The following is a 57294-nucleotide window of genomic DNA, read 5'->3' as shown; positions in this document are numbered from 1 at the left end:
TTGGCGACGAGGCTGCCGGCCACGCGCCGCATGGCCGCGCTCGCACCGAAGACGAGCATGTCGTGCGGCTTGACGGTGGTCTTGTAGGCGGTTTCCTCGGTGTTCTCGACCGTCCACGACTTGGAGTACGTGGCCTTGAAGGCGGCCTCGAAGGCGAGGCGTGCGCTCAGTGAACCCGTGGCCGTGGCGCCGCCGCCGACCGTGGTCTTCGCGGTGTTCGCCGAGGTGGGGCCCTTGTCGAGGTCGGGCGTCTTGTTCTCGCTGGAGACCTCGCCGGTGAGGTTGGTGGTGACCGTGCCGGAGGCGCTGACGGAGCCCTCGGCGGTGATCTGCCCGGAGATCTCGCCGCCGATGTTGTCGGTGCTACTGGCCTTCAGAGTGACGGTCCGCTCGACGGCCATGTCGCTCTGGGTGCAGTTGATCACCGCGTTGCCGAGCGACTTCACGGCGGTGACGTACTCGCGGCCCAGCTTGCGGTCGATGGTGAAGGTGCAGGCGTTGCGCTTGGTGCCGCAGTACTTCAGGACGTCGTCGACCTTGGCCGGGCGTCCGTCGGCGGTGAGGGCACGGGGGACGGGGGTCTCGCCCGGCCCCTCCTGTGCGGCAGCGGCACCGGCGGGCGGCGCGAGGGTGGCGGCGGCGAGGCCGAGGAGGACGGAGAGGGCGGGCAGCAGGGCGGCGCGGCGATGGCACGCGGGCATGACGGGGGATCCCTTCGGGACGGAGGGGAGGCGGGGACGAGGTGAGGAAGGGGAGGAAAGGGAGGCGGTGGCCGCGTGGGGTGCGGCTCAGTCGCCGAGGAGGCTGCAGAGCTGGTCGACCGGGAAGGGGGACTGCCCCGGGTCGGTGGAGCCCTGCGGCAGCGAGCCGGGGAAGGACTCGCAGGTCGAGGTCACGGCCTGGGCCGCGTTGTTCCCCGGCTCGGTCTCGTTCGAGGAGATGGTCTCGGTCATGTCCGCGAGGCCCTGCTCCTCGGCGGCGCCCTTGCCGCCGGTCAGCTTGCCCATGCAGGAGGACGAGCCGGGCGGACACTCCTTGAGCTTCTCGCCGGCCGCCTTGATGTCCTTGTCGGCCTGACCGGCTGCCTCCTGGGTCTTCTTCTGTTGCTCCTCGATCTCCTTGGCCTCCTTGGCGTTGGCCTCCTTGTCGAGACAGGCCTGGTCGTCGGGCTGGCACTCGGCGGCCAGCGCGGGGGCCGGGGCGAGGGCGGTGGCGAGGCAGAGGGCGGCGGTGCCGAGGGCGGCGGCGAGGGCCTTGCCCCGTGCCGTGCGCGACGGCGCGGTCTTCACGGACATGCAGGAACTCCCTTGGGACAGGGGTGAGTTTGATTGCTCGGTGGGGATGCCAGGGGCGGGCAGGGGGAACTGCGCACAAGATCACCGAGCGCTGTCAGACGCTAACCGGACGGGCCTCGGCGCCCCGCCACGACACACGGCCGACATGCCTCTCGGAAGCCGCTCACCACTTCGGCGGAGCGCGTTCGGGATCCCTCGGCCGGGGTGCCGGCGGGCAGTTCGCGGGCCGTCGGCCGGGGCCGCCGATCCACCCGTTCGTAGGGAATCGGGGGCGTACACGAGAGGGCGGCCGGCCGTACGCGGCCGGGCCTCTCACTCCCCCGGCCGCCGCCGTTCGGCGGCCCGCCGGGACCGTCCTCCGACACCTCCCGCAGGGAGCGCGCCACGGACGAGTGCGCCCCCGGAGCGCGACCCCGAACGGGCGTCCGTCAGACGGGTGTTTCAGCCGTTCCGGCTCGCCGCGGTGATCATTCTCGGACAGTCTGCTCATGTGCCCGACGGCCCGTCCCGGTCGTCGCACCGGCCGTGGGCGTCCCATGCCCAAGGGCCCGGCACCCCGTGTTCGCATGACCCGCGCCCGGCCCCCGTACGCCTCCGCCCACCCCCGCGGACACGGACGGCACCCACCGGACGCCGCGCTCCCGTATGTCCCCGTCGAAGGAGAGCAGAGCCATGTCCCGTTCACGACGCGATCCCGCACGCGCGCCGCTGCGCGCCCCCCGCGTACCCACCCTGCTGCGCGGCCGGCCGCTCACCGCGGCCGTCCTCACCGCGGCCGCCGCCCTCGCCGCCGTACCGGCTCTGGCCCCGGCGGCTACCGCCAACGAAGGGAACCCGACCGTACTGAGTTGGGGCGCGGGCCGCACCGGCCAGCTCGGCAACGGCACCCTGTCCGACAGCCTCAGCCCGTCCTCCGTCACCAGCCTCTTCCGCGGCGACGTCGACCAGGTCTCGGCCGGCGGCACCTCCTCGTCCGACTCCTTCGTCCTCGCGCGTACGGACAAGACGGTCAAGTCCTGGGGCCACAACTCCTCGGGCCAGCTCGGCAACGGCGGCAACACGAACCAGGCGGTGCCCACCACCGTCCCGCGCCTCGACAACATCAAGGACATCGCGGCCGGCGGGCAGCACGGCCTCGCCCTCAACACCTCCGGCCAGGTCTACTCCTGGGGCGACAACGCCTACGGACAGCTCGGCAACAACCGCACCGGCGACAGCCGCACCGTCCCCGACCGCGTCCAGGGCATGCCCAAGGTCAAGCAGATCTCGGCCGGCTGCGACTTCAGCCTCGCCCTCCTGGAGAACGGCAAGGTGTACGCCTGGGGCCGTGGCATCCACGGCCAGCTCGGCACCGGCAACCGCGCCACCAGCTCCGTACCCCGGCAGGTGCTGGGCCTGGAGAACATCGTGGAGATCGACGCCGGCTGCCACCACGCCCTCGCGCTGACCGCCGACGACACGGTCAAGTCCTGGGGCTACAACCTCTACGGCCAGCTCGGCAACTCCTCCACCAAGTCCTCCACGCTCCCCGTCGACGTCGACTGGGTGGAAGGCGTCTCCGACATCGAGGCGGGTGCGCACCACAACTACGTGAAGACGAGCGACAGCCACGTCTGGGGCTGGGGCAACAATCAGTACGGCCAGCTCCTTGAGGCCGACGAGGCCTTCGACGCCAACGTCTCCCGCACCAACCGCACGGCCCCCGTCGAGATCCCGCGCCTGGAGGGCGTCCAGCACCTCGCGGCGGGCGCCCGGCACGGCGTCGCGGTCACGGCGGATGACGTCTTCACCTGGGGCCACAACGGCGAGGGCCAGCTCGGCAACGGCACGACGGTCTCGCGGTACGAGTCGGTGAGGATCCTCAACCAGGGCTCGGCGATCAAGGCGGTGGCCGTCTCCCTGGGCGGCAACACGACGTACGCGTACTGAGCGGGGGCGTACTCCCATGACGTACACGTCCGTACGGGCTCACGCGCGCGGTGTCGCCGCGCTCCTCGCCCTCGCGGCACTCATCGTGCCCCGCACCGAAACCGCCGTCGCCGCCGAACCCCGGGACCCGTGGGTGCGGGCCTGGGGCGCGAACACATTCGGACAGCTCGGCAACGGCACGACGGCCGACCAGCGGACCCCGGCGGCCGTCCAAGGACTCGCCCGCGCCTCCGTGCGCGAGCTGTCCGGCGGTGGAAACACAAGCGCCAACGCCTTCTCCGTGGCGCTCCTCACCGACGGCACGGTCCAGTCCTGGGGCGGGAACATCGCGGGCCCGCTCGGGGACGGCACCACCGTGAACCGGCCGTTCCCCGCCGCCGTGGCCGGACTCTCCGGAGTCACCGAGGTCGCGGCCGGCTTCCAGTCCGCCTACGCCGTCCGCGATGGACGGGTCCTCGCCTGGGGCGACAACACCTACGGCCAGCTCGGCGACGGCGGCACGACGTCGGCCACGCGCCCCGTGCGGGTCCAGAGCCTGAACAAGGTGAAGGACGTCGCCGCCGGCTGCCAGCACACCGTCGCCCTCCGGGAGGACGGCACCGTCTGGACCTGGGGCCGTGCCCACAGCGGCCAGCTCGGCCTCGGCGACACCACCGACCGACACACCCCGAAACGAGTCCCCGGCCTCACGGACGTCGTCGAGATCGCGACCGGCTGCAACCATGTGCTCGCCCGGCTCGCCGACGGCACCGTACGGTCCTGGGGCTACAACACCAACGGCCAACTGGGCAACGACAGCCAGGAGGTCGCGTCCTCACCGGTCGAGGTGCGCCATCTCAACGGCGTGGCCCGGATCTACGGCTGCGGCTACCACAGCTTCGCCGTGCTCGACGACGGCTCGGTCCGTGCCTGGGGCTGGAACGGTCACGGCCAGCTCGGCGACGGCTCCACCACCAGCCGCACCACCCCGGTCCCCGTACCCGGTCTGGACGAGGTCACCGACATGGCCGGCGGCTGGGGCCACACCGTCGCCGCCCGATCCGACGGCTCCGTCCTCGCCTGGGGCGAGAACGCGGCCGGCCAGCTCGGAGACGCCACCACCACCGGCTCCCCCACCCCGGTCACCGCGCTGCCCCCGGGCAGCGGCGCGACCCGCGTCTCGGCCACCACCAACGGCAAGTCGAGCTACGCATACTGACCTGGAAGGTCCCCATGCACCACACCAAGCGCATCACCATGCTCGCCGCCCTCACAGCGGCCACCGCCCTCGCCGCCCCCTGCCTCTCCGCCCAGGCCAGCGCCGGCACCGACCCCTGGGTACGTGCCTGGGGCGAGAACGCCCAGGGCCAGCTCGGCAACGGCAGCGTCCTCGCCCAGCAGACCCCCGCCGCCGTCACCGGCATCACCCGCGACGACGTCCGCGAGCTCTCCGGAGGCGGTGGCGGCGCCGCCGCGGCAGCCAACCCCTTCGCCGTCGCCCTCCTCAAGGACGGCACCGTCAAGAGCTGGGGCGCCAACACCACCGGCCAGCTCGGCAACGGCACCACGACCGCCCAGAGCTTCCCGGCCACCGTCGCCGGACTCTCCGGGGTGAGCCAGGTCTCCGCCGGCCTCAACCACGTCCTCGCCGTCAAGGACGGCCGGGTCCTCGCCTGGGGCAGCAACGCCGCGAAGCAGCTGGGCACCGGCCAGGACATCACCAACCCCTACAAGACACCGAGCCCCGTGCAGAGCCTGGACCAGGTCAAGGACGTCGGCGCGGGCTGCGACTTCAGCGTCGCGCTGCGTCAGGACGGCACGGTCTGGACCTGGGGCGCCTTCGCCAACGGGCGGCTCGGCACCGGCAGCACAGCCAACCGCGAGACCCCGCAGAAGGTCCCGGACGTCGAGAACGTCGAAGCCATCGCGGTGGGCTGCGACCACGTCCTCGCGCTGACCGCCGACAACACGATCAAGGCTTGGGGCAAGAACACCGAGGGCCAGCTCGGCAACGACTCCGTCACCGACGCACCCAGGCCCGTGGACGTCACCTACCTGGACGCGGTGGCCCGGATCTTCGCCACCTCGGCGTCCTCCTTCGCCGTCCTCGACGACGGCAGCGTGGCCGGCTGGGGCAAGAACACCGACCGGCAGCTCGGCGACGGCACGAACGCCAACCGCACCACCCCGGTCGTCCTGGACAGTCTCAGAGGCGTGCAGGACATCGCGGGCGGCGCCGACTTCACGCTGGCCGCCCTCGACGACGGCTCGGTGATCGGCTGGGGCGCCAACGCGGCCGCCCAGCTGGGCGACGGCTCCACCACCGCGCCCGCCGCGCCCCCCGGCACCACCGTCGCCCTCCCGCCGGGCAGCGGCATCACCCACGTCACGACGACGAAGACGGGCAAGTCCGGCTTCGCCTACTGACACCTGCTGACACCGCCCGCCGATGGTCGCGCGGGGGCCCTCGCCGGCCCCCGCGCGAATGCCTCACACCCGCCTTCCCTGGCCAGCGGCGGCGGTGAGCTGGCAGGATCGCACCCATGCTCGCCTCCCTCTCCCGTGCCGCCCGCCGCCGCCTGGCGGCGCTCTCGGCCGCGCTGCTCGTGCTGGGCGGGGTGCTCGTGTGGTGGCTGGTTCCTTTCGGCTCCCCCGTCCCGAGCGGCTCGGTCACCTTCAGCACGGGTGTCCCCAGCGGCGTCTACCAGCAGTACGGAGCGCTCCTCAAGCAGGCCCTCGCGGAGGATCTTCCCGAGGTGTCGATACAGCTCACGGACAGCGAGGGCTCCCAGCAGAACCTGGCCCGCGTGGCGACGGGCAAGGCGGACTTCACCGTCGCGACGGCCGACGCGGTCGCCCAGTACCAGCGGGAGCGCAAGCCGGGCTTCGAGCGGCTGCGCGGCTGCGCCCGGCTGTACGACGACTACGTCCAGCTCGTGGTGCGCCAGGACTCGCCGGTCCGGACGGTTCGGGACCTGCGCGGACTGCGCGTCGGGGTCGGCCAGGACGGATCCGGCGTGCGCCTGATCGCCGACCGGGTCCTCGCGGCGGCAGGACTCACGCCCGTACGGGACGTCGAGGCCGTCGCGGCGGGCATCGACACGATGCCGGGGCATCTGGAGAGCGGGGACCTCGACGCCTTCTTCTGGTCCGGTGGTCTTCCCACCGCGGCCGTGCAGACCCTCTCCGAGCGCTTCGACGTCCGGCTGATCCCGCTGGACGCGGCCCTGGTCGACCGGCTGCACGACGTCGGCGAGTCGACCCGCCACTACCGGTCGGCGACGATCCCGGCCGACGCGTACGCGAAGGCGCAGGACGGTCAGCCGGTCGCGACGCTGGCCGTGGCGAACCTCCTGGTCACGACCGCCGAGGCCGATCCGGACCTGGTGGAGGGCTTCACCCGTACGGTGATCAGGAGCCGTGACGAGATCGGCGCCCAGGTCCACCCGGCCCAGCTGGTGGACCTGCGGACCGCCGTCTACACGGAACCCCTCACCGTCCACGAAGGAGCCCGCCGCTACTACCGCTCGGTGAAGCCCTGACGGATCCGACGCTGACGGATCCGACGCTGACGGATCCGACGCTGACGGATCCGGCGCTGACGGCTTCGCCGCTCGGCCAAGCCCTGGCCGGTCCGAGGCTCACCGCAGCGCCGGCAGGTCCGACGCCGGCCCAAGCCCCGACGGCTATCGCCGCTCGGCGAAGCCCACTCCGTCCCGCTCCGTCGGAGCGTGTCGCGGCACGGTGACGGTGACGCGCAGGCCGTGCGGCTCGTTCGGGGCGAACGCGAGGTCGCCGCTGCCCGCCGTCAGCAGGATGCGCGTGATGGAGAGGCCGAGCCCCGAGCCCTTGATGTTCTGGTGCCGGCCGGAGCGCCAGAAGCGGTCGCCGACGCGGCCGAGCTCGTCCTCGGTGAGGCCGGGCCCCTGGTCGGCCACGACCACGGCGACGCTCGCCCCGCCCGGGGGCACCGAGACGGTGACCGTGACCTCCTCCCCGGCCGGGGTGAACTTCAGCGCGTTGTCGATCACCGCGTCGAGCGCGCTGGAGAGGGCCACCGGATCCGCCCACCCCGTGACCGCCCCGCACTCCCCGGTCAGCAGGACGCCCTTGTCATCGGCGACCGGCCGCCAGGACGCGACCCGCTCCGCCGTGAGCGCGCCGACGTCGGTGAGTCGCAGCTCCGCCGCCACGTGCTCGGCGAGCGCCAGGTCGAGGAGGTCGTCGAGGACCTGCGCGAGGCGCTTGCCCTCGGTCCGTACGGAGGCGATCTCCTCGTTCCCCTCGGGGAGTTCGAGGGCGAGGAGTTCGATCCGCAGCAGCAGCGCGGCCAGCGGGTTGCGCAACTGGTGGGAGGCGTCGGCGACGAAGGCCCGCTGCTGTTCGAGCGCGTCCTCGACGTTGTCGGCCATCTCGTTGAACGACAGGGCCAGGCGCCGCAGTTCGGGCGGGCCACCGGTCGCGGCGACCCGGGAGTTCATCCGCCCGGTGGCGATGTCGTGGGTGACGGAGTCGAGGACGCGGACCGGCCGCAGCACCCAGCCGGTGAGCCGGAAGGCGGCGCCGATGGCGACCAGCATCGCCACCGCCTCGCCCGCGAAGATCAGCAGCCAGCCGCGCAGGATGCGGGAGCGGAGCTGCCCGGTGGGCGAGTCGGTGACGACGACGGCGACGACGTCTCCGTCCTTGACGACCGGAGAGGCGATGGTGAGCCGTGCGTCGCCCTGCCAGGGCCAGACCTGGGGCGGGTTGTGGCTGCGGCGCCCCAGCAGCGCCTCCCGGAAGGCGCGGCGGCCCTCCCCCTCGTACGGGACGACCCAGTCCTCGGGGGCGGCGGCCATGGAGCGGTTGTCGCGGTAGAAGATGCCGGCGCGGATGCCGTACACGTCGTGGTAGCTGGCGAGTTCGCCGTTGAGGGTGGTGCGCCGCTCGTCGGTGCCGGGGTTGCTCTCGCTGACGAACTGGGCGAGGGCGGCGAAGCGCGCGGCGTCGTCGAGCCGGTCGACGACGACCCGCTGCTGTTCGGAGGCGGCGAGGCTGGCGGCGAGCGGGAAGCCGAGGGCGAGCAGGACCCCGGCCATCAGGATGATGAGGAGCGGGAGGAGTCGGGTGCGCACGGGTGGACCGGCCGGGGGTTACGCGGCGGGGGCGACCAGGCGGTAGCCGACGCCCCGCACGGTCTCGATCAGGGCGGGCATCCGCAGCTTGGAGCGCAGGGAGGCGACGTGCACCTCCAAGGTGCGGCCGGTCCCCTCCCAACTGGTGCGCCAGACCTCGCTGATGATCTGTTCGCGGCGGAAGACGACCCCGGGGCGCTGGGCGAGGAGCGCGAGCAGGTCGAACTCCTTGCGGGTCAGGGGGACGGCCTCGCCCTCGACGCTGACCCGTCGGGTGGGCAGCTCGATCGTGACGGAGCCGAGCCGCAGCAGGGTCCCCTCGGCGGCTCCGGAGCCGCCCGCCGCCGTCTCCTCGGTTCCGGCGTTGCGGCGGCTGACGGCATGGATGCGGGCGAGGAGCTCGCCGGTGTCGTAGGGCTTGACGACGTAGTCGTCGGCGCCGAGATTGAGGCCGTGGATCCGGGAGCGCACGTCGCCGCGGGCCGTCACCATGATCACGGGGGTGGCGGTGAGCTTCCGGATGCGGCCGCAGACCTGGTAGCCGTCCTGGTCGGGGAGGCCGAGGTCGAGCAGGATCACTCCGTACGAGGGCCGCTCGCCCTGCGCGGTGGGCAGGACGGCCTGGAGCGCCTCCTCGCCGTTGCGGGCATGGGTGACGGTGAAGCCGTGCCGGGCCAGGATGGCGGAGAGGGCGGCGGCGACGTGGTCGTCGTCCTCCACGAGCAGCAGTCGCATGCGTACCTCCTCCGTGATCTTCATCCGCGATCCTCTTGTGCGCCGCGGCGGCTCTCTGTGTACCAGGTGGTACCAGGGCATGAACGCCGATCACCGGCGTCACAGTCAAGTCTCCCCCTGTTACACCGACGTTTCTGTTATCCACCCGGTACGCCCCGGGCGTCGCAATCACGCGGTGTGTCCGTTTGCGACCGGATCGTTATCCTCAATTTCCGCTCAGATGTGATGACGGTCGTCTCATCGGGTCTCTAGTGTCCTCCCCAACCGAGCAGGACGGAGCAAGAGGCCCATGAGCGGAGTGTCAGTGTCCAAGGGTCCCGAGGACGCCCCGCGCAACGCGGACGACCTGGTCGTCCTGTCCGAGGTCAACAAGCACTTCGGCGCGTTGCACGTCCTCCAGGACATCGACCTGACGATCACCCGCGGCGAAGTCGTGGTCGTCATCGGGCCTTCCGGGTCCGGCAAGTCGACGCTGTGCCGAACGATCAACCGGCTGGAGAGCATCGACTCCGGCACCATCACCATCGACGGCAAGCCGCTGCCCGCGGAGGGCAAGGAGCTCGCCCGGCTGCGTTCCGATGTCGGCATGGTCTTCCAGTCGTTCAACCTCTTCGCGCACAAGACGGTGCTCGAGAACGTGATGCTGGGACAGATCAAGGTCCGCAAGACGGAGAAGAAGGCCGCAGAGACCAAGGCCCGCGCCCTGCTCGACCGTGTCGGGGTGGGCACCCAGGCGGACAAGTACCCGGCGCAACTCTCCGGCGGCCAGCAGCAGCGCGTGGCGATCGCCCGTGCGCTCGCGATGGGCCCGAAGGTCATGCTGTTCGACGAGCCGACCTCCGCGCTCGACCCCGAGATGATCAACGAGGTCCTGGAGGTCATGCAGCAACTGGCCCAGGAGGGAATGACGATGGTCGTCGTCACCCACGAGATGGGCTTCGCCCGTTCCGCGGCCAACCGGGTCGTCTTCATGGCCGACGGACGCATCGTCGAGCAGGCGTCGCCCGAGGAGTTCTTCAGCAACCCGCGCAGCGACCGGGCCAAGGACTTCCTCTCCAAGATCCTTCACCACTGAGCGAGTTCGGACCTATTCTTCCGAACTCACGCCTACTCAAGGGACGTTCCACCATGAAGCTTCGCAGCACCTCCGCCGCCGCCGCGGCCGCCGTCGTCCTCGCGCTGACCGCCACCGCCTGTGGCACCGGTTCCGACTCCGGCAGCAACGGCGACAAGATCACCGTCGGCATCAAGTTCGACCAGCCCGGCCTGGGCCTGAAGACCCCGGACGGCAAGTACGCCGGCTTCGACGTGGACGTCGCCCGCTACGTCGCCAAGGAGCTCGGCTACGCCGAGGACAAGATCAACTTCAAGCAGTCGCCGAGCGCCGAGCGCGAGAACCTGATCAAGAACGGTGACGTGAAGTTCATCGTCGCCAGCTACTCGATCAACGACAAGCGCAAGAAGGAGGTCGACTTCGCCGGTCCGTACTTCCTGGCCCACCAGGACCTGCTCGTGCGCGCCGACGACAGCTCGATCACCAAGGTCGAGGACCTCAACGCCAAGAAGCTCTGCTCGGTCACCGGCTCGACCTCCGCGCAGAACGTCAAGGAGAAGCTCGCCCCGAAGGCCGACCTCCAGCAGCTCGGTGGCTACTCCGAGTGCCTGACGGGCCTGGAGAACAAGGCCGTCGACGCCCTGACCACCGACGACTCCATCCTCGCGGGCTACGCCTCGCAGAAGGACCACGCGGGCAAGTTCAAGCTCGCCGGTCTCCGGATGACCGACGAGAAGTACGGCATCGGCCTCAAGAAGGGCGACGACGAGCTTCGCGGCAAGATCAACAAGGCGCTGGAGAAGATGGTCTCCGACGGCACCTGGGAGAAGCTCGTCAAGGAGCACTTCGGCCCGTCCGGCTACAAGTACGAGCCCGCGCCCAAGGTCGAGAACTGACCTGACCCCGCCTCGGCTGTGACGGCCACCCCGCTCAGGGGCGGCCGTCACACCGGCACCGGCCGCTGCCCACGCACCGGCCTCCACACCGACCGACCACCAGGGGAGAGCGCGGGGCATCGTGTTCGACTTTCTTGATTCCGGGCAGTACGACCTGCTCGGCGCCTTCTGGGTGACGGCGAAACTCACCTTGTTCTCGGCGATCGGCTCGCTGATCTGGGGCACCGCCCTGGTCGCGATGCGGGTCGGTCCGGTCCCGTTGATGCGGGTCTTCGCGACCACGTACGTCAACATCGTCCGGAACACTCCGCTGACGGTCGTCATCGTCGCCTGCCTGCTGTGCCTCAACCAGACGCTGCTCATCACGCTCGGCGGGAAGGGCTCCGAGGACATCGGCTTCCGGCTCGCGATCCTCGGACTCGTCGCGTACACCGGCACCTTCGTCTGCGAGGCGCTGCGCTCCGGCATCAACACCGTGCCGCCCGGCCAGGCGGAGGCCGCCCGCGCGCTGGGCCTGAGCTTCACCCAGGTCCTCACCCTGGTGGTGCTCCCGCAGGCCTTCCGCAGCGCGGTGACCCCGCTCGCCAATGTCCTGATCGCCCTCACCAAGAACACCACCGTCGCGGCCGCGATCAGCGCCGCCGAGGCGGCCAGCCTGATGAAGACGATGATCGAGTTCGAGGCCGACGCGCTGTTCGCCGTCTTCGCCGTCTTCGCCTTCGGCTTCATGGTCCTCACTCTCCCCACCGGCCTGCTCCTGGGCTGGGCCGCGAAGCGACTGGCGGTGAAGCGATGAGCTCCGTCCTGTACGACACCCCCGGGCCGCGCGCCAAACGGCGCAACGTCGTCTACACGATCGTCTTCCTGGCGGCCTTCGCCCTGGTGGGCTGGTGGGTCCTGGCCGCCCTGGACGCGAAGAACCAGCTGGACGCGGACAAGTGGAGCCCGTTCGTCACCGACTCCCGGACCTGGACGACGTACCTGCTGCCCGGCCTGACCGAGACCCTCAAGGCCGCCGGGCTCTCCATCCTGATCGCACTGCCGCTCGGCGCGGTCCTCGGCATCGGTCGCCTCTCCGACCACCGCTGGGTACGGGTACCCTCCGGCGCGATCGTGGAGTTCTTCCGGGCCATCCCCGTGCTGCTCCTGATGATCTTCGCGAACCAGATCTACCGCCAGTTCACGACGGTGAGCTCCGACTTCCGCCCGCTGTACGCGGTCGTCACCGGCCTGGTGCTCTACAACGCCTCGGTGATCGCCGAGGTCGTCCGGGCCGGGGTGCTCTCGCTGCCCCGCGGTCAGGGCGACGCGGCCGAGGCGCTCGGCATGCGCAAGGGCCAGACCATGCTGTACGTCCTGCTGCCGCAGGCCGTGACCGTCATGCTGCCCGCCCTGGTCAGCCAGCTCGTCGTGATCGTCAAGGACACCGCGCTCGGCGGCGCCATGCTCGGCTTCGCGGAGCTGCTCAGCCAGAACCGGGAGATCACGGCCAACTACGGCGCCAACACGATCGCCACCCTGACGGTCATCGCACTGATCTTCATCGCCCTCAACTTCGCCCTGACCAGCTGCGCCGGCTGGCTGGAGAAGCGGCTGCGACAGGGCAAGAAGTCCGCCTCGGTGGCCCTCCCGGCCCAGGCGGGGCCCGCTGAAGTGAAGACGAAGACCATCAGCGGCGCCTGACCCCGACGGGGTCCGCGGGACAACAGGGGTGGGCCGGAGCGGTACTGACTTCATGTCAACCGCACCGCGCCCACCCCGTCGCTTGACGCAAGCACCCTCAGTGGGTTGCATACGGTCTGTGATCAACCACCGGGCTCGTGCCACACTCAGCTGTGCTGCCCTCATGACCGTCCGGCCTTCAGGAGCCGCGCCATGGACCCGGTGATCATCGTGGGCGCTGGGCCGGTCGGCCTCGCGCTCTCCCTCGCGCTCGCCGCGCAGGGCGTACCCAGCGTCGTCCTCGACGAGGGCTCCGGCAAGGAGGAACCGCGCCCCGCGCGGACCGCCGTCCTGCGCGCCGACATGGCCGCCATGGTCGAGCGCCTCGGCTGCACCACCCTCCGCGACGAGGGCGTGCGCTGGGTCGGCTGGCGCAGCATGCGCCGCCGTCAGCTGACCCGCCACACCCCGCTCGACCTGGGACTCAGCGGTACGGAGGAGTGGTCCGAGGACCCCGACGCCCCCTCCGACCCGGCCGCCCCCCTGCACATCCCCCAGCACGCCCTGGCACGCGGGCTGCGCGACGCGATCGCCCACCAGAAGCTCGTCCGGCTCGTCACCGAGGCCCGGCTCGACACGATCGAGCAGGACCGGGACGGGGTCGTCGCCCACACCAGGGGCCCGGAGGGCACGTGGTGGCGCGGCAGCCACCTCGTCGGCTGCGACGGGGCCCGGTCCACCGTGCGCAAGCTGCTCGGCATCCGCTTCCCCGGCCGCACGGCGGTGGAGCGGCACGCGGTCGCCGCGCTGCGCACCGAGCTCCCCTGGCCCGGCGAGGCCCTGCTGCACCGTCAGCCCCCGTGGCGGGGCGCCGGCGAGGAGATCACCGCCCGCCCGCTGCCCGACGGCGTGTGGCGGATCGACTGGCTGCTGCCGCCCCGCGGCGAGCTCGTCACCCCGGACGCGCTGGTCACCCGCATCCGCGAGACCCTGGCCGGCTGGTGCGACGGCGTGACACCGCCGTACGAACTCATCGACACCGGCGTCCACACCCTGCACCACCGGCTCGCCCGCCGCTGGCGCGTCGACCGGGTGCTGCTCGCCGGGGACGCGGCGCATCTGCTCGGCGCGGTCGGTACCCAGGGCCTCGACGAGGGGCTCAGGGACGTGGACAACCTCGCCTGGAAACTCGCCCACACCTGGCACCACGGCGCCTCGGAGCGGCTGCTCGACAGCTACCAGAGCGAGCGGCGGACGGCCATCGCCTCCCGGCTGCGCGCGGCGGACCAGTCGCTGCCGGCGCTGCGCGGCGGCGGTGGCCTGCGGACGTACCTCCTCGGGGCTGCCCGCGTCCACGACACCCTGCTGACCGACGGTCATGTGGGGCGCGGCCCGCTCGGCGCGCCCCCCGCGTACCCGCACTCCCCCCTCGCGCCTCCGAGCGCCGACGGGCAGACCCCGGTGGGCACTCCGACCGGCGCCCCGGTCGAGGACGTCCGTGTGACCGCCCCGGACGGCACGACCGTACGGCTCCGGGACCGGCTCGGTCAGGGCCGGCTCCTGGTCCTCCTCGTCGCCCCCGGAACCGGCGTGTGGGACCGCCGTCACTGGCGGAGCGCCGGCATGATGCCCCGGCTCGAAGAGGCCGTCCGCGCCCTCCCGGCGAAGGCCGAGGTCCTGGTGACCGAGGCGTATCCGGGTGCTCCGGCCCATGCCGTCCTGCTGGTCCGGCCCGACGGGCATCTCGTCGCCTCCTTCGCGGGGGTCCGTCCGGAGGAGCTGTACGCGGCGGCCGACGCGGCCCGCGGCGGGTCCGCCACCGAGGACACGCCGTCCGAGGATCCCGCCGGGGGGTCCACCGAGATCTCCGCCAAGGGGTCCGTGAAGGCGCCCGCCAAGGCGCCGACCAAGGCGTCGGCCAAGCTCCCTGCCGACGTTCCTGTCGGGGTTCCTGTGGAGGTTGCCGCCGAGTTGTCCGTCGAGATGCCCGCCGACAGTGACCACACGGTGGACATCCATTGATTCCGCGCGGGCGCGCATGGTGTACTCCGGAGCGTGACCGACACCGATGTGCGCCTGTGGCGGAGGGTCCATATGGACCTCGTCCGCTATGCGGGCTGCATGTGTCGCCCGTCCTGCTGACTTCGCCCCCTTCCCCGCGCGCGCCCCGCCACTGACGTCCGTCCGTGTGCCCGGTGCCGTCGCGCGCCAGTCGCGAACCTCAGGACGGTCATCCGTGCCCCAGCGTGTCCCCACTCCCTCCCCCGTCGTGTCCACGCCCCCCTCCGCCGCCCCGACGGCGGCCGAACTCCTCGACTTCGTCCGCCGGACGGCCGCCGACCGGGACCTCGTCGACTCCCTGCCGCTCGACCCCGAGGGCCGTACGTGGGTACGGCTCGACGGCCCCGGCGGCAGCGAGGCCTGGCTCATCGGCTGGCCGCCCGGCACGGGCACCGGTTGGCACGACCACGCGGAGTCGCTGGGCGCCTTCGCCACCGCACGCGGGGCGCTGACCGAGAACGCCCTCGCGGTCCGGCTGCCGGCGAGCGGCTGGAAGACCCTGGAGCTGGCCGACGGTCTCGATCGCTCCCGCCGGCTGGCGGACGGGGCCGGCCGGGCCTTCGGCCGCCACCACGTGCACGAGGTGCTCAACGAATCCCCGGACACCCACGCGGTGTCGGTGCACGCGTACTATCCGCCGCTCCCCCTGATCCGGCGGTTCAGCCGAGCGGGCGCGGTACTCCGCCTGGAGCAGGTCGAGCGCCCGGAGGACTGGCAGTGAGCACGGAACGCGTGAGCACGGAACGAGTGACCGACGGCCGCCTCACCGGGGAACGAGTGGGCATCGACGAACTGCTCGAACGGGTCAGGGCGGGCATCGACCGCATCGAGCCCCGCGCCGCGCACAAGGCGTACGAGGCGGGTGACGCACTCCTGGTGGACACCCGCTACGCGGCCCTGCGCCAACGGGACGGGCTGATCCCGGGCGCGCTGGTCGTGGAGCGCAACGAGCTGGAATGGCGGCTCGACCCCCTGGGCAGCCACCGCGCACCGGAGGCGGACAGCCACGACCTGCGGGTGGTCGTGCTCTGCAACGAGGGCTACGCCTCCTCCCTCGCGGTCGAGTCGCTCCGCCGCCTGGGGCTGCACCGCGCGACCGACCTCGTCGGCGGCTTCCAGGCCTGGAAGGCAGCGGGCCTCCCGGTCCTGCTCCCGTCTCCCCCCGCCTGACCGATACCGACAGGACGGACGAGTCCTTCTCTCCCCCCCCGGGTCAGAAGGACTCGTCCAGCCCGTCCGTGGACTCGCCCTCGGCCTCCAGCGCCTGCCGGACGACACGGAGGGCCATGCCCTCGGGGTATCCCTTGCGGGCGAGCATCCCCGCGAGGCGGCGCAGGCGCCGGTCTCTCTCCAGGCCTCGGGTGGCCCGCAGCTTGCGGTCGACGAGTTCGCGCGCCCTGGCCTCCTCCTGCTCGGAGTCGAGCTGGTCGACCGCCTCCTGGATCAGCGCCGGCTCGACGCCCTTGGTCCGCAGCTCGCGGGCGAGGGCACGGCGGGCGAGGCCCCGGCCGTGGTGGCGGGACTCCACCCAGGCCCCCGCGAAGGCGGCGTCGTCGATGAGCCCGACGTCCTCGAAGCGGGAGAGGATCTCCTCCGCCACGTCGTCGGGGATCTCCCGCTTGCGCAGGGCATCGGCCAGCTGCTTGCGCGTGCGGGGGGTCCCGGTGAGCAGGCGCAGGCAGATCGCGCGCGCCCGCTCAGCCGGATCCTGGGGTGACGGCTCCTTCTCGGCCCTCGACGAGTCGGGGCCGTCACCCGGCCATTCGGTGCGACCGGTCACCGGTTCAGCTCTTGGCCGCGGTGGCCTTGGTCGCCTTCGCGGTCTTGGTCGCGGGCGCCGGGACGGTCTTGGCGGCGTCGTCCGCGCCGGCCGCGTCGGCACTGGTCGCCGCGTCCGCACCGGGCTCGGCCGTCGGAGCCTGGGGCTTGACGCCGACGCCCAGCTTCTCCTTGATCTTCTTCTCGATCTCGTCGGCGAGGTCGGGGTTGTCCTTCAGGAAGTTACGGGCGTTCTCCTTGCCCTGGCCGAGCTGGTCGCCCTCGTACGTGTACCAAGCACCCGCCTTGCGCACGAAGCCGTGCTCCACGCCCATGTCGATCAGGCCGCCCTCGCGGCTGATGCCCTGGCCGTAGAGGATGTCGAACTCGGCCTGCTTGAACGGCGGCGCGACCTTGTTCTTGACGACCTTGACGCGGGTGCGGTTGCCGACCGCGTCCGTGCCGTCCTTGAGGGTCTCGATGCGGCGGATGTCGAGGCGCACCGAGGCGTAGAACTTCAGGGCTCGGCCACCGGTCGTGGTCTCCGGCGAGCCGAACATCACGCCGATCTTCTCGCGGAGCTGGTTGATGAAGATCGCGGTGGTCTTGGACTGGTTGAGCGCGCCGGTGATCTTCCGGAGCGCCTGGCTCATCAGACGGGCCTGCAGACCGACGTGCGAGTCGCCCATCTCGCCCTCGATCTCCGCACGCGGGACGAGCGCGGCGACGGAGTCGATGACGATCAGGTCGAGGGCGCCGGAGCGGACCAGCATGTCGACGATCTCGAGGGCCTGCTCGCCGCTGTCCGGCTGCGACAGGATCAGGTTGTCGATGTCGACGCCGAGCTTCTTGGCGTACTCGGGGTCGAGGGCGTGCTCGGCGTCCACGAAGGCGACCTGGCCGCCGGCCTTCTGGGCGTTGGCCACGGCGTGCAGCGTCAGGGTCGTCTTACCGGAGGACTCCGGTCCGTAGACCTCCACGACACGGCCGCGAGGCAGGCCGCCGACACCGAGCGCGATGTCGAGCGCGGTCGATCCGGTGGAGATCACCTCGATCGGCTCCTGGACGCGGTCACCCATGCGCATCACGGCGCCCTTGCCGAATTGGCGTTCAATCTGTGCGAGTGCGGCGTCGAGCGCCTTCTCGCGGTCGGTTCCTGCCATGGGTTCCACCCGGTTTGCTTGAGTCGATCGCTTCATGTGAAAGACGCTAACCCCTGCCACTGACAATGGGCCCCGACGTCCCCTCCGGCCTGTGGACAACTCGCCGACAAGCCCGCGATTCCAGGGGCCGGACCTCCATCAGAATGGATGTTCGATTTTAGTGTCAAGCGCGCCACGCGGCCTCCGTCTTCCGTTCCGCCGGGGTCCGGGAGCCGCTCGAGCTCGGCGCCGGCCACGGCCGCGACGCGCGCCCCGCACTCCACCGGGGGATCACGGCCACGGGCGGCGGAGGCGCTCTCCCAGTGTGGCCGCCTCGGACGCGTACGGGCCGTCGTCCGGCTCGGACGCGAGGGCGAGAGCCGCGGTGAGCAGCTCGGGCGAGGCGCGGCGGTCCGCGAGGACGGCCCGGAGGAGCGCCGGCACGGCCATCGGCGTCAGCCGGTACTTCCAGGCCAGGTGACCGTGGGCCGCCGCGTACCGCGCCGTCAGGAGTTCCGCGGGGGTGAGCGGGTCCCGCATGCGCTTCAGGAACCACGCGAGGCCCGCCGTGGCCACCAGGTCACAGATCCGGCCGTCCGCGACCCGGTTGCTGCGCGCGTTGTCGTGGGCCTCGTAGACCACCGCGTAGACCAGCGCGCGCTCCCGCTCGGTGGCGGGCCGCGGGGACGGCACGTCGTACCAGAGCCGTTCCACGGCCTCGGGGGTGATCACCGGCCGGACACCGGGCGCACCCTCCGTCGCCAGCCGTACGGCACCGAGGGCGACGGTCTCCTCCGAGAGCAGGCGCCGACAGCGCACGCCCTCCCCCTGCGATCCGAGCTCCCGCAGCACCTGCTCGACCGTCGGCCCGTCGGTCCACACCAGCGTCCACGCGTCGTCGGCGGCGCCGCGCTCGGCCCGGCACGGCCCGTGCCGGTACCCGTCGGCGTCGAGTCCGAACCGCTCGGTGACCACCCGGGCGAGCGCGCCCGTACGAGCGTCTCGGCCGTCACCCGGGTCCGGGTCCGTCCCGCTCACCCGCCACCCCCGGTCATTCACGCCTCACCGGCCCGAAAGGTACCGACGACGCCCGAACCTACTGACGACCGCCCTCCACCGGCAACGACCGGCCTCCGGCCGCCGACACCGGCGACAGCTCCGGGCGCTTGGCCCGGCGGCCGTCGCCCGACGAGCGGCCGCGGAGGCGCCGGCCCAGCCAGGGACCGAGGAAGGCCCCGGCCCAGCGCAGTTCGGCGCCCGCCGCACGCACGCCCGTACGCACGGGGAGCGGTGGCCCGGGCAGCGGCCGGGTCCAGGAGTCGTCGCTGCCGGGCAGGTCGAGGGCCTGGGCGACCGCGGCGGCGATCCGCGCGTGGCCGAGCGGGCCGGCGTGCAGCCGGTCGGCGCTCCACAGCCGGGGATCGGTGACGACCGGGTGGTGCGAGGTCTCGACGACCGTGACGCCGTGCCGGCCTCCGGCCTCCCGGATGCGCTCGTTGAGGTCCCGCACCCGGGACGCGACCGGGCGGGCCGCCGGGATCAGCCGGCCGATGTCGGGGAACGTGAGGGTCGCGACCCGGGCCCCCTGGCCGACCAGGGCGGCGAACATCGCCTCCAGGTGTCCGGCCGTCACGTCCGCGTCGAAGCCGGGCCGCAGCAGGTCGTTGACCCCCGCGACGACCGTGGCCAGGTCGGGTCGCAGCGCGAGCGCCGGGGCCAACTGCTCGGCGCGCACCTGGCCGGCGAGGCGGCCGCGCACGGCCAGGTTGGCGTACCGCGCGTCCGGGTCGTCGCGGGCGAGCAGCTCGGCGAGCCGGTCCGCCCAGCCGCGCAGACCGACGGTGTCGTCGCCGTCGCCGACTCCTTCGGTCTGACTGTCGCCCAGGGCGACGTACCGCAGAAACGTGCCGTCCGACATGAGGCCTCCACCCTTCCCCCGCTTACTCACTTTTTTGACTATACAACTCAACCCCCATCGTCCGGCCGAAGGACGTCAGGAGGGGCGAACACGGGCCCCTCGACCACCCGCCGCCTATCCTTCGACGCATGTCCGTCCCCCTCCGCGACCGCCCCGGCGGCCGCCTGTCGCCGCGGACCGCCGACGCGCTCGTGGCATGCGTCGTCCTGGCCGTCGTGGCGCTCTGGACGCTCGTCTCCGGGCTGTACGCGAGCGAACCGGCGCTCCGCACGGTGCTCGGCTGGGCGCTCGTCCTGATCGGCTGCGGGGCCCTCTACTTCCGGCGACGGCGACCGGTCGCCGTCGCCGTCGTCACGCTGCTCGCCTGCGTCGTCTACTACCCGCTGTCCGCCCAGGACGGCCCCCTGATGATCGCCTTCGCGCTCGCGCTCTACACGACCGCCGCCGAGGGCCGGTTCGCCGCCGCCGTCGCGCTCGCCGCCGTCACCCTGCTCGCGGTCGGCCTCGGCGAGATCCGGCAGCAGCCGGGGCACCGGCAGATCGACGACACCTCGCTCGCCATGCTGGCCGGCTGGCTGATCAGCCTCGTCGCCGTGGGCCGCGCCCAGCGGACCCGGCTCGCGTATCTGCACGAGATCGAGCAGCGCGCGCTCGCCGCGGAGCGGGAGCAGGAGGCCCGGGCCCGGCAGAGCGCCACAGAGGAGCGGCTGCGGATCGCCCGGGAGCTGCACGACATCCTCGGCCACAGCGTCTCGCTCATCAACGTCCAGTCCGGCGCCGCGCTGCACCGGCTGAGCAAGAACCCGGCCCCCGAGGCCGGGCTCGCCACCGCCGCCGAGGCCCTGGAGGCGGTGAAGTCCACCAGCAAGGACGCGCTGCGCGAGCTGCGGGCCACGCTCGGCGTGCTGCGCCGGGCCGACGAGGCCACGCCCACCTCCCCGGCCTCCGGCCTCGCTCTCCTCGGCGACCTCGCGGAGCGGGCCCGGAGCGCGGGACTCGACGTCCGTACGAACGTCACGGGCACACCCGTACCGCTACCGCCGCCGGTCGACCTCGCCGCGTACCGGATCGTGCAGGAGTCGCTGACGAACGTGACCCGGCACGCCGGGGCCCGTACGGTACGGATCACCCTCGACTGGGACGCGGATCCGGACGCCACCTCCGCCGCCTCCGACGACTCCGTCGCCCCCGACACGGCCACGCGTACGCGCGCGGGCACGCGCGTGCTGCGGCTGCGCATCGCCGACGACGGTGGGGGCGCGCCCGAGGGCGGACCCGCGGGCAGCGGTATCCGGGGCATGGCGGAACGGGCCCGCGCGCTCGGCGGCGAGCTCACCGCCCGGAACACGGACGCCGGCTTCCTCGTGGACGCCAGACTCCCGCTCACGACACCGACAGCACCACCGGCAACCACCGCACCCACAACACCCGCTCCCGAAGGGGACCCCCGATGATCCGTGTCGTGCTCGCCGACGACCAGACCCTGGTCCGGGCCGGCTTCCGGTCGATCCTGTCCGACGAGGACGACATCGAGGTCGTCGGCGAGGCCGGGGACGGCGAGCAGGCCGTCGCCCTCGCCCGCGAAACCCTCCCGGACGTGGTCCTGATGGACATCCGCATGCCGGGCTCGACGGTCTCGAGGCCACGCGGCGGATCTCCTCCGACGAGCGGCTCGAAGGCGTCCGGGTGGTCGTCCTGACCACGTTCGACGCCGACGACCACGTGTACGGCGCGCTGCGCGCGGGTGCGTCGGGTTTCCTGGTCAAGGACACCGAGCCGATGGAACTCCTGCACGCCGTACGGGTCGTGGCGCGCGGCGACGCCCTGATCGCCCCCGCCGTGACCCGCCGTCTCATCGCCGAGTTCGCCGAACGCGCCGGCGGCGCCGGGCGGCAGCCGGACCCGAGCCCCCGCCTGAACGCCCTCACCGAGCGCGAGCGCGAGGTGCTCGGCCTCGTGGGCGCGGGGCTCTCCAATGACGAGATCGCCGGCCGCCTCGTCCTCTCCCCCGCCACCGCCAAGACCCACGTCAGCCGGATCATGACCAAGCTGGCCGTACGCGATCGTGCGCAGCTGGTCGTCCTGGCGTACGAGTCGGGGATGATCACTCCGGGCTGGCTGGCCTGACCCTTAGGGGTCAGGGGCCGGAGCCACAACTCCCGGGGTACGCGCGCGTGGGCCGGCACAACCCGTGGGGTACGCCAGGTGTCCTCCCCGGGCCGACGCCAAGCCCGTGACCGTACACGAACACTGGCGGGGTGAATCAGGACGTACTCGATCTCGCACGGCTGCAGTTCGCGCTCACCGCCGGCGGCCACTTCCTCTTCGTCGCCCTCACCCTGGGTCTCGTCACCGTCGTGGCCGCGCTCCAGACCCGGGCCACGATCAGCGGCAAGCCGCAGGACGCGCGGATGGTGCGCTTCTGGGGCCAGCTGTACGTGATCAATTACGCGGTCGGAATCGTCACCGGTCTGGTGATGGAGTTCCAGTTCGGCATGGCCTGGAGCGGCCTCACCCACGAGGCGGGCAACATCCTGGGCGCCTCGCTCGCGGTGGAGACCATCGTGGCCTTCTTCGTCGAGTCGACCTTCCTCGGCCTGTGGATCTTCGGATGGCACCGGCTCAACCGCTGGGCCCATCTGGCGGCCATCTGGATCGTCGCCCTCACCGCCTACCTCTCGGCGTACTGGATCCTCGTCTCCAACGGCTTCCTGAACCACCCCGTGGGGTACTCCTCCGAGAACGGCGAGCTCGTCCTGGACGACCCGGTCGCCGTCCTCACGAACCCCTCGGCGCTCCTCGCCTTCGGGCACGTCCTCGCGGGGGCGCTGCTCACCGCCGGGTTCTTCATGGCCGGGGTGAGCGCGTACCACCTCTTCCGCCGCAGCCCCGAGTGGGAGTTCTTCGGGCGCAGCCTGCGGATCGGGGTGTTCGTCTCCGTGCCCGCGCTGATGGCCGCCGCGGTCTTCGGCGGGATCCAGTTCGCCACCCTCACCACCTTCCAGCCGATGAAGTCGGCCGTCTTCAGCGGAAAGGCGGCCGAGATCGCGCGGCTCCAGGCGGAGTTGTCGGCCCGGTTCGGGCCCGGTGACTACGTGCCCTCGGAGGCCTGGACCCGGGGCGGCGGTCTGGTGATGCTGATCAGCTTCGCCCTGATGATGTACCTGTGTTTCGCCGGGGCGATCCTGGCCTGCTTCAAGAAGGTCGTCTTCCGGTTCCGGTTGTGGCATCTCGTCCTGATGGCCGCCGTACCGCTGCCGTACCTCGCGATGATCAGTGGCTGGGTCTTCCGGGAGTCCGGCCGACAGCCCTGGGTCGTCTACGGACTGCTGAAGACGGAGGACGCCGTCTCGGACCTCTCCCCCGGCACCATGCGGCTCTCCCTCACCGTCTTCACCACGGTCTTCGTCCTGCTCGCCCTCCTCAACGCCTGGCTCCTCGCCCGGCACGCCCGCCGGGGCCCCGTGGAATCCGGGCTGGGCCACGACGAGCGGCCGGAACGCGACGGCCCGGACCCGGACGGCGCCGACGAGGGGACGGGGCCGCCGTCGTCCGCCCCGTCGCCCGATCCCGCGGACGCCCTGCCGGCCCCCCGCTACTGATGACCCGCCGCAGACCCGAGCCGCAGACCAAGCCGCAGACCCGCGTACAGACCCACCACCACCACCGCCGCCGCCGCCGACCCGAGGAGCCCCCGTGGAGACCCTGGCCATCGTCCTGCTCGCCTTCTTCGCCGCGGGCTGGTTCGTGCTCGCCGGGGCGGACATCGGCACCGGCATGCTCACTCCCTGGCTCGGCCGCGGGGACCGCGAGCGGCGGCTCGTCCTCACCTCCTTCGCGCCCTTCTTCCTCGGCAACGAGGTCTGGCTCGTCGCCACCGCGGGCGTACTCGTCGGCTGTTTCCCCGCCCTCGAAGGGGAGCTCCTGAGCGGCCAGGCCCCGGTGCTCGTCGCCCTGCTGACCGGCTGGATCGTCCGGGACGCGGGGCTCTGGTCGCGCGGCCGTGGCCCGGGGCCGCGCTGGCGCGCCGGCTGCGACACCGCCGTGACGTGCGGGAGCTGGGCGGTCGCCCTCTCCTGGGGCTGGCTGCTCGCGGCCCTGCTGACCGGGCGGCCTTACGCACCGGCGACCGGCGCGACGGCCGTGCTCACCGCCCTGGCCGTGGCCGCCCTGTTCGCCGCGCACGGGCTGGGGTTCGCCACGCTCCGGCTCACGGGACTCCCGTACGAGCGGGCCCGCAGGCTCGTCGGACGCGCCGGACGCCCGTGGCAGTCCTTCGCCCTCACCGGCGTCCTCCTCGGCGGGCTGCCGCTCTGGGCGGGCACGGGCCTCCCGCTGGCCGACAAGGCCGCCTCCCCCGCCACGCTGACCCTGCTCGTCCCCGCCCTTCTCGTCGTCACCCCGCTCCTCGTGGCGGTCCAGGCCTGGACCTGGCATGCCTTCCGGCACCGGGTCACCCGCCCGTCGTACCTCTGAGCCACGGCGGCCCCCCGATCCGGGGCGCCCCTCCGAGCCAGGGCGACGCTCCCCCGGCTCAGGAGTCGTCCGACGAGGCCTCCTTCTTGTGGTGCAGGGCCTTCTGCAGCCGTGCCACCACGGCCTCGCCGTACCTCCGGTGGCCGTGGACGCGCGGGTCGTCCGTCACGTCGTACCGCTTCACATAGGCACCGAGGAAGGCCTGCAAGGTGGCCACGGCCGGAATCGCGATCAGCGCGCCGACGGCGCCGAGCAGCGCCGTCCCCGCGATCACCGACCCGAACGCCACCGCCGGGTGGATGTCCACCGTCTTCGAGGTGAGCTTCGGCTGGAGTACGTAGTTCTCGAACTGCTGGTAGATCACGACGAAGCAGAGCACCCACAGCGCGTACCAGGGGTTGACGGTGAAGGCGATGAGCATCGGCAGGGCGCCGGCCAGGTAGGTGCCGATGGTCGGGATGAACTGCGACACCAAGCCGACCCAGACCGCGAGCGCCGGCGCGTACGGCACGTCCAGGATCTCGAAGAGCACGAAGTGGGCGACGCCGGAGATCAGGGCCATCAGGCCGCGCGAGTAGAGGTAGCCGCCGGTCTTGTCGACCGCGATCTCCCAGGCCCGCAGCACCTCGGTCTGCCGGGCGGGCGGCAGGACGGAGCAGAGCGCGCGCCGCAGCCGGGGCCCGTCGGCCGCGAAGTAGAACGCGAAGAGGAAGATCATCAGGAGTCGGAACAGACCGCCGAGGACGGTGGCCGAGACGTCGAGCACGCCGGACGCGCTGTTCTGTACGTACTTCTGCAGCCAGTCGGAGCTCAGGATGTTGTCCTGGACCTCGACCCGCGACAGCTCCGTGTGGAAGGTCTGGTTGATCCAGTTGATCACCGAGTCGAGGTACTTGGGGAAGTTCTCGACCATGTCCACGATCTGCCCGGCGAGCATCGAGCCGAGGAGGACGACGAAGCCGACGCTGAAGACCAGGACGCCGAAGAAGACGAGGAAGGTGGCGAGACCGCGGCGCATCCCGCGCGCCGCCATGCGCCCGACCGCCGGCTCGATGGCGAGGGCGAGGAAGAACGCGAGCAGGATGTTGACGAGCAGGCCGATGAGCTGGTGGAAGGCCCAGTTGCCCAGCAGGAAACAGGCGTAGAGCGCGAGGGCCAGGACGATCGCGCGGGGCAGCCAGCGGGGCATCCGCGCGGCGGTCTGCCACGGAGCCGCCGGTGGGACGGTCGAGTCCCCGGACCCGGACGCCGCGGTCCGGTGGGTCGGCTCGGTCGGCTGGGTCGGCTGGGTCAGGTCTGTCTTTTCGGTGTCGTCAGTCGGGGCCACCCCGCCAGTCTCGCGCACCGCACGGACATTCCACCCGCGACCCCGCACATCCTCCGGCAGCCCCGTCGGTTACCGGCCGCTCATCGCTTGTCGGCCGGTACGTCGACCGCGGCGCAGACGGCCCGCCATACGTCCTTGGCCTCCCAGCCGGCGTCCAGGGCGCCTTGCACCGTCCGCCCGCCGAGCTCCGCCATCACATGGTCACGCGCGAAGGAATCCGCGTAGGACGCACCGAAGTGGTCCGCCATCCGCTCCCAGAAAATCGTCAACCGCATGACGCCAGTATCCCGCTCCCAAGAGTGCAGCCCGCTCCGCAGGCCTTGTCTCCGCGACTTTCCGCCCTACGGTCGGAGCATGGCCGAAAAACCCCTCTCCTCGCCGCCCCCGACTCCGCTGGCCCGTGCCGAGCGCTTCGTCTGGCTGACGGCCCGTGTCCTCGAACAGCGCCGGTTCGCCTACCACTTCCTGCGCGGTGGCGCGGACCAGGTCGAGACGGCCCTCACGGCGTACCTGAACGCGGACGGCGGCTACGGCCACGCGCTCGAACCCGATCTGCGCGGACCGGTCAGCCAGCCCCTCCACACCGCGCACGCCCTCCGGGTCCTGGAGTCGATCGGCCGCTGCGGCGGCATGCGCGTGGAACGGATCTGCCGCTACCTCACCGACATCTCGACGCACGAGGGCGCCCTGCCGGCGATCCACCCGTCCCAGCGAGGCTACCCCTCGGCACCGTTCGTCCCGGTCGTCGACGCCCCGCCGAGCGCCCTGCTCACGACCGGCCCGATCGTCGGACTGCTCCACCGCAACCAGGTGTGGCACGCGTGGCTGTTCCGGGCCACCGAGTACTGCTGGGCCGCCGTGGAGGCGCTGGAGAAGTCCCATCCGTACGAGATCCAGGCCGCCGTCGCCTTCCTGGACGGGGCCCCGGACCGGCCGCGCGCGGAGGCGGCGGCCGACCGGTTGGGGAGGCTGGTGCGCGAGCAGCGGCTCGCCGTCCTGGATCCGGACCGGCCGGACGACTACCCGGTCCCGGACGGGTACGCGCCCGGCGAGCACCACTTCCCGCACGACTACGCGCGCGTGCCACATTCGCTGGCGGCCGGCTGGTTCACGGACGAGGAGATGGCCCGTTCGCTGGACCGGCTCGCGGCCGACCAGGAGGAGGACGGCGGCTGGCCGATCCGCTGGCGGGCCTGGGCTCCCGGGTCGGCCCTGGAATGGCGCCCGATCGTCACCGTCGAGGCGTTGCGCACCCTCCGGGCGCACGGCCGCCCCGTCGACTGACGGAGCCTCCCCGGGCGGCGGCCTCCCGCGCGGCGGTCTCCCCTGGGCGGCCGGGGCCTCCCCTCGGCGGTCTCCCCCGGGCGACCTCCTACCCCTCCTACCCCTCCTACCCCTCCGGCGTCTCGCGCAGCAGCAGCGCCGCGAGGGCCGTCGCCGTGCCCCTCGGCGTCGCCAGATCGATGCCGGTCCGTTCGGCGATCCGGGCGAGCCGGTTGTCGACGGTGTTGGGGTGCAGCCCGAGCGCGGTGGCCGTGGCGCGCCGGTCCTGCCCGTGGGCGAGGTGGGCGCGGAGGGTGTCGAGGAGTTCCGGCCGGTCGGCGACGGGGTCGAGGAGGGCCGCGATCCGCCGGCCGCTCTCCCCGGGCCGCGACAGGTGGTACTCCAGGAGTACGTCGTCGAGCCGGTGCAGCCCGGGCGGCAGTCCGCACCCGGCGGCTACCCGAAGGACCTCCCCCGCCGTACGGGCCGCCTCCGGCACCTCCCCCGGGCCCTCGGCGGGCACGACGGCGACCCGCAGCGTGGCGCCCGCGGCCCGGGAGAGCCGCCTCGCCAGGTCCTCCGGCGGTTCGGGGGCGCCGGGGACGATCGCCCGCCCCGGCTCCGTACCGACGTCGAGGAGGGCGGGCACCTCCACGCCGAAGCAGTGGTCCAGGGCCGTCTGGACGCGGCGCAGCCGTCTGCGGGCCGCCACGTCCCCCTCGCCGGGATCGGCCACGGGAGCGGGGGCGCCCGCTCCGTCGACGCCGACGGCGAGCACGAGGCAGGGCCCGTCGATCCCGAAGGGCGCCGCCGCGAGCCGGTCCGGAGGCAGCGTTCCGTCGAGGAGCCCGCGGAGCAGCGAGCGGCGCTGGGCCCGCCGCTCGGTCTCCAGGGCGGAGCGTTCGTCGAGGTAGGTCTCGGCGACGGCGCCGACGATGCCCTGCTGGGCCTCCAGGAGCAGGTCGGCGAGCTCGACGAGGGCGGCCTCGTCGCCGGGCCGCGCGACCTCGCGCAGCGCCTGCCACAGCACGTACATGCCGAGGGCGTGACTGCGCAGGAGGAGGTGGAGCGGCATGCCCTCCTCGGCGCGCTGCGCGGCCCGCTCGCGGAACAGCCGCATGGCGCCGCGCTCCCCGGTCTCCGGAGCGAGGGCGCGGCGGAGGAAGAGCCGCACGCCGTGGCGGACGGTCGCCGCGATCTCGACGTCCTTCATCTCGTCGGGGAGGCGGTCGTAGCCGGGCAGCCGGGCGAAGGAGTCCCTGGTCATTCTGCGGGCCAGTTCGTTGGTCCGGGCCTCGCAGCGCAGGGCGAGCGCGCGGGCCCCTTCGGAGATCTCCGGCACGACGGTCCTCCTCGACTGTGACGGGTCACAGTACACACGCGCGAAAGCTGTGACACCGCGGGATGTCGCGGCGCACGTGACAGGCCGAAACTCGGTGCCCAGGCGTTCCGCCGTACCGCACCGAAGGAGCCGCTGGTATGACCGAGCACAACCCGCGTACGTACATCGACTACGCCGACCGTGTCTGGCGGGGTGAGGAGAGCCTGCTGCCGCATCTCACGGGCGCGTTCACGTCCGGGGAGCTGATCCCGGTCCGTGACCGGATCGGCTTCTTCCCGGCCTTCGCCAACGTGGCCGCCTTCGACACGGGCGCGGGCCTCGTCCTGGTCGACTCCGGCGACCTCCGCACCGCCGGGTTGCTGCACACGGCGGTCCGCGCCTTCAGCCCGGACCCGGTCCGTGCCGTCGTCTACACGCACGGCCACGTCGACCACGTCTTCGGCGTCGCCCCCTTCGACGCCGAGCCCGTACGGCCCGAGGTGATCGCCCACGAGGCGGTGGCCGCCCGCTTCGACCGGTACGTGGAGACCTCGGGCTACAACTCCTGGATCAACCGGCGCCAGTTCGGCGTGCCGGGCCTCGAATGGCCGACGGAGTACCGCTATCCGGACACGACGTACCGGGACCGGCTGACCGTCCGTCACGGCGAGCTGACGTTCGAGCTGTTCCACGCGCGCGGGGAGACGGACGACCACACCTATGTATGGGTGCCGGAGCTCAAAACCCTCTGCACGGGTGATCTCTTCATCTGGAACTCCCCCAACGCCGGCAACCCGCAGAAGGTGCAGCGCTACCCGGAGGAGTGGGCGCGGGCGCTGCGCGCCATGGGCGAGCTGGGCGCCGAGGTCCTGCTGCCGGGCCACGGCATCCCGATCGTCGGCGCGGACCGGGTGGCGACGGCCCTCGACGACACGGCGACCCTGCTCGAATCACTCTGCTCACAGACCCGTGACCTGATGAACGCGGGGCTGCGGCTCGACGCGGTCATCCACGGCGTGAAGGTCCCCGCCGAGCTGCTCGCGAAGCCGTACCTCCACCCCGCCTACGACGAGCCGGAGTTCGTCGTCCGCAACCTGTGGCGGCTGTGGGGCGGCTGGTACGACCAGAACCCGGCGAACCTGAAGCCGGCGCCGGAGGCCGCGGTCGCCGCCGAGCTGGCCGACGCGGCGGGCGGGGCGCTCGCCCTCGCCGAGCGGGCGGCGCGGCTCCTGGACGAGGGGGATCCGCGGCTGGCCTCGCACCTGGCGGAGACGGCCGCGCTCGCGGCCCCCGAGGACGTCGAGGTGGCCCGGATCCGGGCCCGCGTGTACGGGGCGCGGGCGGGCCACGAGACGTCGACCATGGCGCGCGGGGTGTTCCACTGGGCGGCGGCGGAGTCCGCGGCGGTGGCCGAGGGCACGGACGTGACGACGGAGCTGACCCGGTCGGCCGCCGGTCGCGAGCGGGCCGCCGGCGCGATCAGCGTGGGTGTGGTCGCGGACGAGGACCTGTGCTGCGGATGAGCCGGGACGCGACGGGCGCCGGAGCCGCGAAGGGCGTGACGGCGCGGGTCAGCCCTTGGGGGACGACCTGGCTGCTGCTCGGATTCATGCTGGTCAACTTCGCGGACAAGGCCGTCCTCGGGCTCGCCGGGCCGGACATCATGCGCGAGTTCGGCATCACCCGGCAGGAGTTCGGGGCGTCGCAGGCGGCGTTCTTCGCGCTCTTCTCGGTCTCGGCGCTCGCCGTGTCGGCCCTGACGAAGAAGGTGCGGACCTCGGTCCTGCTGCTCGGGATGGCCCTGCTGTGGTCGGCGGCCCAGCTGCCGATGGTGTGGGCGGCCGCCGGCTTCGGGACGCTGGTCCTCACGCGTGTGCTGCTCGGTGCGGCGGAGGGGCCGGCGGCCCCGGTCGCGGTCCACCATCTGCACGGCTGGTTCGGACAGCGGGACCGGAACCTCCCGACGGCCGTCCTGATGGTGGGCGCGGCCGCCGGGGTCGCGGTCGCCGCGCCCGTCCTGTCCGCGGTGATCTCCGGGTGGGGCTGGCGCTGGGCCTTCGGCACGGTCGGCGTGATCGGCCTGGTCTGGGCCGTGGTGTGGCGCCGGTACGGCTCCGAGGGGCCGCTCGCGCCGCCGGTCGGTCCGGCCGCGCGGCGCGGCGACGGGGCGGAGGCCGCGACGCGGGAGGTGCCGCTGCGCAGGATCCTGCTGAGCGGCACGTTCCTGACCGCGAGCGTGGGGTCGTTCGCCGCGTACTGGCTGATGAGCTCGAAGCTGACCTGGCTGCCGGACTACCTGGAGACCGTCCTCGGCTGGGACGCGCACCGTGCCGGTCTGATGGTGGGCGCGGGAGCCGTCGCCAACGGCGTCGTCCTGCTGGTGCACGGCGTGGTCGCGCAGCGCGCGGCCCGGCGCGGACGCCCCGGCCGTCTCCCCGCGGGCGCGGGCGCCGGGGTGCTGCTCCTGCTCTCCGCCGCGGCGGTGACGGTCTTCGCGACGGCGGGAGCGGACTGGCTGCGGGTGCCGATGATGTTCGGCCCGATGGCCCTCGCGCTGCCGATGATGACCGTGAGTCAGACGACGGTCGCCCGGATCACCCCGCCCGCGCAGCGCGGGGTCGTGCTCGGCGCCGTGGTGTGCGTCTTCGCTCTGGGCGGGGTCCTGGCGCCACTGGTCCTCGGCGGGATCGTCGACGCGGGCGCGACGACGGCCCAGGGGTACGAGAACGGCTGGCTGTTCACGGCCGGTCTGCTCGCGGTGGCGGGCGCCCTGACGGCCCTGTTCCTCCGCCCGGAGCGCGACGCGGACCGGCTGGGGGTCCCGGAGACTCCGTCGTTGGGGGTCCCGGTGGCGCACTGATGGTTGGTGGGCCCCGGGCCCGCTGAAGGGGCTCTGTACGGGCCGCTGAAGGGGCTCGTACGGGCCCGGGGCTCACCAGCCGAGGGCCCGTACCCCCGCCGTGACGACGACGGCCACACCTACGACGACCAGGAACGGAGCGCGCAGGACGAGCGCGAGGGCGGCGGCCGCGAGTCCGGCGGCCCGGGCGTCCAGGACGAGGGAGGCGCCCGTGGCGAACGTCTGCTGCGCGGTGAGCGCGGCCAGCAGGGCGACGGGGAGCAGCGCCGCCAGCCGCTGGACGAGCGGTCGTTCCAGTGCGCCCGCGGGGACGAGCAGGCCGAGGAGCTTGACCAGGTAGCACCCGACGGCGGTGAGGCCGATCGCGATCCACACGTGCGTCGTGTTCATCGGGGGGCTTCCTCTCGTCCGGTCGGGGACATACGGCGGCCCTGGAACCACAGGACCAGGGGCGCGGCGAGCGCCGCCGCGAGGACCGGGACCCCGGCCGGCAGGACGGGGAGTAGTCCGAGGCCGAGGAGGACGGCGATGCCGGCGGTGGCGCGCTCGGTCGCCGACTTCAGCATGGGGGCGAGCAGGGCCAGGAAGACGGCGGGTCCGGCGGCGTCCAGGCCCCAGGCGGTGGTGTCGCCGATCGCCTCGGCGCCGAGCGCCCCGAGGAACGTGGTCAGGTTCCACAGGACGTACAGCGTGAGACCGGTGAGGGTGAAGCCGAGGCGCGCGGCCCGCCGGGACGGCTGGGCGAGCGCGACCGCCGTGGTCTCGTCGATCACCCAGTGCGCGGCGAACGGCCTGACGGCCTTCGGCAGGGCGAGGAGCTGGGAGAGCCGCAGCCCGTAGAAGGCGTTGCGCGTGCCCAGGAAGAAGGCCCCGGCTGCCGCCGTGAAGGGGTTGCCGCCCGCGGCCAGCGCGCCGACGAGGGCGAATTGCGAGGCGCCCGTGAAGACGAGCAGGCTGAGCACGCAGGTCTGCAGGAGGGTGAGGCCGGCGCCGGCCGAGGTCACGCCGAAGGCGAAGCCGGAGAGTCCGACGGCGACGCCGACGCCGAGGGCGTCGCGGACGACGGCGGCGTCGGGCTTCGCCCGTGCGCCGTCGTCCCGTATGACGGGAGGTGCTGTCTGTTCTGCCACGTCAGGGACGTTACGTACGCGGCGGCTGCCCGGTCTTGTACGTTCTTGCACCGCCGCCCGCAGAGTCACCGGAACCACCGGATCCAACGGAACCGCCGGTCCCGCCTCCGGCCCCACCGCCGGTCCCCCGCGCGCGCTGGTAGGCCCCCGGTGGCACCCCGACGCTCCGCGTGAAGTGCCGGTTGAGGTGCGGCTGGTCGGTGAAGCCGACGGCGACGGCCGCGTCCGCCGGGGGCGTCCCCGCGTCGAGCAGCCGCCTGGCCCGCCGCACGCGCGCGTCGGTGAGCCAGGTGTGCGGCGGCATCCCGTACGCGTCCCGGAAGGCCCGCAGGAGGGCGAAGGGGCTGGTGCCGAGGTCGGCGGCGAGCCGTTCCAGGGTCGGCGGGTCGGCCATCCGCTCCTCCAGGACGGCACGCGCGCGTGCCGCGTTCCGCGCGCCGGCGGAGCGGGGCGGGAGCGGGGTGATCAGCCCGCCGTGACTGCGCAGCATCCGTGCCGTGACGAGCCGGAGCAGGCTGTCGGCGGCGAGCGCGTTGCCCTCTTCCGCTGCCCGGTGGACGCCCACGACGAGCCGTGCGGCGTACGGGTCGTCGATGACGGGCGCGGTGAATCCGACCGAGCCGCGCAGCGCGAGGGTGTCGGCGGCGATCGACCGGACGAGCCCGGCGTCCGGGTAGATCGTGCGGTAGGTCCAGCCCTCGGGCACGCCCGCGTGCCCGGTGTGCGGGGTGTCGGGGTTGACCAGGGCGATCTGCCCGGGCCCTGCGTGGACCAGTTCGTCGCGGTAGTGGAAGGCCTCGACGCCCTCGGTGATCGCGGCGAAGACGAAGCTCTCGTGGGTGTGCCGGGCGAAGGCCTTGTGGATGTAGTGGGCGTGCAGCAGGTCGACGCCGGGCAGCTCGGAGTACTGCCAGTACCGTGCCCGCTCCCCGCTCGCCATGCCTCCATTCTGCGCCAGGGGCGCGCCGTACCGCACCGCTCCGCCTTCTGGCACGAGCGGGTTTCCCCAGGTCCGGGCGGTTGTCAGTGGGCGGGTGCACGATGGGGGACATGGTCAGGTCCGCGCTCGACTCGTTCTCCCCCGCGACCCGTGGTTGGTTCACCGGGGCCTTCACCGCGCCCACGGCGGCGCAGGAAGGCGCCTGGAAGGCCATCGGCGAGGGCTCCGACGTGCTCGTCGTCGCACCGACGGGCTCGGGCAAGACCCTGGCCTCCTTCCTCGCCTCCCTGGACCGCCTGGCGTCCACCCCTCCGCCCGCCGACACGAAGAAGCGCTGCCGCGTGCTCTACGTGTCGCCGCTGAAGGCGCTCGCCGTGGACGTCGAGCGGAATCTGCGCTCCCCGCTGACCGGCATCCGCCAGGAGTCGGTCCGGCTCGGGCTGCCCGAGCCGGAGATCCGGGTCGGCATCCGTTCCGGCGACACCCCGCCCGCCGAGCGCCGGAGCCTCGTGACCCGGCCGCCGGACATCCTGATCACCACCCCCGAGTCGCTGTTCCTGATGCTGACGTCCGCCGCGCGGGAGGCCCTGTCCGGGGTGGAGACGGTCATCCTGGACGAGGTCCACGCGGTCGCGGGCACCAAGCGCGGCGCGCATCTGGCGCTCTCCCTGGAGCGGCTCGACGAGCTGCTGCCCCGCCCCGCGCGCCGGATCGGCCTGTCGGCCACGGTCCGCCCGGTGGACGAGGTGGCCCGCTATCTGTCCCCCGGCCGCGCGGTGGAGATCGTGCAGCCGCTGTCGGGGAAGGAGTTCGACCTCTCCGTCGTCGTCCCCGTCGAGGACATGGGCGAGCTCGGAGGCTCCCCCGCCACCGAGGGCAAGGACGGCGGCGACAAGCCGTCGATCTGGCCGCACGTCGAGGAGCGGATCGCCGACCTCGTCCAGTCCCATCGCTCCACGATCGTCTTCGCGAACTCCCGCCGGCTGGCCGAGCGGCTGTGCAACCGGCTCAACGAGATCGCGTACGAGCGCGCGACAGGCGAGCCCCTCCCCGACGGACCTCCCCCGGCGGAGATCATGGCCCAGTCCGGGGCCGCGCAGGGCGCCCCGCCGCTGCTCGCCCGGGCGCACCACGGCTCGGTGTCGAAGGAGCAGCGCGCCCAGGTCGAGGAGGACCTGAAGGCGGGAAGGCTGCCCGCCGTGGTGGCCACCTCCAGTCTGGAGCTGGGCATCGACATGGGCGCGGTCGACCTCGTCGTGCAGGTCGAGTCGCCGCCCTCGGTCGCCTCCGGGCTCCAGCGCGTGGGGCGCGCCGGGCACCAGGTCGGCGCGGTGTCCACGGGCGTGGTCTTCCCCAAGTACCGGGGCGACCTGGTGCAGGCGGCCGTGGTCACGGAGCGGATGCGGTCGGGCTCGATCGAGTCGATGCGCATCCCGGCCAATCCGCTGGACGTGCTGGCCCAGCAGCTGGTCGCGATGGTCGCGCTCGACACCTGGCAGGTGGACGACCTGCTCGCCGTGGTGCGCCGTGCGGCGCCCTTCTCCTCGCTGCCGGATTCGGCGTTCACGGGCGTGCTCGACATGCTCGCCGGGCGCTACCCGTCGGACGCGTTCGCCGAGCTGCGCCCGCGCGTGGTCTGGGACCGGGTCGCCGGGACGGTCACGGGGCGGCCGGGCGCGCAGCGGCTCGCCGTCACCTCCGGCGGCACGATCCCCGACCGGGGCCTGTTCGGCGTGTTCCTCGCGGGCGCGGACCCGAAGAAGGGCGGGGGCCGGGTCGGCGAGCTCGACGAGGAGATGGTCTACGAGTCACGGGTCGGCGACGTGTTCACGCTGGGCACCACGTCCTGGCGGATCGTGGACATCACCCGGGACCGCGTGCTCGTCACCCCCGCGCCCGGCGTGCCGGGCAGGCTGCCGTTCTGGAAGGGCGACCAGCTGGGCCGCCCGCTCGAACTGGGGCGCGCGGTGGGCGCGTTCCTGAGGGAGCTCGGCGCCCTCGGGGCCGAGGACGCGCGGCTGCGGCTGATCGCCGCGGGCCTGGACGCCTGGGCCGCGGACAACGTCCTCGCGTACCTCTCCGAGCAGCGCGAGGCCTGCGGCCACGTGCCCGACGACCGGACGATCCTGGTCGAGCGGTTCCGGGACGAGCTCGGGGACTGGCGGGTCGTCATCCACTCCCCGTTCGGCGCGCAGGTGCACGCCCCCTGGGCGCTGGCGCTCGGTGCGCGGCTCGCCGAGCGGTACGGCATGGACGCGCAGGTGATGCACGCGGACGACGGCATCGTGCTGCGCCTCCCGGACGCGGACCTGATGGGCCTGGACATGGGCCTGGACCTCCTCGACCACGAACCGATCGACCCGGGCCGGCACCTGGACACGACGTACGACGCGGACAAGGCGCCCATCGGCGCGGCCGACGCCCTCTTCGACAAGGGCGAGATCGGGCAGATCGTCACCGACCAGGTGGGCGGCTCCGCGCTGTTCGCCTCCCGGTTCCGCGAGTGCGCCGCGCGCGCCCTGCTGCTGCCCAAGCGGAACCCGGGCAAGCGCACACCGCTCTGGCAGCAGCGGCAGCGCGCGGCCCAGCTCCTCCAGGTGGCGAGCGAGTTCGGCTCCTTCCCGATCGTCCTGGAGGCCGTCCGCGAGTGCCTCCAGGACGTCTTCGACGTCCCCGGTCTGACCGAGCTGATGGGCGACATCGAGGCCCGCCGGGTCCGGCTCGTCGAGGTCACCACCCCCGAGCCGTCGCCCTTCGCCCGCTCGCTCCTCTTCGGCTACGTGGCGCAGTTCCTGTACGAGGGCGACTCGCCGCTCGCCGAGCGGCGGGCCGCCGCGCTCTCCCTCGACTCCCGGCTCCTCGCGGAGCTGCTGGGCCAGGCAGAGCTGCGCGAGCTCCTCGACCCGGAGGTCCTCACCGAGCTGGAGCGGGAGCTCCAGTGGCTCACGGAGGACCGGCGGATCAAGGACGTGGAGGGCGTCGCCGACCTGCTGCGGGTCCTCGGCCCGCTCACCGACGCCGAGCTCGGCGAGCGCGGCGCGGAAGCGGGCTGGGCACCGGACCTCGCCCGGTCCCGGCGCGCGATCCGGGTCAGGATCGGAGGAGCCGACCACTGGGCGGCGATCGAGGACGCGGGACGGCTCCGTGACGCCCTGGGCACGGCCCTGCCGGTCGGTGTGCCCGAGGCCTTCACCGAGCCGGTCAAGGACCCCTTGGGCGACCTCCTCGCCCGCTTCGCGCGCACGCACGGCCCCTTCACCTCCTCACAGGCCGCCGCCCGCTTCGGGCTCGGCGCCGCCGTCACGGACGGCGCGCTCCAGCGGCTCGCCGCCGGCGGCCGCGTCGTCCAGGGCGAGTTCCATCCCTCCGGCATCGGCCAGGAGTGGTGCGACGCGGCCGTACTGCGCCGCCTGCGCCGCCGTTCCCTCGCGGCCCTGCGCCACGAGCTGGAGCCGGTGCCCCCGGCGGCGCTCGCCACCTTCCTGCCCCAGTGGCAGCACGTCGGCGGTGGTGGTCTGCGCGGTATCGACGGCCTCGCCCGTGCGATCGAGCAGCTCCAGGGCGCGCCCGTGCCCGCCTCCGCGCTGGAGAAGCTGATCCTGCCGTCCCGCGTCCGGGACTACTCCCCGACGCTGCTCGACGAGCTGACCACCACGGGCGAGGTGGTCTGGGCCGGTGCCGGATCGCTGCCCGGCAAGGACGGCTGGATCTCGCTCTACCTCGCGGACGCGGCGCCCCTGCTCCTCCCGCCGGCGCACCCTCTGGAGCTGTCCGCGCTGCACGAGTCGGTGCTCACCATCCTCTCCGGCGGGTACGGGCTGTTCTTCCGGCAGATCGCCGACCAGGTCCGGGCCACCACCCACCCGGACGCGACCGACCCGCAGCTCGCCGACGCGCTCTGGGACCTGGCCTGGTCGGGCCGGCTCACCAACGACACGCTCGCTCCGCTCCGCTCGCTGCTCGGTTCCGGCCGGACGGCCGGGTCGACCGCCCACCGCGCGCGCCGGACGGTGCCGCGCGGCCGGTACGGCACGCTGGGCGCCGCCGCCCGCCCGGCCTCGCGCACGGGCCCGCCGACGGTCTCCGGCCGCTGGGCGCTGCTGCCGCCCGCCGAGCCGGAGCCGACCCACAGGGCGCACGCCCTCGCCCGCACCCTCCTGGACCGGCACGGCGTGGTCACCCGGGGCGCGGTGGCAGCCGAGGGCGTGGAAGGGGGTTTCTCGGCGACGTACCGCATCCTGTCCGCCTTCGAGGACAGCGGTCAGGCCAGGCGCGGCTATGTCGTGGAAGGCCTCGGCGCGGCCCAGTTCGCGATGGACGGGGCCGTGGACCGGCTGCGGGCGGCGGCGACGGCCCGCGACCGGGGCGCGGAGGCCGCCGCCGGCCCGCGCGCACTGGTCCTGGCCGCGGCCGACCCGGCGAACGCGTACGGGGCGGCCCTGTCCTGGCCGGAGCCGCCGACCGGCGCCGGGCACAAGCCCGGCCGCAAGGCGGGCGCGATGGTGGTCCTCGTCGACGGCGAGCTGACGCTCTACGTGGAGCGGGGCGGCAAGACACTCCTCTCCTGGCCGGCCGAACCGGACGATCCCGCCCTGACGGCTGCGGCCGAGGCCCTGGCGGCGTCGGCACGGGCGGGCTCTCTGGGCACGGTCACGGTGGAGCGGATCAACGGCGCGACGGCCCTGACCTCCCCGCTCGCCCGCCCCCTGGAGGCGGCGGGCTTCCTCGCCACCCCCAGAGGCCTCCGCCTCCGTGCCTGAACCACGCCGACTGCCCACACGACCCGGCATCATGGAACGGTGCCCGAAGGAGACACCGTCTGGCAGGTCGCCCACCGCCTGCACACCGCGCTGGCCGGGCGGGTCCTGACCCGCTCGGACCTGCGCGTGCCCCGATTCGCGACCGCCGACCTCACCGGCCGCACGCTCCTCGACGTCACCCCGCGCGGCAAGCACCTGCTCGCCCGGATCGAGGGCGGGCTCACCCTCCACTCCCACCTGCGGATGGACGGCGCCTGGCGGGTGTACGCCACCGGGGAGCGCCCCCACGGCGGCCCCGAGCACCAGATCCGGGCGATCCTCGGGAACGCCGAGTCCACGGCGTACGGCTACCGGCTCCCGGTCCTGGAACTGATCCGCACCGCCGAGGAGGCCGGCGCGGTCGGCCATCTCGGCCCGGACCTCCTGGGGCCGGACTGGGACCCGGGAGAGGCCGTACGACGCCTCCTCGCCGCCCCGGACCGCCCGCTCGGCGAGGCGCTGCTCGACCAGCGCAACCTGGCCGGCATCGGCAACGTGTACAAGTCGGAGCTGGCCTTCCTGGCAGCCGTCACCCCGTGGCTCCCGGTCGGCGCGCTCGCCCCCGACGTCCCGGCCCGCCTGGTGGCCACCGCCCACCGCCTCCTGGAGGCGAACAAGGACCGTCCCGACCGGCGCACGACCACCACGCGCCGCCCCGGCACCTCGCTCCACGTCTACGGCCGCGAGGGACAGTCCTGTCTGCGCTGCGGCGCCCGGATCCGGAAGGCGGAACTCGGCGACCGGATCACGTACTGGTGCCCGGGGTGCCAACAGGGCCCGACCAATTGACGATCCGTCAGATCCAGTCGTACGGTCCGGACATGACCCTCTCGGCGTACGACCTCACCGGCCGCTCCGCGTTCGTCACCGGCGCCGCGAGCGGCATCGGACGCGCCACCGCCCTGCTCCTCGCCCAGGCGGGTGCGGCCGTGCACTGCGCGGACCGCGACGAGCACGGCCTCAAGGAGACAGCGGCCCTCGTCACCGGCGAAGGAGGCACCGCGCACGCACACCCCCTGGACGTCACCGACCGGACCGCCCTCGCCGCCGCCGTCCACTCCGCGGGGCCGCTCCACGTCATGGCGGCCGTCGCCGGGATCATGCACACGAGCACCGTCCTGGAGACCCGCGACGAGGACCTCGACCGCGTCCTCGCCGTGAACTTCAAGGGAGTCCTGTACGCCTGCCAGGAAGCGGCCCGCTCGATGATCGCCTCCGGCACCGCCGGTTCGATCGTCACGATGGCCTCGGGCGCGATGGACACCGCGAGCCCGGGCCTGCTCTGTTACAGCGTCACCAAGGCGGCGGTCGTCCAGCTCACGAAGACCCTGGCGGTGGAGGTGGGTCCGCACGGCATCCGGGTCAACGCGGTCGCGCCGGGCTGGATCCGCACCCCCATGACGGACCGCCACGAGCCGGCCGCCCAGGAGCAGGCCGAGGCCGCGATGGTCCGTCACTCACCGCTGCGCCGGGTCGGCGAGCCGGAGGACATCGCGCACGCGGTCCTCCATCTCGCCTCCGACGCCTCGTCGTTCACGACGGGCCAGACCCTGCGCCCCAATGGCGGCGTCGCGATGCCTTGGTGACGGCCACACCGCCGCCCGCCCCCGGCACACCACCGTCCGCCCCCGGCACACCATCGCCCGACTCCCGCACACCACCGGCCTGGCGCCGCACCGAGGCCGCCACATGCACCGGCAGCAGGCTCAGCCCCCAGCCGCCCGCGGCCACCGCCCCCTCGACGATCCCGGCGCCCCCGGGCACGAGCAGCAGGCGCAGAACCGCCCACCACCAGAGCCCCCCGGCCACCAGCCCGACCGCGACCAGCGCGAGCGTCACCGGCGGAACACGTCGCCGTACCATGGCCGCCTCCTGGGGTCGACGCTAGACCGGCAGGATCACCCAGCGGGAGGGCGCACCGGGGGCAGACCCGGCGCACACCGCACGTATCGCCACGCCTTACACACTCTCCGCTTGGAACATCCAGGCGTGCTTCTCGAGGTCTCCCGTCAGTCCGATCAGGATGTCCTGGCTGATCGGGTCGGGATCACCGGTCACATCGATCCGTTCCCGCATCCGGGTGATGACGGCCCCGAGCGCGGCCACCAGGATCCGAACTGCCTCCACATCCTTGATCCACCCCTCCGGGACCGACCCGATCGCACTGGAGGAGGCCACGGTCGCCGACCGCCCGTCCGGGTTGACGCCGAGCGCGGAGGCGCGCTCGGCCACGGTGTCGGAGTGCAGCCGAGCGGTGTCCACCACCTCGTCGAGCTGCAGATGGACGGAGCGGAATCGCGGCCCGACGACGTTCCAGTGCACCTGCTTGGCGACCAGGGCGAGGTCGACGAGATCGACCAGCGCCCCCTGGAGCGCGGTGCCGACCGCCTTGAGGTCGGCCTCGGACAGCGGGCTCTTCACGACAGACATGCGGGATCTCCAACCAGTCGTACGTCCCCCCACCATGGCACGCATCACCCGAACCCGGCATCTCAAACAAATCGCCATGAAGGGTCGACACATACGAGGAAAGCCCCGCCCGGCACCCCTCAGGGCACCACGCGGGGCTTTCGCCCACTGACACTCAGGTCGACTCAGGCAGCGACGACGTCCACCGCTTCCGCGGGCGCCTTGATGGTCACCCGCCCGGTGGACACACCGGCCACCGACGTCACCGACACCGAGTTGAGCATCGGGCGTACCGGCGTCGGCACCGGTTCGCTCGCCGCTGCCGACTCGGCCAGTTCGGCCAGTGACAGCTCGTCGCTCACTTCACGCATGAGCTCGGACATCCGTACGTCCAGCGCGTCGCAGATCGCGGAGAGCAGCTCGGAGGATGCCTCCTTCTGCCCCCGCTCCACCTCGGAGAGATAGCCGAGCGAGACTCGGGCGGACGAGGAGACTTCGCGCAGAGTACGGCCTTGGCGCTGGCGCTGCCGACGCAGCACGTCACCCAACAGGCGACGGAGCAGAATCATCGGTGGCTCCCTCCTCGGACCGCGTAGCCGCATCCTTCACGCACCACCGTACCGCCTCGCGCCGCAGCCGTGCGGGGAGCGATGTCGTGTTCACTCAGGGCTGCAAACATCAATTCCCCCCGTTGTGTTCCGTATCCTGTGCCCGCGCATTTCCCGAGAGTTCCTCATGGAGCAGTTCCAGCACGCTCCGTACGCTCTCTCTACGGATGTCCGCGCGGTCGCCGTTCAACCTCAACGAGACCACTTTCCCGGCTCCGGCGCTCGCTCCGGGCGGCCCCGCGACCGCCACGTAGACCGTTCCGACGGCCTGCCCGTCCTGGGGTTCGGGCCCCGCGACCCCCGTCGTGGAGATTCCCCAGTCGGCGCCGAGCCGGGCCCGGACACCGGCCGCCATCTGCAGCGCGACCTCCGGATCCACCGCGCCGCGCTCCGCGAGGAGGGCCATGTCGACCCCCAGGAGCTCCTGCTTGAGGACCGTGGCATACGCCGTGACCGAGCCCCGGAAGGACTTCGAGGCCCCGGCTACACCGGTGAGCTCGGCGGCCACCAGACCACCCGTGAGCGACTCCGCGGCGGCCAGCGTGTGACCACGCTCCGCGAGCAGCGCCAGCACCCGGGCGGCCTCGGTCATCGCGTCGCCACCTCCGACCGCGCGGCCGCCCGCTCCTCCGCGAGGCCCTCGCGGCGCAGGACGATCGCCTGCCGCACGTAGTCCAGACCGGTGACCACCGTCAGCACGACGGCCACCGCCATCACCCAGAAGCGCAGGGTGGCCAGCGCACCGGTGAGCATGAGCACGTACATGCCGACCGCCGTGCCCTGCGCGAGCGTCTTCATCTTGCCGCCGCGGCTCGCCGGGATGACCCCGTGCCGGATCACCCAGAACCGCATCAGGGTGATCCCCAGCTCGCGGGCCAGGATGACCCCGGTCACCCACCAGGGCAGGTCACCCAGCAAGGAGAGGCTGATGAGCCCGGCGGCCATGATCGCCTTGTCGGCGATCGGGTCGGCGATCTTCCCGAAGTCGGTGACGAGGTTGTACGTACGGGCCAGGTGCCCGTCGAAGATGTCCGTGATCATGGCGACGGCGAACGCCGCCCACGCCCAGGCGCGCCAGGCGGGGTCGTGACCGCCGTCCTGGAACAGGAGCACCACGAAGGCCGGCACGAGCACGAGCCGGATCATGGTGAGGATGTTCGCGATGTTCCACAGGCTGGCCTGGTTGACGGCCGCAGTGCCCAGCTTTCCGCGGGGCGCCGGCCTACCGGTCCCGCCCGTCGCGGATGCCGGGACTCCGGTCATCTGGCTGCCTCCTCGAAAAGACACTCGGCCACCAGGTCGACGCCCTCCGTGCCGACGACCTTCGCCCTGACCATACGGCCCGGAGCCAGGTCGGGGCTCGCACCGTCGGCCGTAGTGAGGACCACCTGGCCGTCGGTCTCGGGCGCCTGGTGGGCGGCGCGGCCGATCCAGCCGTCCTCCTCGTCGACGGACTCGACGAGTACTTCCAGGGTCTCTCCGATCCGCTCCTCCGCGCGCTGCGCGGTGAGCTCCTCGGCGAGCCGGGAGAGGTGGGCGAGCCGCTCGTCGACGACGTCCTGGTCGAGCTTGTGCTCGTACGTGGCGGCCTCGGTGCCGTCCTCGTCGGAGTAGCCGAAGACGCCGACGGCGTCGAGCCGCGCGTGGGTGACGAAGCGTTCCAGCTCGGCGAAGTCCGCCTCGGTCTCGCCCGGGAAGCCCACGATGAAGTTGGAGCGGGCACCGGCCGTCGGGGCCTTGGACCGGATGGTCTCCAGGAGCTCCAGGAAGCGGTCGGTGTCGCCGAAGCGGCGCATGGCCCGCAGCACGTCCGGGGCGCTGTGCTGGAAGGACAGGTCGAAGTAGGGCGCGATCTTCTCGGTCGAGGTGAGGACGTCGATCAGACCGGGGCGCATCTCGGCGGGCTGGAGGTAGCTGACCCGGACGCGCTCGATGCCGTCGACCGAGGCCAGGTCGGGCAGCAGGCTCTCCAGGAGCCGGATGTCGCCGAGGTCCTTGCCGTACGAGGTGTTGTTCTCGGAGACCAGCATGACCTCCTTCACACCCTGCTCGGCGAGCCAGCGCGTCTCGTTCAGCACGTCCGAGGGACGGCGCGAGACGAAGGAGCCCCGGAAGGACGGGATGGCGCAGAAGGAGCAGCGGCGGTCGCAGCCGGAGGCGAGCTTCACCGAGGCGACGGGGCTGGTGTCCAGCCGGCGGCGGAGCGGCGCGCGGGGCCCGGAGGCGGGCGCGAGCCCCTCGGGAAGGTCGGCCGGCGCGTCGACGGGCATCTCCGCGGCGTCGCCGTGTCCCGGCAGGGCCACGGCCGCGGCGGCCTTCTGGCGCTCCACGGGCGACAGCGGCAGCAGCTTGCGCCGGTCACGCGGGGTGTGGGCCTCGACACTGCCACCGTTGAGGATGGTCTGGAGGCGGTTGGAGATGTCGGCGTAGTCGTCGAAGCCCAGGACGCCGTCGGCCTCCGGGAGGGCTTCGGCGAGCTCCTTGCCGTACCGCTCGGCCATGCAGCCGACGGCGACGACGGCCTGGGTCTTGCCGTGATCCTTCAGATCATTGGCTTCGAGGAGGGCGTCGACGGAGTCCTTCTTGGCGGCTTCGACGAATCCGCAGGTGTTGACGACGGCGACGTCCGCTTCCTCGGCGTTCTCGACGAGCTCCCAGCCGTCCGCTGCCAAGCGGCCTGCGAGCTCCTCCGAGTCCACCTCGTTACGGGCGCAGCCAAGAGTGACAAGGGCGACGGTACGGCGTTCGGGCATGAGCTCAAGACTACTTCGTCCCGGCCGTTCCCCCGTCGCGCAGGGTTCACCTGCGCGACAGAGGTCACATCACGGGGTCCGACGGGCCCGGGCGGATCATCCGGCCTCGGGGTCGCCCTTGGTGTAGGTGAGCCGCTCAACCTGACCGGATTCGAACTTCTCTTCGACCTTCTTGCCGTTGACGTAGAGCTCGATGGCGCCGGCGTTGCCGAGGACCAGGTCGACACGCTCGTCGTCCTGGAAGGTCTTGGACTCGCCCTCCAGGAGGAGGCCGTCGAAGAGCAGCTTCCCGTCCTTGGCCTTGGCCGAGATCCAGCTCTTGCCGTCGACGGCGGTGAGCTTGACCGTGACCTTGTCCTGCGGGACCGCGGCGATCGCGCTCTCGCTGGGCTTCGGGGCGGGCTTGACCGGCTTCGGCTTGGCGGCGGAGGTCGCCTTCTCCGGCGCCGGGGCCGGACCGCCCTCGGCGGTCACGGTGCCCTTGGGGGCCTCGTTGCCGTCGAACATCGTGAAACCGACGAAGCCGACGACGGCGACGATCGCCGCGACCATCGCGGCGGTCCAGTTGGGCCGCCGCGGCTCGGGGCGGATACGTTCCGCCTCGAAGAGCGGGGCGGCGGGGGTGGGCGCGGGACGACCGCCGTGGGCGGCGTCGTACTGCTCGATCAGATCGGCCGGATCGAGACCGACGGCGCGCGCGAGGGTACGGATGTGCCCGCGGGCGTAGACGTCGCCGCCGCAGCGCGAGAAGTCGTCCTCCTCGATCGCGTGCACGATCGGGATCCGGACACGGGTGGAGGCACTGACCTCTTCGACGGTGAGACCGGCGGCGATTCGGGCCTGCTGGAGAGCGCGACCGATCGAGTCCCGGTCGTCTGCCGGGAACGTCCGGTCGTCTTCGGGGGAGTTGCCGATGGACACGAGAGCGCCTTTCGAGCGTGTAGCCACCTGCTGGACGTTCAGTCTATGGGTGGTACGAAAGGGTGGGGCAACCGGGCGGGTGCTGTTTGTACGCCATGAGGCTGGGACATCCATCTGTCCCACCGTCCAACTTGACGTACGGCCAGGGGAAACGGTTGCCCCCGTTCCCTTACGAGTGAGTCTCGGCCCGGTCTCGATCGGGTACGCCGGTCGGGAGCGGCCACGCCGACGCCGATCGGGTACCCGGTCCCCCCGCCGCTACTCCCCCGACTCCCCCCGGATCACGGCGAGCACCGCGTCCAACTCGTCGGGCTTCACCAGCACGTCACGCGCCTTGGAGCCCTCACTCGGCCCGACGATGTTCCGCGACTCCATCAGGTCCATCAGCCGGCCGGCCTTCGCGAAGCCCACGCGCAGCTTGCGCTGGAGCATCGACGTGGAGCCGAACTGCGTCGAGACGACCAGTTCGGCGGCCTGGCACAGCAGGTCGAGGTCGTCGCCGATGTCCTCGTCGATCTCCTTCTTCTGCTTGGTGCCGACGGTGACGTCCTCCCGGAAGACGGGCGTCATCTGGTCCTTGCAGTGCTGCACGACGGCCGCGACCTCGTCCTCGGTGACGAAGGCGCCCTGCATGCGGACCGGCTTGTTCGCGCCCATCGGCAGGAACAGTCCGTCACCCTTGCCGATCAGCTTCTCGGCGCCGGGCTGGTCCAGGATGACCCGGCTGTCGGCGAGCGAGGAGGTGGCGAAGGCGAGCCGCGAGGGCACGTTCGCCTTGATGAGGCCGGTGACGACGTCCACGGACGGCCGCTGGGTGGCGAGGACGAGATGGATGCCGGCGGCGCGGGCCAACTGGGTGATGCGGACGATCGAGTCCTCGACGTCCCTCGGCGCGACCATCATCAGGTCGGCGAGCTCGTCGACGATCACCAGGAGGTACGGGTAGGGGTTGAGCTCGCGCTGGCTGCCCTCGGGCAGCTTGATCTTCCCGTCCCGGATGGCCTGGTTGAAGTCGTCGATGTGCCGGTAGCCGAAGGCGGCCAGGTCGTCGTAGCGGAGGTCCATCTCCTTCACCACCCACTGCAGGGCCTCGGCGGCCCGCTTCGGGTTGGTGATGATCGGGGTGATCAGGTGCGGGATGCCCTCGTAGGCGGTGAGCTCGACCCGCTTGGGATCGACGAGCACCATCCGGACGTCCTCGGGGGTCGCTCTTATCATCACCGACGTGATGAGGCAGTTGATGCAGGAGGACTTGCCGGAGCCGGTGGCACCGGCGACCAGGACGTGCGGCATCTTCGCGAGGTTGGCCATCACATAGCCGCCCTCGACGTCCTTGCCGAGCGCGACCAGCATCGGATGGTCGTCGCCCGCCGCGTCCGCGAGCCGCAGCACGTCCCCGAGGTTGACCATCTCGCGGTCGCTGTTCGGGATCTCGATGCCGACGGCGGACTTGCCGGGGATCGGCGAGATGATCCGGACGTCCGGCGAGGCCACGGCGTACGCGATGTTCTTCGTCAGGGCCGTGATCTTCTCGACCTTCACGGCGGGGCCGAGCTCGACCTCGTACCGCGTGACCGTCGGCCCGCGGGTGAAGCCGGTGACGGCCGCGTCGACCTTGAACTCGGTGAAGACGTTGGAGAGCGACTCCACGACGAGGTCGTTCGCGGCGCTCCGCGTCTTGCCGGGCCCGCCGCGCTCCAGCAGGTCCATCGACGGCAGCGAGTACGTGATGTCGCCGGAGAGCTGGAGCTGCTCGGCCCGCGGCGGCAGATCCGTCGGCTCGGGCGCGGGCTTCGTCAGGTCGGGTACGCCCCCGCCGGGCCGCTCGCCACCGCGCGCCGGCGGTACGGGCGCGGCCGGGGCCACGGGCCCGGAGGTCTCCGCGGCGGCGGCCAGGGCGGCGTCCCGCTCGGCGGTGACGTCCCTGGTCAGGTCGGCGACGATCGGGGAGGGCGGCATGCCGTTGAGCACGGCGCCGTCGAGGGCGGCGGCCGCGGCCGCGGCGATGTCCACCGGGTCCAGGCCGTGGTCGAAGGCGTCGGGTGCGGAGCTGCGCGGGGCACGGCCGGCACGCCGCTCCAGGAGCTCGGCCTCGGCCCGGTCCACGTCGTACGGCTCCGCCGGTCCGGTCGCCCGGCGCCGGACGGGACGAGCGGTCCGGGGAGCGGCCTCGCGCCACTCCTCGTCGTACCCCTCGTACCCCTCGGCCTCCGCCGGGTCGTCGGCGGGCTCGACGATGCCGAGCCGGGCGCCGAGGGCGCGCAGGCGCTGCGGGATGGCGTTGACCGGGGTGGCGGTGACGACGAGCAGGCCGAAGAGCGTGAGCAGCACGAGCATCGGTACGGCGAGGACCTCGCCCATCATGAACACGAGGGGTTGGGAAGCGGCCCAGCCGATGAGCCCGCCGGCGTCCTGCATGGCCTCGGTCCCGTCGCCGCGGCCCGGTGAGCCGCAGGCGATGTGGACCTGGCCGAGGACGCCGATGACGAGGGCGGAGAGCCCGATGCTGATCCGGCCGTTGGCCTCGGGCTTCTCCGGATAGAGGATCAGCCGCACGCCGATGACACCGAGGAGCAGCGGTACGAGCAGGTCGAGCCGGCCGAAGGCCCCGGTCACCAGCATCTCGACGAGGTCGCCGACCGGACCCCTCAAATTGGACCAGGTGCCCGCGGCGACGATCAGCGCGACGCCCAGCAGCAGCAGCGCGAGCCCGTCCTTGCGGTGGGCCGGGTCGAGGCCCTTGGCGCCACGCCCTATCCCCCGGAACATCGCTCCCACGGCGTGGGCCAGGCCCAGCCAGACTCCGCGGGCGAGCCGGTAGACGCCCCCGGTGGGGGACGGTGCCGGGCGGGGCGCGGCTCTCTTCGCGGCGGTCTTCCGCGCGGGCGCGCGCTTCGAGGGCGCGGCCTTCTTGGCCGTCGCCTTCTTGGCGGCGGGTTTGGCCGCGGGTTTGGCGGGTGGCTTGGCGGCCGACTTCAGGGGCGCCGCTTTCTTCGCGGCGGCCGTCGTCCGGCCGGCGCGCGGCTTTGCGGCGCCCGCCGTGCCCTGGGAACCCTTGCCGGACGTACGTGAAGCCATGATGCTGAGGTTACCGGTGAGGGGACGGGCTGTCCGCTCTCACCCGCCGGTAGGCGGACGGGTGTCCGACTCACTCGATCGTGTCAACCGCACCGGGGCACGGAGCTGACGCCGAGTCACGGCACACCACCCCGAGTGACGGCACGTCAGTCCGGGGCGGGCGCCGTCAGGTCCGAGCGGGATACGTCAGGCCCGGGCGGGATACGTCGGGCCTGGTCCCGGCGACGTCAGGTCTGGGCCGGCAGCGTCGGCGTGGCGCCCGTACCCGGCTCCAGGGCGTCCAGCGCGCGCCGCAGCCCGGTGAGCTTGCGCTCCAGATGGGCGGCGGTGGCGACGGCCGCCGCGTCGGCGGAGTCGTCGTCGAGCTGCTTCGACAGCGCCTCCGCCTGCTCCTCGACGGCGGCGAGGCGGGCGGAGAGCTCGGCAAGCAGCCCGGCGGACTCCTTGCCGTGACCGCCCTCGCCACTGCCCTCCAACTGCAGCCGCAGCAGGGCGGCCTGCTCGCGCAGCTTGCAGTTCTTCATGTAGAGCTCGACGAAGACGGAGACCTTGGCACGCAGCACCCACGGGTCGAACGGCTTCGAGATGTAGTCGACCGCCCCGGCCGCGTACCCACGGAACGTGTGGTGGGGGCCGTGGTTGATGGCGGTGAGGAAGATGATCGGGATGTCCCGCGTCCGCTCACGCCGCTTGATGTGCGCGGCCGTCTCGAAGCCGTCCATGCCCGGCATCTGCACGTCCAGCAGGATGACCGCGAAGTCGTCCGTCAGCAGCGCCTTGAGCGCTTCCTCCCCGGACGATGCCCGCACCAGCGTCTGATCGAGCGCGGAGAGAATGGCCTCCAGCGCCAGCAGATTCTCCGGCCGGTCATCGACCAGGAGGATCTTGGCCTTCTGCACCATGCCCCGTCCTCCTCGTCCCGGCAACGGCTCTCCCCGGCTCCCGTAACCGGGGGAAGCACCGGGCGCCGCCCCAGAAGACGACTCCCTAGCGCCGTCCGTCCTTGTGCCGGTCATCGTAGCCGCACCCCGCCCGTCGCCACACCCTGTCACCGCGATGTCACTGTGCACGTAGCAGAAACGCGGTGGGAGACCAGAAGGTTCCCCGTATCCCGCCCTCTCACACCCCCGTGGCGACAGCCCGTCAGCGAAGCCCGGGGGCCGCGCGGAGTTCCGCGCGGCCCCCGCCCCGGAGTCACTCGCCTCGCATCCACTGTTCCATGACGGACAGCAGGTGGTCGGGGTCGACCGGCTTCGTCACATAGTCCGAGGCACCCGACTCGATCGCCTTCTCCCGGTCGCCCTTCATGGCCTTCGCCGTCAGAGCGATGATCGGCAGCCCCGCGAACTGCGGCATCCGCCGGATCGCGGTCGTCGTCGCGTACCCGTCCATCTCCGGCATCATGATGTCCATCAGCACGACCGTCACGTCGTCGTGCTGCTCCAGGACTTCGATGCCCTCGCGCCCGTTCTCCGCGTACAGCACCGCGAGCCCGTGCTGCTCCAGGACGCTCGTGAGCGCGAAGACGTTACGGATGTCGTCGTCCACGATGAGCACCTTCTCGCCCGAGAAGTTGAACGTACGCCTCGGCTCGACCTCCGCCTCGGGCTCCGCCCGGTCCGCGGCGCCCTGCTGACCGAACTGGCCAGGTACCGCGGTCCGCGCCCCGGTCGCCTCCGCCGCGGCCTTCCTCCGGTGCCGGAACAGCGCCCCGGCCCCCGACCGCGCCTCGGTCCGTACGGGCGGCGGCGGGAAGTGCGGGAACGTGTGCACGCCCCCGGCCGCCCCCTCGTCCGCCCCGTGCTGCGCGTCATCGGCGTCCGACGCCCCCTGCCCGTACCCGTGCGACGGCAGCTCCGTCGGGCTCAGCGGCAGATAGAGCGTGAACGTCGAACCGCGGCCCGGCTCGCTCGCCGCGAAGATCTCGCCGCCGAGCAGCCGCGCGATCTCCCGGCTGATCGACAGCCCCAGACCCGTACCGCCGTACTTCCGGCTGGTCGTGCCGTCGGCCTGCTTGAACGCCTCGAAGATGACCCGCATCTTGCTCGCGGCGATCCCGATCCCGGTGTCCGTGACCGAGAACGCGATCAGATCGGCCTCCGGATCGCGCAGCGAACCGGCCTCCAGAAGCTGCTCGCGGATCGACTGCGGCACGTCCGCGTTTGCCGGCCGGATCACCAGCTCCACCGCGCCGGAGTCGGTGAACTTCACCGCGTTGGACAGGAGGTTGCGCAGCACCTGGAGCAGCCGCTGCTCGTCGGTGTGGAGCGTGGCCGGCAGCTCGGGCGAGACCCGCACCGAGAAGTCGAGCCCCTTCTCCGCGGTGAGCGGCCGGAAGGTGGCCTCCACGTAGTCGACGAGCTGGACGAGCGCGATCCGCGTCGGCGAGACGTCCATCTTGCCCGCCTCGACCTTGGACAGGTCGAGGATGTCGTTGATCAGCTGGAGCAGGTCCGAACCGGCGCCGTGGATCGTCTCCGCGAACTCGACCTGCTTCGGCGTCAGGTTGGTCTCGGCGTTGTCCGCGAGCAACTTGGCGAGGATCAGCAGCGAGTTGAGCGGGGTGCGCAGCTCGTGCGACATGTTGGCGAGGAACTCGGACTTGTACCGCATGGAGACGGCGAGCTGTTCGGCCCGCTCCTCCAGGACCTGCCGCGCCTCCTCGATCTCGGTGTTCTTCACCTCGATGTCGCGGTTCTGCCGCGCGAGCAGCTCGGCCTTCTCCTCCAGCTCCAAGTTGGAGCCCTGGAGCTCCTTCTGCCGGTGCTCCAGCTCGGCCGAGCGCTCCTTGAGCTGCTCGGTGAGCTCCTGCGACTGCTGGAGCAGCACCTCCGTCTTGGTGTTGACGCTGATGGTGTTGACCGTGGTCGCGATCAGCTCGGCGATCTGGTTGAGGAAGTCCCGCTGGATCTGCGCGAACGGCTGGAACGAGGCCAGCTCGATCACCCCGAGGACCTTCCCCTCGAAGAGCACCGGCAGCACGATCACATGCGCCGGCGAGGCCTCCCCGAGCCCCGAGGAGATCTTCAGATAGCCCGGCGGCACGTTGACCTGGATGGTCCGCTTCTCCTCGGCGGCCGTCCCGATGAGCGTCTCCCCCGGCCGGAACGAGGTCGGCATGGAACCGGTGGAGTATCCGTAACTCCCGCGCATCCGCAGCTCGTACGCGCCGTCGCCCTCACCGACGAGTTCGGCGTCGCTGTGGGCGGAGCCCGTCGGCATGGCCACGAAGAAGGCGCCGTGCTGGGCCGAGACCACCGGCGTCAACTCGCTCATGATGAGCGAGGCGACGTCGTCCAGGTCCCGCCGGCCCTGCATGAGACCGGAGATGCGGGCCAGGTTGCTCTTGAGCCAGTCCTGCTCGTCGTTGGCGAGGGTGGTGTCGCGCAGGTTGGCAATCATCGTGTTGATGTTGTCCTGGAGCGCCTGGATCTCGCCGGCCGCGTCCACACCGTCGATCTTGACGTTCAGGTCGCCGCGGGTCACCGCGGTGGCGACGGCCGCGATGGCCCGCACCTGCCGGGTGAGGTTCCCGGCCATCTCGTTCACGGACTCGGTGAGGTCGCTCCAGGTGCCCTCCACGTCCCGGACGCGGGCCTGGCCGCCGAGCTGCCCGTCGGTGCCCACCTCACGGGCCACTCGCGTGACCTCCTCGGCGAAGTTCGAGAGCTGGTCCACCATCGTGTTGATGGTGTTCTTCAGCTCCTGGATCTCACCGCGCGCGTCGATGTCGATCTTCTTGGTGAGGTCGCCCTTCGCGATGGCGGTGGTGACGGCGGCGATCTGCCGCACCTGACCGGTGAGGTTGTCGGCCATCGAGTTCACCGACTCGGTCAGGTCCTTCCACGTGCCGGAGACACCCGGCACCCGCGCCTGACCGCCCAGCTCGCCCTCGGTGCCCACCTCACGCGCCACTCGCGTGACCTCGTCGGCGAAGGACGACAGGGTCGTCACCATGGTGTTGACGGTCTCGGCGAGCTCGGCGACCTCGCCCCGCGCCTCGACCGTCACCTTCTTCGTCAGATCGCCGTTGGCGACGGCCGCCGAGACCCGGGAGATGTTCCGCACCTGACTCGTCAGGTTGTTGGCCATCAGGTTGACGTTGTCGCTCAGGTCCTTCCAGGTACCGGTGACCCCACGCACCCGCGCCTGGCCGCCGAGGATGCCCTCCGTACCCACCTCACGGGCCACGCGCGTGACCTCGTCCGCGAAGTTCGACAGCTGGTCGACCATCGTATTGACGGTCGTGACCAGCTCCAGGATCTCGCCCCGGGCGTCGACCGTGATCTTCTTGGAGAGGTCGCCCATGGCGACCGCCGTCGTGACCTCGGCGATGTTGCGCACCTGAATGGTCAGGTTGTTCGCCATGAAGTTCACCGACTGGGTGAGGTCCTTCCAGGTGCCGGAGACCCCCTGCACCTCGGCCTGACCACCCAGGATCCCCTCGGTGCCCACCTCACGGGCCACCCGCGTCACCTGCTCCGCGAAGTTCGAGAGCTGGTCCACCATCGTGTTGAGGGTGTTCTTCAGCTCCAGGATCTCGCCCCGGGCGTCCACGTCGATCTTCTGCGACAGATCACCGCGGGCGACCGCCGTGGCGACCTGCGCGATGTTACGTACCTGGGTCGTCAGGTTCCCGGCCATGCCGTTCACGGAGTCCGTCAGATCCCGCCACACACCGGCCACGCCCGGCACCTGCGCCTGCCCGCCGAGCCGGCCGTCGGTACCCACCTCACGGGCCACCCGCGTCACCTGGTCGGCGAAGGCGGAGAGCTGGTCGACCATCGTATTGATGGTGTTCTTCAGCTCCAGGATCTCGCCCCGGGCGTCCACGTCGATCTTCTGCGACAGATCACCGCGGGCGACCGCGGTCGTCACCTGCGCGATCTGCCGCACCTGCGACGTCAGATTGCCGGCCATGAAGTTCACGGAGTCGGTGAGCTCACGCCAGCGGCCGGAGACACCGTCCACCCGCGCCTGCCCGCCGAGCCGGCCCTCGGTGCCCACGTCCCGCGCCATTCGCGTCACCTGGTCCGCGAAGGACGACAGCTGCGACACCATGGTGTTGACGGTGTTCTTGAGTTCCAGCATCTCGCCGGCCACGTCGACCGTGACCTTCTGCGACAGGTCACCGTTGGCCACCGCCGTCGTCACCTGCGCGATGTCCCGCACCTGACCGGTCAGGTTCCGGAAGGCCGTGTTGACCGAGTCGGTCAGGTCCTTCCACGTACCCGCCGCACCCGGCACCTCGGCCTGACCGCCGAGCAGACCCTCGACGCCGACCTCCCGGGCCACCCGGGTCACCTCGGAACCGAAGGCCGACAGCTGGTCCACCATCGTGTTGACGGTGTTCTTCAGCTCCAGCATCTCGCCGGCCACGTCGACCGTGACCTTCTGCGACAGGTCACCGTTGGCCACCGCCGTCGTCACCTGCGCGATGTCCCGCACCTGCGTGGTGATGTTCCGGAAGACGGTGTTGACCGAGTCGGTCAGGTCCTTCCACGTCCCCGCCGCACCCGGCACCTGCGCCTGGCCACCGAGCAGACCCTGCGCGCCGACCTCGCCCGACACCCGGGTCACCTCGTCGGCGAACGTCCGCAGCGTCTCGGTCATCTGGTTGATCGTGTCCGCGAGTTGCGCGATCTCACCGCGCGCGGAGACCCGCACCTTCTGTGACAGATCGCCGTTGGCGACCGCTGTCGTCACCTCGGCGATCCCTCTCACCTGATTGGTGAGATTTCCCGCCATCGTGTTGACGGAATCAGTGAGGTCCTTCCACACACCGGCAACCCCGGCCACCTCGGCCTGACCGCCGAGCTCGCCCTCCGTACCCACCTCACGCGCCACCCGCGTGACCTCGGAGGAGAACGACGACAGCTGGTCCACCATCCGGTTGACGGTGTTCTTCAGCTCCAGCATCTCGCCGGCGACGTTCGCCGTGACCTTCTGCGACAGATCACCGTCCGCCACCGCCGTCGTCACGAGCGCGATGTCCCGCACCTGGGCCGTCAGCCGGTTCGCCATCGTGTTGACCGAGTCCGTGAGGTCCTTCCACGAACCGGACACCCCACGCACCTGCGCCTGCCCGCCCAGCTTGCCGTCCGTACCCACCTCGACGGCGACCCTCGTCACCTCGGAGGCGAACACCGACAGCTGGTCGACGAGGTTGTTCGCGGTACGCGCGACCTTCAGGAACTCCCCGCGCAGCGGCCGTACGGCCCCGTCGGAACCCTCCGAACGCAGGTCCATCCGCTGGTCGAGATCGCCCTCGGCCACCGCCGAGAGGACCCGTCCCACCTCGGACACGGGCCGGGCGAGATCGTCGACCAGCGCGTTCGCGGCCTCGATCGCCGCCGCCCACGCCCCCTCGGTGGGCCCCGCCTCAAGCCGCTCGGACAGCTTGCCCTCACGCCCCACGACCCGCCGCACCCGCGACAGCTCGCCCGTCACGTGCATCTGCCGGTCCGCGACCTCGTTGAACACGGCGGAGATCTCCGCCATGACCCCGTCACCGGAGACCGTCAGCCGTTTACGGAAGTTCCCGTCCCGCATCGACACCAGCGCGGACAGCAACCGCTCCAGCGCCGCCGCGTCCACCTGCACCGTCCCCCCACGGGAACGCCCGCCCCTCGCGCGCGCACCACTGCCGCCACGTCGCGCCGCCGTGCCAGACTCCACCGTGTCCCTCCCGAAAGGGGTCGACCGTACGCTTCCGGCTCTCGCCGATAGCCTGCCCAGTGTTTCACCGCTGCCGAACCAGGCGATAACAGTTCGGCAGCTTCGCACAAGGTCCCCACCCCCGTGGGACGGAAACTGCGGCGACCGGCATCCGCGCGGACAGCGAAGGTAAGTAACCTGGCATCCGGCTGTCCAACCACCCCGGTCCGCCCGGCGGGGGCGGTCTGGTGCGCACACGACCACCGGGCAGTGGGAGGGGCATACCGAGCATGGCAGAGCCGGGCGTCGAGACGCGTACGAGGAGTGCTGTGATCACCGCGCGGGCGACTGCCAGCTTCGAGCCCGTCGGGCGGTCCGTCGCGGCCGCCCGCGCGTTCGTGAGGGACACCCTCCAGGGCTGGGGCCACTCCGAGCTCGTCGACGACGCCGTCGTCCTGACCAGCGAGCTCGTCACCAACGCCGTCATCCATGCCGGCACCTCCGCCGAGGTCCTCTGCCTCCGTTCCGAGGACAGCATCCGCGTCGAGGTCTCCGACCGCTATCCGGAGCGCGAGATCCCCGTCCAGAGCGGCCGCACGCTGGGCAGCCCCGACCGCGAGAACGGCCGGGGACTGCTGCTCTGCGCCGCCCTCGCGCACCGCTGGGGCGTGGACTACTCCCCCACTCGCAAGCATGTCTGGTTCCACCTCGACCTCGCCCAGCGCCCGGTGGGCACCCGCTCCGCGGGCCCCGTCCTCCCGGACGCCCTCCTCCCGGCCGCCGAAAGCCGCGTCCGCGTCGCCGTCGCCCAGATCGACCGCGGCGGAGCGGTCACCGCGTGGAACGAGGACGCCCAGGAGCTCTTCGGCTACGACGCCGACCAGGTCACCGGAAAGCCCCTCGGCGACCTCGCCGCCTGGCCGCACACCCCCGGCATCGGCACCGGCCTCGCCGAGGCCCTGCGCCTCTCCCGCTGGGAAGGCAGCTACGGCATCCGCTGCGCCGACGGCCGCGTCATCCCCGTGTACGCCTCGCACCTCCGGGTCCGCGACTCCCAGGGCGAGCCCTCCACCGTCTGTCTCCTCGTACGGGAGCACGAGCGGGCCGTCCTCCAGACCCCGCAGCGCCCCGCCGCGGAACCGGGCGAGGGCCGCGCGGCGGACCCCTTCGAGGTCTTCATCGGCTCCCCGGCCCCCGACGACCTCGACGGCCTCCTCCAGCGCACGGTCGAGCGCGCCCGCGACATGCTCGACGGCGACGCCGCCTTCCTCCTCCTCGCCACGGACGACGAGACCGAGCTCGAGGTACGGGCGACCACCGGCCTCCCGGCGGCCCGCCAGCGCTTCGCCCGCGTCCCGGTCGAGACCGGCGCGAGCCGCTACGGCTCCGCCCGGATGCCCGCGGTCCACGAGGACCTGGCCGCGGTCCCCGGCGCCGTCCCCCTCCTCGAAGGCACCGGCATGCGCTCGGTGGTCACCGTCCCGCTCAAGGTCGAGGGCCGGCTCACCGGCTCCCTGGGCGTGGCCGCGGAGTCCGCGAACCGCTACTCCAACGAGGAGGCCCTCCGCCTCCAGTTCGCCGCCGACCGCATCGCCCTCGCCGTCGAGTCGGCCCGCCTCGGCGAGCTCGAACGCCTCCGCCGAGGCTCCCTGAGCTTCCTCGTCGAGGCCTCCGACCTCCTCGCTGGCACCTTGGACCGCGACCAGACGCTGGCCCTGATGGCCCAGATGACGGTCCCGACCCTCGCCACCTGGTGCGCCGTCTACACGATCGCCGACCAGGCCTCCGACCCGTACCTCTCGTACGTGCTCCACGAGGACGAGGACCGCATCGACGGCCTCAAGGACCTGCTGTCCTCGATCGCGCCGCCCGACCCGGTGCCGACGCCCGGCGCCCGGGTCTGGACGGCCCCCGGCGACGCCGCGCACCGCGCGGCGCTCACCGCCTCGGTCCGCGCCCTCGACCACCCCACGAGCCCGCTCTCCTCCGGCATCGACACCACCCTGGCCACCGCGACCGCGGTCGCCGGCGAGACGGTCGTCCTGCCCCTGGTCGCCCGTAACCGGGTCATCGGCATGCTGACCCTGGGCCGGCCCTCCGAGGACCACTTCCGCCAGGAGATCCTGGAGCTCGCCGAGGACCTCTCGCGCCGGGCGGCCCTGGCCCTGGACAACGCCCGCCTGTACTCGGAGCGCGTGGCGATCAGCCAGTCCCTCCAGCGCAGCCTCCTCCCGCCCGGCCTCCCGGTGATCCCCGGCGTCGAGGTCGACGTCATCTACCGCGCGGCCGGCGAGGGCAACGAGGTCGGCGGCGACTTCTACGACCTCTTCCCGATCCGCGACGGCGCGTACGGCTTCGCCATCGGCGACGTCTGCGGTACGGGACCGGAGGCCGCGGCCGTCACCGGCCTGGCCCGCCACGCCCTGCGTCTTCTGGCCCGCGAGGGCTTCGGCGGCCCGGCCGTCCTGGAGCGGCTCAACGCCGCGATCCTCGACGAGGGCGCCCGCAGCCGCTTCCTCACCCTGCTCTACGGCGAGATGCACCCGCAGCCGGACGGCTCCGCGATCCTGAAGGTCGTGTGCGCCGGCCACCCGTTGCCTCTGCGCCTTCGCCAGGACGGCACGGTGAGCCCTGCCGCCGAACCTCAGCCCCTCCTCGGCGTCATGGAAGACCTCGAACTGTACGAGGAGACCATCACGCTCGACCCGGGCGACGTCCTCCTCTGCGTCACGGACGGGGTGACCGAGCGCCGCGAAGGCACCCGCATGCTGGGCGACGACGGCCTCGCCGAAGTCCTCAAGACGTGTACGGGCCTGACGGCCGGCGCTGTCGCCTCCCGCGTCCTCCGCGCGGTAGAACGCTTCGCCCAGGCCCCCGCCTCCGACGACATGGCCATCCTGGCGATGCGCCTCCGAGAGCCGGACCCCAGCTGATCCACCAAGGGCGGCCCCGGGAAAGGGGCCGCCTTCCCCTTTCCAGCCCGCCACGACAACGCAAAAAAGGCCCCGCCAATGGCGGGGCCTTTCTTTCTTCGGAGCCCTTTAACGGAATCGAACCGTTGACCTTCTCCTTACCATGGAGACGCTCTACCGACTGAGCTAAAAGGGCGGGTTGTTCGGCGGCGTCCTACTCTCCCACAGGGTCCCCCCTGCAGTACCATCGGCGCTGAAAGGCTTAGCTTCCGGGTTCGGAATGTAACCGGGCGT

At 72.2% G+C, this 57294-nt stretch carries 46 protein-coding genes, 1 tRNA gene, 1 rRNA gene and 1 pseudogene (1 of these 49 only partly in view); 23 read left to right on the top strand and 26 right to left on the bottom strand.

Translation table 11 applies throughout. The annotated features are described in order from the left end of the window. Both ACIBG6_RS26455 and ACIBG6_RS26450 read right to left on the bottom strand, forming a co-directional pair. A protein-coding gene (locus ACIBG6_RS26455) for a hypothetical protein (RefSeq protein WP_399225083.1) crosses the window boundary here: on the bottom strand, nt 1-701 show its 5' portion. It extends 289 nt beyond the left edge of the window; the window shows 701 of its 990 coding nt (coding positions 1-701); the start codon lies at nt 699-701; its stop codon lies beyond the left edge, outside the window. An 87-nt stretch (nt 702-788) separates the two neighbouring features. After that, nucleotides 789-1295 (bottom strand): hypothetical protein, encoded by a 507-nt coding sequence (locus tag ACIBG6_RS26450; RefSeq protein ID WP_399225082.1) that lies wholly within the window; start codon nt 1293-1295, stop codon nt 789-791. Between the two features lie 672 nt (nt 1296-1967). Between ACIBG6_RS26450 and ACIBG6_RS26445 the strand changes: the two genes are divergently transcribed. The 4 genes from ACIBG6_RS26445 to ACIBG6_RS26430 all read left to right on the top strand — a co-directional run bounded on the left by ACIBG6_RS26445 (nt 1968) and on the right by ACIBG6_RS26430 (nt 6745). Continuing rightward, complete coding sequence (locus tag ACIBG6_RS26445) at nt 1968-3224, top strand: RCC1-like domain-containing protein (protein ID WP_399225081.1); 1257 nt, start codon at nt 1968-1970, stop codon at nt 3222-3224. 16 nt (nt 3225-3240) lie between these two features. Continuing rightward, nucleotides 3241-4422, top strand: coding sequence for an RCC1 domain-containing protein (locus ACIBG6_RS26440; RefSeq protein WP_399225080.1), 1182 nt, complete (start codon nt 3241-3243; stop codon nt 4420-4422). 14 nt (nt 4423-4436) lie between these two features. Beyond that, nucleotides 4437-5630 (top strand): RCC1 domain-containing protein, encoded by a 1194-nt coding sequence (locus tag ACIBG6_RS26435; protein ID WP_399225079.1) that lies wholly within the window; start codon nt 4437-4439, stop codon nt 5628-5630. A 116-nt stretch (nt 5631-5746) separates the two neighbouring features. Continuing rightward, nucleotides 5747-6745 carry a TAXI family TRAP transporter solute-binding subunit gene (locus ACIBG6_RS26430; protein ID WP_399225078.1) on the top strand — a complete coding sequence of 333 codons (999 nt, stop codon included), beginning with the start codon at nt 5747-5749 and terminating at the stop codon, nt 6743-6745. A 144-nt stretch (nt 6746-6889) separates the two neighbouring features. Here the strand turns inward: ACIBG6_RS26430 and ACIBG6_RS26425 are convergent, their stop codons facing one another. Both ACIBG6_RS26425 and ACIBG6_RS26420 read right to left on the bottom strand, forming a co-directional pair. Continuing rightward, complete coding sequence (locus ACIBG6_RS26425; RefSeq protein WP_399225077.1) at nt 6890-8320, bottom strand: ATP-binding protein; 1431 nt, start codon at nt 8318-8320, stop codon at nt 6890-6892. An 18-nt stretch (nt 8321-8338) separates the two neighbouring features. Next, nucleotides 8339-9055, bottom strand: a complete 717-nt coding sequence (locus ACIBG6_RS26420) for a response regulator transcription factor (protein WP_399225383.1) — start codon at nt 9053-9055, stop codon at nt 8339-8341. Between the two features lie 289 nt (nt 9056-9344). Between ACIBG6_RS26420 and ACIBG6_RS26415 the strand changes: the two genes are divergently transcribed. From ACIBG6_RS26415 to ACIBG6_RS26380, 8 genes are all read left to right on the top strand, one after another. Continuing rightward, nucleotides 9345-10130, top strand: coding sequence for an amino acid ABC transporter ATP-binding protein (locus ACIBG6_RS26415; RefSeq protein WP_317599780.1), 786 nt, complete (start codon nt 9345-9347; stop codon nt 10128-10130). 53 nt (nt 10131-10183) lie between these two features. Beyond that, nucleotides 10184-11005 (top strand): glutamate ABC transporter substrate-binding protein, encoded by an 822-nt coding sequence (locus tag ACIBG6_RS26410; RefSeq protein WP_399225076.1) that lies wholly within the window; start codon nt 10184-10186, stop codon nt 11003-11005. 121 nt (nt 11006-11126) lie between these two features. Next, nucleotides 11127-11801, top strand: coding sequence for an amino acid ABC transporter permease (locus ACIBG6_RS26405; protein ID WP_399225074.1), 675 nt, complete (start codon nt 11127-11129; stop codon nt 11799-11801). Further along, nucleotides 11798-12688: an amino acid ABC transporter permease gene (locus tag ACIBG6_RS26400; protein WP_399225072.1), complete on the top strand. Its 891-nt coding sequence runs from the start codon at nt 11798-11800 to the stop codon at nt 12686-12688. Before ACIBG6_RS26405 ends, ACIBG6_RS26400 begins: the two co-directional genes overlap by 4 nt. A 192-nt stretch (nt 12689-12880) precedes the next feature. Continuing rightward, entirely contained in the window at nt 12881-14689 is a 1809-nt protein-coding gene (locus ACIBG6_RS26395; protein ID WP_399225071.1) for an FAD-dependent monooxygenase, read from the top strand. A 33-nt stretch (nt 14690-14722) separates the two neighbouring features. Beyond that, the gene (locus ACIBG6_RS26390) at nt 14723-14809 is read left to right on the top strand and encodes a putative leader peptide (RefSeq protein WP_358477332.1); all 87 of its coding nucleotides are present in this window, start codon (nt 14723-14725) and stop codon (nt 14807-14809) included. 127 nt (nt 14810-14936) lie between these two features. Further along, nucleotides 14937-15449, top strand: coding sequence for a cysteine dioxygenase (locus ACIBG6_RS26385; protein WP_399225070.1), 513 nt, complete (start codon nt 14937-14939; stop codon nt 15447-15449). Between the two features lie 11 nt (nt 15450-15460). Beyond that, entirely contained in the window at nt 15461-15898 is a 438-nt protein-coding gene (locus ACIBG6_RS26380) for a rhodanese-like domain-containing protein (RefSeq protein WP_399225069.1), read from the top strand. Between the two features lie 43 nt (nt 15899-15941). Here ACIBG6_RS26380 and recX read toward each other — a convergent pair whose 3' ends face one another. The 4 genes from recX to ACIBG6_RS26360 form a co-directional block, all read right to left on the bottom strand. Further along, nucleotides 15942-16508 (bottom strand): recombination regulator RecX, encoded by a 567-nt coding sequence (gene recX / locus ACIBG6_RS26375; RefSeq protein ID WP_317599767.1) that lies wholly within the window; start codon nt 16506-16508, stop codon nt 15942-15944. 4 nt (nt 16509-16512) lie between these two features. Then, nucleotides 16513-17649, bottom strand: coding sequence for a recombinase RecA (gene recA, locus ACIBG6_RS26370; protein ID WP_317599766.1), 1137 nt, complete (start codon nt 17647-17649; stop codon nt 16513-16515). 270 nt (nt 17650-17919) lie between these two features. Further along, complete coding sequence (locus ACIBG6_RS26365; RefSeq protein WP_399225068.1) at nt 17920-18666, bottom strand: hypothetical protein; 747 nt, start codon at nt 18664-18666, stop codon at nt 17920-17922. Between the two features lie 58 nt (nt 18667-18724). Then, nucleotides 18725-19546 carry an SGNH/GDSL hydrolase family protein gene (locus ACIBG6_RS26360; RefSeq protein WP_399225067.1) on the bottom strand — a complete coding sequence of 274 codons (822 nt, stop codon included), beginning with the start codon at nt 19544-19546 and terminating at the stop codon, nt 18725-18727. Between the two features lie 128 nt (nt 19547-19674). Here ACIBG6_RS26360 and ACIBG6_RS26355 point away from each other — a divergent pair, with 128 nt between their 5' ends. The 4 genes and pseudogenes from ACIBG6_RS26355 to ACIBG6_RS26340 all read left to right on the top strand — a co-directional run bounded on the left by ACIBG6_RS26355 (nt 19675) and on the right by ACIBG6_RS26340 (nt 24022). Beyond that, nucleotides 19675-21000 (top strand): sensor histidine kinase, encoded by a 1326-nt coding sequence (locus ACIBG6_RS26355; RefSeq protein ID WP_399225065.1) that lies wholly within the window; start codon nt 19675-19677, stop codon nt 20998-21000. After that, nucleotides 20997-21673 (top strand): annotated as a pseudogene (locus ACIBG6_RS26350) (response regulator). The gene ACIBG6_RS26355 and the pseudogene ACIBG6_RS26350 overlap by 4 nt, the downstream one beginning before the upstream one ends. A gap of 131 nt (nt 21674-21804) precedes the next feature. Further along, a complete protein-coding gene (locus tag ACIBG6_RS26345) occupies nt 21805-23148 on the top strand; it encodes a cytochrome ubiquinol oxidase subunit I (protein ID WP_399225064.1) in 1344 nt (447 codons plus the stop codon). A 94-nt stretch (nt 23149-23242) separates the two neighbouring features. Next, a complete protein-coding gene (locus tag ACIBG6_RS26340; RefSeq protein WP_399225063.1) occupies nt 23243-24022 on the top strand; it encodes a cytochrome d ubiquinol oxidase subunit II in 780 nt (259 codons plus the stop codon). A gap of 58 nt (nt 24023-24080) precedes the next feature. On the opposite strand, the gene ACIBG6_RS26335 is transcribed toward ACIBG6_RS26340, so the two are convergent. Together ACIBG6_RS26335 and ACIBG6_RS26330 are read right to left on the bottom strand one after the other, a co-directional pair. Next, nucleotides 24081-25211, bottom strand: coding sequence for an AI-2E family transporter (locus ACIBG6_RS26335; RefSeq protein ID WP_399225382.1), 1131 nt, complete (start codon nt 25209-25211; stop codon nt 24081-24083). 218 nt (nt 25212-25429) lie between these two features. After that, a complete protein-coding gene (locus tag ACIBG6_RS26330) occupies nt 25430-25624 on the bottom strand; it encodes a DUF3046 domain-containing protein (RefSeq protein ID WP_399225062.1) in 195 nt (64 codons plus the stop codon). A 79-nt stretch (nt 25625-25703) separates the two neighbouring features. Here ACIBG6_RS26330 and ACIBG6_RS26325 point away from each other — a divergent pair, with 79 nt between their 5' ends. Beyond that, nucleotides 25704-26633, top strand: a complete 930-nt coding sequence (locus tag ACIBG6_RS26325) for a hypothetical protein (RefSeq protein WP_399225061.1) — start codon at nt 25704-25706, stop codon at nt 26631-26633. A 106-nt stretch (nt 26634-26739) separates the two neighbouring features. On the opposite strand, the gene ACIBG6_RS26320 is transcribed toward ACIBG6_RS26325, so the two are convergent. Then, on the bottom strand, nt 26740-27954 hold the full coding sequence (locus ACIBG6_RS26320; protein WP_399225060.1) for a PucR family transcriptional regulator: 1215 nt from the start codon (nt 27952-27954) through the stop codon (nt 26740-26742). Between the two features lie 137 nt (nt 27955-28091). Here ACIBG6_RS26320 and ACIBG6_RS26315 point away from each other — a divergent pair, with 137 nt between their 5' ends. Next, the gene (locus ACIBG6_RS26315) at nt 28092-29456 is read left to right on the top strand and encodes an alkyl sulfatase dimerization domain-containing protein (protein ID WP_399225059.1); all 1365 of its coding nucleotides are present in this window, start codon (nt 28092-28094) and stop codon (nt 29454-29456) included. Beyond that, complete coding sequence (locus ACIBG6_RS26310; protein WP_399225057.1) at nt 29453-30793, top strand: MFS transporter; 1341 nt, start codon at nt 29453-29455, stop codon at nt 30791-30793. The genes ACIBG6_RS26315 and ACIBG6_RS26310 overlap by 4 nt, the downstream gene beginning before the upstream one ends. A gap of 72 nt (nt 30794-30865) precedes the next feature. Here the strand turns inward: ACIBG6_RS26310 and ACIBG6_RS26305 are convergent, their stop codons facing one another. The 3 genes from ACIBG6_RS26305 to ACIBG6_RS26295 are packed head-to-tail and all read right to left on the bottom strand — an operon-like array spanning nt 30866 to nt 32863. Next, complete coding sequence (locus tag ACIBG6_RS26305) at nt 30866-31183, bottom strand: AzlD domain-containing protein (protein WP_317599741.1); 318 nt, start codon at nt 31181-31183, stop codon at nt 30866-30868. Beyond that, nucleotides 31180-31923, bottom strand: coding sequence for an AzlC family ABC transporter permease (locus ACIBG6_RS26300; RefSeq protein ID WP_399225055.1), 744 nt, complete (start codon nt 31921-31923; stop codon nt 31180-31182). Before ACIBG6_RS26300 ends, ACIBG6_RS26305 begins: the two co-directional genes overlap by 4 nt. 10 nt (nt 31924-31933) lie before the next feature. Beyond that, nucleotides 31934-32863: an AraC family ligand binding domain-containing protein gene (locus ACIBG6_RS26295; RefSeq protein WP_399225054.1), complete on the bottom strand. Its 930-nt coding sequence runs from the start codon at nt 32861-32863 to the stop codon at nt 31934-31936. Between the two features lie 110 nt (nt 32864-32973). Here ACIBG6_RS26295 and ACIBG6_RS26290 point away from each other — a divergent pair, with 110 nt between their 5' ends. From ACIBG6_RS26290 to ACIBG6_RS26280, 3 genes are read left to right on the top strand one after another with little or no spacing between them, the layout of a single operon-like run. After that, nucleotides 32974-37623 (top strand): DEAD/DEAH box helicase, encoded by a 4650-nt coding sequence (locus ACIBG6_RS26290; RefSeq protein ID WP_399225053.1) that lies wholly within the window; start codon nt 32974-32976, stop codon nt 37621-37623. 39 nt (nt 37624-37662) lie between these two features. Continuing rightward, the gene (locus ACIBG6_RS26285) at nt 37663-38451 is read left to right on the top strand and encodes an Fpg/Nei family DNA glycosylase (protein WP_399225052.1); all 789 of its coding nucleotides are present in this window, start codon (nt 37663-37665) and stop codon (nt 38449-38451) included. A gap of 32 nt (nt 38452-38483) precedes the next feature. Then, nucleotides 38484-39248, top strand: a complete 765-nt coding sequence (locus ACIBG6_RS26280) for an SDR family NAD(P)-dependent oxidoreductase (RefSeq protein ID WP_399225051.1) — start codon at nt 38484-38486, stop codon at nt 39246-39248. On the opposite strand, the gene ACIBG6_RS26275 is transcribed toward ACIBG6_RS26280, so the two are convergent. The 10 genes from ACIBG6_RS26275 to ACIBG6_RS26230 form a co-directional block, all read right to left on the bottom strand. Continuing rightward, nucleotides 39196-39525, bottom strand: a complete 330-nt coding sequence (locus tag ACIBG6_RS26275; RefSeq protein WP_399225049.1) for a hypothetical protein — start codon at nt 39523-39525, stop codon at nt 39196-39198. The genes ACIBG6_RS26280 and ACIBG6_RS26275 overlap by 53 nt on opposite strands. 96 nt (nt 39526-39621) lie before the next feature. Continuing rightward, nucleotides 39622-40092: a DNA starvation/stationary phase protection protein gene (locus ACIBG6_RS26270; RefSeq protein WP_317599731.1), complete on the bottom strand. Its 471-nt coding sequence runs from the start codon at nt 40090-40092 to the stop codon at nt 39622-39624. A 164-nt stretch (nt 40093-40256) separates the two neighbouring features. Further along, on the bottom strand, nt 40257-40640 hold the full coding sequence (locus ACIBG6_RS26265; RefSeq protein ID WP_056648474.1) for a helix-turn-helix domain-containing protein: 384 nt from the start codon (nt 40638-40640) through the stop codon (nt 40257-40259). A gap of 109 nt (nt 40641-40749) precedes the next feature. Beyond that, nucleotides 40750-41271, bottom strand: coding sequence for a CinA family protein (locus ACIBG6_RS26260; protein WP_399225048.1), 522 nt, complete (start codon nt 41269-41271; stop codon nt 40750-40752). Beyond that, nucleotides 41268-41942 carry a CDP-diacylglycerol--glycerol-3-phosphate 3-phosphatidyltransferase gene (gene pgsA, locus ACIBG6_RS26255; RefSeq protein WP_399225047.1) on the bottom strand — a complete coding sequence of 225 codons (675 nt, stop codon included), beginning with the start codon at nt 41940-41942 and terminating at the stop codon, nt 41268-41270. The genes ACIBG6_RS26260 and pgsA overlap by 4 nt, the downstream gene beginning before the upstream one ends. Further along, nucleotides 41939-43432, bottom strand: coding sequence for a 30S ribosomal protein S12 methylthiotransferase RimO (gene rimO / locus ACIBG6_RS26250; protein ID WP_399225046.1), 1494 nt, complete (start codon nt 43430-43432; stop codon nt 41939-41941). The genes pgsA and rimO overlap by 4 nt, the downstream gene beginning before the upstream one ends. 96 nt (nt 43433-43528) lie before the next feature. Beyond that, entirely contained in the window at nt 43529-44353 is an 825-nt protein-coding gene (locus ACIBG6_RS26245; protein WP_384147662.1) for a helix-turn-helix domain-containing protein, read from the bottom strand. A 258-nt stretch (nt 44354-44611) separates the two neighbouring features. Next, complete coding sequence (locus tag ACIBG6_RS26240) at nt 44612-47431, bottom strand: DNA translocase FtsK (RefSeq protein WP_399225045.1); 2820 nt, start codon at nt 47429-47431, stop codon at nt 44612-44614. Nucleotides 47432-47658: 227 nt separating this feature from the next. After that, a complete protein-coding gene (locus ACIBG6_RS26235) occupies nt 47659-48333 on the bottom strand; it encodes a response regulator (RefSeq protein WP_317599720.1) in 675 nt (224 codons plus the stop codon). Between the two features lie 292 nt (nt 48334-48625). Next, on the bottom strand, nt 48626-54109 hold the full coding sequence (locus ACIBG6_RS26230; RefSeq protein ID WP_399225043.1) for a HAMP domain-containing protein: 5484 nt from the start codon (nt 54107-54109) through the stop codon (nt 48626-48628). 269 nt (nt 54110-54378) lie between these two features. Here ACIBG6_RS26230 and ACIBG6_RS26225 point away from each other — a divergent pair, with 269 nt between their 5' ends. Further along, nucleotides 54379-57021: a SpoIIE family protein phosphatase gene (locus tag ACIBG6_RS26225; RefSeq protein WP_399225042.1), complete on the top strand. Its 2643-nt coding sequence runs from the start codon at nt 54379-54381 to the stop codon at nt 57019-57021. A 102-nt stretch (nt 57022-57123) separates the two neighbouring features. Here ACIBG6_RS26225 and ACIBG6_RS26220 read toward each other — a convergent pair. Next, nucleotides 57124-57196 (bottom strand) — tRNA-Thr (locus ACIBG6_RS26220). A gap of 5 nt (nt 57197-57201) precedes the next feature. Beyond that, nucleotides 57202-57294, bottom strand: a 5S ribosomal RNA gene (rrf, locus tag ACIBG6_RS26215); the annotation flags it as partial.

Source organism: Streptomyces sp. NPDC050842 (assembly GCF_044456565.1).
Taxonomy (GTDB): Bacteria; Actinomycetota; Actinomycetes; order Streptomycetales; family Streptomycetaceae; genus Streptomyces.
Note: the sequence above shows the minus strand (reverse complement) of the source record. Positions and strands in the feature narration are given on the sequence as shown.

Coding starts and splice junctions, on each gene's coding strand:
- ACIBG6_RS26450 (WP_399225082.1), bottom strand. CDS start 1,295: ATGTCCGTGAAGACCGCGCCGTCGCGCACGGCACGGGGCAAGGCCCTC.
- ACIBG6_RS26445 (WP_399225081.1), top strand. CDS start 1,968: ATGTCCCGTTCACGACGCGATCCCGCACGCGCGCCGCTGCGCGCCCCC.
- ACIBG6_RS26440 (WP_399225080.1), top strand. CDS start 3,241: ATGACGTACACGTCCGTACGGGCTCACGCGCGCGGTGTCGCCGCGCTC.
- ACIBG6_RS26435 (WP_399225079.1), top strand. CDS start 4,437: ATGCACCACACCAAGCGCATCACCATGCTCGCCGCCCTCACAGCGGCC.
- ACIBG6_RS26430 (WP_399225078.1), top strand. CDS start 5,747: ATGCTCGCCTCCCTCTCCCGTGCCGCCCGCCGCCGCCTGGCGGCGCTC.
- ACIBG6_RS26420 (WP_399225383.1), bottom strand. CDS start 9,055: ATGCGACTGCTGCTCGTGGAGGACGACGACCACGTCGCCGCCGCCCTC.
- ACIBG6_RS26415 (WP_317599780.1), top strand. CDS start 9,345: ATGAGCGGAGTGTCAGTGTCCAAGGGTCCCGAGGACGCCCCGCGCAAC.
- ACIBG6_RS26410 (WP_399225076.1), top strand. CDS start 10,184: ATGAAGCTTCGCAGCACCTCCGCCGCCGCCGCGGCCGCCGTCGTCCTC.
- ACIBG6_RS26400 (WP_399225072.1), top strand. CDS start 11,798: ATGAGCTCCGTCCTGTACGACACCCCCGGGCCGCGCGCCAAACGGCGC.
- ACIBG6_RS26395 (WP_399225071.1), top strand. CDS start 12,881: ATGGACCCGGTGATCATCGTGGGCGCTGGGCCGGTCGGCCTCGCGCTC.
- recA (WP_317599766.1), bottom strand. CDS start 17,649: ATGGCAGGAACCGACCGCGAGAAGGCGCTCGACGCCGCACTCGCACAG.
- ACIBG6_RS26360 (WP_399225067.1), bottom strand. CDS start 19,546: ATGTCGGACGGCACGTTTCTGCGGTACGTCGCCCTGGGCGACAGTCAG.
- ACIBG6_RS26355 (WP_399225065.1), top strand. CDS start 19,675: ATGTCCGTCCCCCTCCGCGACCGCCCCGGCGGCCGCCTGTCGCCGCGG.
- ACIBG6_RS26335 (WP_399225382.1), bottom strand. CDS start 25,211: ATGCCCCGCTGGCTGCCCCGCGCGATCGTCCTGGCCCTCGCGCTCTAC.
- ACIBG6_RS26330 (WP_399225062.1), bottom strand. CDS start 25,624: ATGCGGTTGACGATTTTCTGGGAGCGGATGGCGGACCACTTCGGTGCG.
- ACIBG6_RS26325 (WP_399225061.1), top strand. CDS start 25,704: ATGGCCGAAAAACCCCTCTCCTCGCCGCCCCCGACTCCGCTGGCCCGT.
- ACIBG6_RS26315 (WP_399225059.1), top strand. CDS start 28,092: ATGACCGAGCACAACCCGCGTACGTACATCGACTACGCCGACCGTGTC.
- ACIBG6_RS26310 (WP_399225057.1), top strand. CDS start 29,453: ATGAGCCGGGACGCGACGGGCGCCGGAGCCGCGAAGGGCGTGACGGCG.
- ACIBG6_RS26305 (WP_317599741.1), bottom strand. CDS start 31,183: ATGAACACGACGCACGTGTGGATCGCGATCGGCCTCACCGCCGTCGGG.
- ACIBG6_RS26295 (WP_399225054.1), bottom strand. CDS start 32,863: ATGGCGAGCGGGGAGCGGGCACGGTACTGGCAGTACTCCGAGCTGCCC.
- ACIBG6_RS26290 (WP_399225053.1), top strand. CDS start 32,974: ATGGTCAGGTCCGCGCTCGACTCGTTCTCCCCCGCGACCCGTGGTTGG.
- ACIBG6_RS26280 (WP_399225051.1), top strand. CDS start 38,484: ATGACCCTCTCGGCGTACGACCTCACCGGCCGCTCCGCGTTCGTCACC.
- ACIBG6_RS26275 (WP_399225049.1), bottom strand. CDS start 39,525: ATGGTACGGCGACGTGTTCCGCCGGTGACGCTCGCGCTGGTCGCGGTC.
- ACIBG6_RS26270 (WP_317599731.1), bottom strand. CDS start 40,092: ATGTCTGTCGTGAAGAGCCCGCTGTCCGAGGCCGACCTCAAGGCGGTC.
- ACIBG6_RS26265 (WP_056648474.1), bottom strand. CDS start 40,640: ATGATTCTGCTCCGTCGCCTGTTGGGTGACGTGCTGCGTCGGCAGCGC.
- ACIBG6_RS26260 (WP_399225048.1), bottom strand. CDS start 41,271: ATGACCGAGGCCGCCCGGGTGCTGGCGCTGCTCGCGGAGCGTGGTCAC.
- pgsA (WP_399225047.1), bottom strand. CDS start 41,942: ATGACCGGAGTCCCGGCATCCGCGACGGGCGGGACCGGTAGGCCGGCG.
- rimO (WP_399225046.1), bottom strand. CDS start 43,432: ATGCCCGAACGCCGTACCGTCGCCCTTGTCACTCTTGGCTGCGCCCGT.
- ACIBG6_RS26240 (WP_399225045.1), bottom strand. CDS start 47,431: ATGGCTTCACGTACGTCCGGCAAGGGTTCCCAGGGCACGGCGGGCGCC.
- ACIBG6_RS26235 (WP_317599720.1), bottom strand. CDS start 48,333: ATGGTGCAGAAGGCCAAGATCCTCCTGGTCGATGACCGGCCGGAGAAT.
- ACIBG6_RS26225 (WP_399225042.1), top strand. CDS start 54,379: ATGGCAGAGCCGGGCGTCGAGACGCGTACGAGGAGTGCTGTGATCACC.